This window comes from Cupriavidus consociatus (assembly GCF_017814975.1).
GTDB classification, from domain to species: domain Bacteria; phylum Pseudomonadota; class Gammaproteobacteria; order Burkholderiales; family Burkholderiaceae; genus Cupriavidus; species Cupriavidus consociatus.
In genome coordinates this window covers 56,310-113,980 of the sequence record NZ_JAGIQA010000004.1, presented here as the reverse complement: position 1 = coordinate 113,980, position 57,671 = coordinate 56,310, and the positions used below count along the sequence as shown (strand labels likewise).

Genomic DNA, 57,671 nt, shown 5'->3' with positions numbered 1-57,671 from the left:
CCGGGCGGCTGCCCGAAGCGCCGCGTAAAGCCGCGCGTGAAGGTGGTCTGGTCCGGATAGCCGGATGCCAGCGCGATCTCGGCCAGCGGCAGCGTGGTCTGCGACAGCAGCTGCAGCGCGCGGTCCAGCCGCAGGCGGGTCTGGTACCGGTGCGGCGTATCGCCGAAGGCGTCGGCGAAGAGGGTCTGGAAGCGGCGCACGCTCCAGCCGAAATGCCCGGCCACCTCGGCTACCCGCAACGGCTCGGACAGGTTGGCGCGCAGGTAGGCATCGACGGCCATCAGCGGAAAGACATGGTGGTCGGCCGGCATGCCCAGGCTCCCGGCGAGCGCCGCGGCCAGCGTCGCGGCGAGCTGCCAGTCGGTATGCGGGCCTCGCGCTGCCGCGGCGGCGCGCCACGCCGCCAGCGCGCGCACGCGGCTGCCAAAGGCGCCGTCCAGCGCAAAGGTGCGGGGGCGTGCCATCAGCCGTGCCGGCAACGCCACCGATTGCGCGGGGAAGTCCGCGACCAGCTGCAGGTTGCCGTCGAAGCCCAGGAACTCATGGTGGCTGCCGGCCGGCACGATCAGGCCGGTACGCGCGTCGACGCGATAGACATGGCCATCGATCTCCAGCTCGGTCGCGCCCGCCAGCCCGAACAGCAACTGGTGGTAGCGGTGCTGGTGGCCGTCGGGCTGGTCGCCGTAGCGGCGGTGCTCGACCAGCGGGGCAGGGGCCTCAACGCGCTTCGGCATGCCGCTGCCTGCCCTGTGTCTGGCACAGCCACACGCCCGCGCCGGCAACCGCCATGCCAAGCGACTGCACCGCCCCCAGTCCCTGGCCGAACAGCAGCCACGCCTGCACCGCCGCCAGCGGCGGCGCCAGGAACATCAGCGCCGCGGCATTGGCCGCCTGGCCGCGCCGCACCAGGCTGACCAGCAGCCACGTGCCGCCGCCGGACAGCCCGAGGCCGGCCCACGCCAGCGCCGCCCACAGCACCACGCCGCCTTCCCAGCGTAGCGGCGCGCCGGTGCAGTCGGTCGCGGCCACGACGGCGACCATGACGCCGGCCACCAGCATCGCGCCCAGGTTCTGCCACGCCGAGCTGGCGCGCAGGTCGCAGGCGGCGATCGCGGATTTCTGCAACAGGGTTCCCATGGTGATCGAAACAATGGCCAGCACGCCCAGCAGCACGATCCACGGCGAGACCGGCTGCACGCCGGCCTGCATCGCCGGCGCCACCACCAGCGCGACGCCCAGCGCACCCAGCGCCAGGCCCTGCCAGGTCCGCCTGGAAGGTAGCTCGTTCAGCAGCGGAATGGCAAGCAGCGCGGTCAGCAGCGGCTGGAGGGCGCCCAGCAGCGCCATGATCGCCGGCGGCAGGCCCTGCGCCACGGCCCCGTAGCCGGCACAGAGGTAGACCCCCTGCATCAGCGCGCCTGCCAGCAGGTGGCGCGGCGCCTCGCGCAGCGGCGGCCAGGCCGCGCGGGCGGCCAGCGCCCACGCCATGAACATCAGCCCGGCCACGGCAAAGCGCCCCAGCAGGAACAGGCTGGTATCGGCCAGCGGCACGATGGCCTTGCCCACGGTGAAGCCGGTGGACCAGATCAGGACGAAGGCAAGGCTGGGAAGCCAGCAGGGGGCAGGGAAGACGGGGCGCGGCATGACAGCTTGCTGAAAAGACAAAGCGCAAGGCTAGCCAGGCGTGCCGGGACTGTCTTGGCATTTCCGGCAATTCGGCCGGCCTGGCACTGAAAGCATTGGTAACACTCCCGCGCCGTCGGGACGTCAACGGAAACGCGCTTGCCACGTAACATTGACAGGTTGGCCATGAAGGTTGGCCATGAAGGTTGGCCATGACAGGGAGGCGAGCATGGATGCGTCGCAACAGGCGGGATATGGCACGGTGCTGCGGCGGCTGTCGGCGTGGCGTGCCAGCGCGGCGGTGGTGCTGGCCGCCTGCGTTGGCGCCTGTGCCCAGGTACCGGGCGCCGGCAGCGACAGCGCGGCCGACCTGCGCTGGCTCAATACCGTCAGCTTCGGCGCCGACCAGGCCAGCCTGGCCGAGCTACGGCGCCTGGGACGCTCGGATTACCTGAAGCGCCAGCTGGCGATGGCGCCGGCCGATCCACCGGAGCTGGCCGCCGCCATCGCCGCGCTGCCGGCACTGCAAGGCGATCCCGGCGCGCCGCTGCTGGCCGCGCGGCAGGCGCGCGAGCGCATCGATGCGCTGCCCGACGAAGACAGCAAGCAGCAGGCCCGCCAGGCCCTGAACGCACAGGGCCGCGAGCTGGTGGCCAATACCGCGCGGCGCCACCTGCTGCGGGCGTTGTACTCGCCGGCGCAACTGCGCGAGCAGATGACGTGGTTCTGGATGAACCACTTCAATGTCTATTCGGGCAAGGGACAGGTGCGCTGGCTGCTGCCCGACTATGAGGAACGCGCGATCCGGCCGCATGCACTGGGCCGCTTCCGCGACCTGCTGATGGCCACCGTCACCGCGCCGGCGATGCTGCTCTACCTCGACAACGCGCAAAGCAGCGCCAACCGCATCAACGAGAACTACGCGCGCGAGCTGATGGAGCTGCATACGCTCGGCGTGGCGGGCGGCCCCAGCGGCTCGCGCTACACCCAGCAGGACGTGCAGGAACTGGCGCGCGTGCTGACCGGCGTCGGCGTCAACCTGCGCGGCACGCCACCGCGGCTGCCGCCCGCGCGCGCGGCGCTGTACCGCAGCGACGGCGCATTCGAGTTCAATCCGGCGCGGCATGACTTCGGCGCCAAGACGCTGCTGGGTCAGCGCATCGAGCCGGCCGGGTTTGCCGAGGTCGAGCGCGCGGTGACGATCCTGTCGCGCGAGCCGGCCACGGCGCGCTTTATCAGTGCCAGGCTGGCCGCCTATTTCATCGCCGACAACCCGCCGCCCGCCCTGGTCGACCGCATGGCCCACACCTTCGCCCGAACCGATGGCGATATCGCCGCGGTGCTGCGCACCATGCTGATGGCGCCCGAGCTGGACCGGCTGCCGCCGTCATCCCCGCGCAAGTTCAAGGATCCGGTGGTCTACGTGGTGTCGTCGCTGCGGCTGGCCTACGAGGGCCGGCCGGTCGCCAACCTGCGCCCGGTGCTGAACTGGCTGAACCAGCTGGGCGAACCGCTGTACGGCCACGTGACACCCGACGGCTATCCCGCGGCGGAGAGCGCCTGGGCCAGTTCCGGGCAGATGGTGCGGCGCTTCGAGATCGCGCGCGCGCTCGGCTCCGGGCCGGCTGGACTGTTCGCCGGCGATGCGGGCACGCCGCGCGGCGCGCGCTTCCCGGTGATCGGCAACAAGCTTTACTACGACGGCATTGAAGCCACGCTAGGCCCGGCAACGCGCGCGGCGCTGGCGCAAACGGCCTCGCAGGCGGAGTGGAATACCGTGCTGCTCAGCTCGCCCGAATGGATGCAGCGCTGACGCGCACAGGAAAGGAGTCCGCCATGCAACGCAGACAATGGCTCAAGACGATGGGCGCCACCGCGCTGGCGTGGACGCTGCCCGCCACGGTGTCGCGCGTCTACGCGCTGCCGGCGCACGCCGAAGCCCGCTTCCTGCTGGTGTTTCTGCGCGGCGGCTATGACGCCGCCAGCGTGCTGGTGCCGGCGGGCAGCGACTTCTATTACGCGGCGCGCCCCAACATCGCGATCCGGCGACCGTCTGCCGCCGGAGCAGACCCCGACCCCGGCGCTGCCGTCGCGCTGGCGCCAGCCTTTGCCGCCGACAGCGCCGCGCGCGGCATCGGCGACTGGGCGTTGCACCCGGCGCTGGCGCCGGCCATGCTGCCACTGTGGCAACGCGGGCAGCTGGCCTTCGTGCCGTTTGCCGGCACCCATGATCTGTCGCGCAGCCACTTCGAGACCCAGGACACCATCGAGGCCGGCCTGCCGGGCGCGGACGGTGACCCACGCGACCACAACCGCAGCCAGCTCGCCGCGCTGCGCGGCAGCGGCTTCCTCAACCGCCTGGCGCAGGCGTTGGGCGGCCAGGCCGCGCCGGTGGCCTTCACCGACGGCCTGCCGATGGTGCTGGCCGGGCCGCGCGGCGTGCCCAACGTCTCGCTCAAGGGCAGCGGCCGCACTCCGTTCGATGCGCGCCAGGAACAGATGCTGGCGCAGATGTACCGCGGCACGCGCTTCGAGTCCCTCATCGACGAAGGTTTCGAGCTGCGCCAGGCGGTTGCGCGGCAGGCCGAGGCGACCGCAGGGGACACGGCAGGTGGCAACAGCATGGCCGCGCGCCAGCAGGAGATGCAGGCCGCCAACCGTCGCTCGCTCAGCGCGCGCGGCTTCGAGGTCGAGGCGCGGCGCATGGCGGGACTGATGCGCGAGCGCTTCAACCTCGGCTTTATCGACGTCGGCGGCTGGGATACCCATGTCAACCAGGGCGCGGCGCAAGGCCAGCTCGCCGGCCTGCTCGACAACCTCGGCCGCGGCCTGTCGGCCTTCGCCGAAGGCATGGGGCCGGCGTGGCGCAGCACCACGGTGGTAGTGCTGTCAGAGTTCGGGCGCACGTTCCGCGAGAATGGCACCCGCGGCACCGACCATGGCCATGGCACCGTCTACTGGGTGGCCGGCGGCGCGGTGCGCGGCGGGCGCATCGCGGGCGAGCAGGTCGCGGTGGAGCGCGCGGCGCTGAACCAGGACCGGGACTGGCCGGTACGCAATGAGTATCGGGCGGTGCTGGGCGGGCTGTTCCAGCGGTTGTACGGACTGGATGCGGCGCGGCTGGGGCAGGTGTTCCCGGGCGTGCCCGGGCGGGATCTGGGGCTGGTCTAGCAGCCCGAGGCGAGATTGGCCGCTGGGTTCAGTTGCTGCCGTTGGCGGGCGAGATCGTGGTCGGCGCGACCGGGTAGATGGGCGCGGCGGGCGCTGGCGCCGGAGGGGCCGAGGGGGCCGGAGGGGCCGGAGGGGTCGGAGGGGCCATCGTGGGCGGCGGCGGGAAGCCCGGAGCGTTGGGGCCGGCCGGTGCCGGGGGCGCCGGTTGGCCAGACGGCGCTGCCGTTGCGGTGGGGGCGCTCGCCGTCGCGCGGTCCTGCGGCGGCACCGCCATCACCGTTTCCCCCTGGTCCAGCGCCAGGCTGGACTCTTCCTCGCCACTGCCTCCGCCGTTCACCGGCGCAGAAGCCGACGCCATCGGCGTGCTCGCCGGCGGCGTCACATCCGCCTCGGGCGCCGGCAGCGCCGGACGGCGCGGCGCCGGGCGCGGCGCGGTGGCTTCGTTGGCCTTGTCGCCGCTGAAGAGCCGGGCCCACCAGCCGCGCACTTGGTTGCCGAGCGAGGCGAACATATGGGTTTCCTCGTATTCGGCAAAGCGCGCGCGGCCGTCGATGACGCGGCCGCGCAGCGCGCGCTGGTAGAAATCGCCGACCATCGGCAGCGCGCTGTGCGCGCCCTGGCCCCAGTAGTCGCTGCGCAGCGTGACGCGGCTGTCGTTGAAGCCGACCCAGGCGCCGGCGACCAGTTCCGGGTGCATCATGATGAACCAGCCGTCGGCGTTGTCCTGCGTGGTGCCGGTCTTGCCGGCCACGTCGGCGCGGATGCCGAAGCGCGAGCGGATGCCGGCGCCGGTGCCGCGGTCGATCACGTCGCGCATCACGTCGAGCAGGGTCTGCGTGGTGGCGTGGGGCAGGGCGTGCTCCGCGCGCGCCGGCCGGAATACCTGCAGCACATTGCCGTTGCGGTCTTCGATGCGCGTGACCATGGTTGGCGCGATGTAGTTGCCGGCGTTGGCGATGGTGCCGTAGGCGGCCACCATTTCCTTGAGCGTGACCGGGCTGGTGCCCAGCGCCAGTGACGGCACCTCGTCGAGCCGGCTTTCGCGCACGCCCATCTCGCGCGCCAGCCGTGCCACGCGCGCCGGGCCTACCTGCTGCATCAGCTGCGCGGTGATGGTGTTGCGCGAATAGACCAGGCCGTCGCGCAGGCTCATCGCGCGCCCGGTGGGGCGGCCCTCGTCCGACGGGCGCCAGATCTCGCCGCCGGCCAGCTCGATCTCGACCGGCTGGTCCATCAGCGTGTCGTCGGGCGACTTGCCGTCCTCGAAGGCGGCGCCGTAGACGAAGGGCTTGAAGGTCGAGCCCGGCTGCCGGCGCGCCTGCTGCACGTGGTCGAAGGCGTCCTGCGTATAGTCGCGGCTGCCGACCCAGGCGCGGATCTCGCCGTTGCGCGGATCGATGGCGAGGAAGCCCGCCTGGATCCGCGTCTTCTGCTGGTGCAGTTCGCGCATGAAGGTGCCGTTGGCCAGCAGGTGCTTCATCGCGTCTTCAGGCGTCGTGCCGGCGGCGGTGGCGGCGCGGTATTCCGGCGACTCGCGCACGAAGGCCTGCACCAGCGCGCGGTCCGCGGCCCAGCCCGCGCGCGGCGCCCAGGCCGCGTTGGCGATCGCCTGCAGGCGGTTGCCCTGCTGCGCCACCGCCTGCGTGGCCATGGCCTGCAGGCGCGCGTCGATGGTGGTGCGCACCACCAGGCCGTCGGCGTAGATGTCGTAGCCGTTGCGGTCGGCCCAGCCGATCAGCCACTTGCGCAGCTGCTGCGCGAAATGCGGCGCGGGGCCGGGCGGCTCGGTCTGTCGCTCGAAGTCGATGCGCAGCGGACGGCGTTTTAGCTGCTCGTAGCGGGCCGCGTCCAGCTTGCCGCGCTTGACCATCTGTCCCAGCACGATATTGCGCCGGTCCAGCGCGCGCTCGGGGTTCAGCACCGGGTTGTAGTAGCTGTTGCCCTTGAGCATGCCGATCAGCGTGGCGCTCTGCAGCACGTCGAGCGAGCGCGCCGGCTTGTCGAAGTACGTGCGCGCGGCCATCTCGATGCCAAACGCGTTGTACAGGAACGGCACCGTGTTCAGGTAGGTCTCGAGGATCTCGTCCTTGGTGTACAGGGCCTCGATCTTGAACGCGGTGATTGCTTCCTTCAACTTGCGCGTCAGCGTGGGCGCGCGGCCGATCTCGTCGGGATAGAGGTTGCGCGCCAGCTGCTGGGTAATGGTCGAGCCGCCCTGGCGGTCGCCCGAGAAGGTATGCACCGCGGCCGAGGCAAGGCGGCGCCAGTCGAGCCCGTGGTGCTCATAGAAGCGGTGGTCTTCGGTCGAGATCAGCGCCGCCACCACGTTGGGCGAGATCTGCTTCAGCGGCACCCAGTCGCGGTTGGCCCACTTGAAGACCGCCAGCTCCTCGCCGTCGGCCGACAGCACCTGCGCCGGCTGCTCGGACTTGGCCTTGCGGATGTCGCTGATGCCTGGCGTGAATGGCACCAGCACCAGCACGTACAACAGCAAGGCCGCCGGCACCGCGGCCATGCCCACCAGCACGCCGCGGCGCGTGGGGCGCAGCGAGCCCGGCCGGGTCAGGCCCAGGCGCGCGCTGCGCGCGCACAGGCCGGACAGGCGTTGCTGGATCGAGGCGGGGAGCGGGGCCTGCAGCGAGGCAAGCCGGGTCTTGATCTCTGCCAGCTTCATGACGCGAAGCTGGCGAGGCAAAGGCACATGGCGGCACGGGGCACTGGCATTACCGTCGTCGGAAAAGCCTGCATCCTACCAAAACGATCCCGTTGCTCACAGGGAAAACCCCCATGCGGGTGCTATTCGGCACATTGTGCTGCGCACTATTCGTCACAACGCCTTCATATTGCGCCATCAGAATGCGCGGGCCGCACATATGCGGACGTGCGCCGCCCGCCGGGTCCGGCGCGGCCAGCCGGCTCAGGCCGGCATGGCCCCTGGTCCTGGTCGGACCGGCGCGGTTCATGGATCACCATAAAACAGAGAAATCACAGTGAAGAAAGCTCTCCTTGCATTGACGGCAGCAGTAGCCGCTACGGCGGCATCCGGGGCGGCATCGGCCCAGTCCGCATCGAACGTAACGCTGTACGGCATCGCCGATGCCGGCCTCGAAGTCATCAGCCACGTGCCCGGCAGCAACGGTGCCCAGGGCACGACCACCCGCCTGAACTCGGGCAACCTGTCCGGCTCGCGCTGGGGCCTGCGCGGCAACGAAGACCTGGGCGAAGGCCTGAAGGGAATCTTCGTGCTGGAAAGCGGTTTCGATATCGATACCGGCACCTCTGGCCAGGGCAGCCGCCTGTTCGGCCGCCAGGCCTATGTGGGCCTGCAGGGCGGTTTCGGCGCCGTCACGCTGGGCCGCCAGCAGAACGCGCTGTACGACCTGTTCGGCGCCTTCGACCCGATGGGCGTGGGCCCGCGCTACTCGCTCAACAGCGTCGACTCGGCCTTCAACGGCCGCGCCGACAACACCATCAAGTACACCGGCAAGTTCGGCGGCCTGACCGCCACCGGCTTCTACAGCTTCGGCCGCGACAACAACGGCGAAGTGCCGGGCGAACCCAAGGTCGCGCGCAATTTCGGCGGCGGGCTGTCGTACGCCGTTGGCGGCTTCTCGGTGGGTGCCGCCTACGACCAGTACCAGGGCGCCACCGTGGCGCTGCAGGACCGCAGCGCCAAGCGCGCCGCGGTGGGCACCGCCTATGCCTTCGGCGGCGCCAAGGTGTTCGCCGGCTACCGCTGGCTGAAGGACGATGGCGTCTCCAGCGCCACCGCCGCCGCGACCCGCAGCAACGTGTACTGGGCCGGCGCGCAATACCGCTTCACGCCCGCCTTCCTGGTGACCGGCGCCGCCTACTACAACGACACCCGCAACAGCGATGCCGATCCGTGGATGTTCGTGCTGTCGGCGGACTATTCGCTGTCCAAGCGCACCGACGTTTACCTGAACTTGGGCTACGCCAAGAACAAGAACGGCTCGGCCCTGGGCCTGAATGGCGTGGGCACCGTGGTCGCGGGCGAGAACCAGGCCGGCGCCACCATCGGCATGCGTCACCGCTTCTGATCCCGGCCTCCTGACGCCCGCCCGGCATGGCGCACCAGCGGCAGGCACGGGCGGGCGCGCGATGTTCATATCGATACCTTGCCTGTGCGGGGTTCGTTGGGCCGGTTCCCCGATCGGCCCTTTTTTCTTGCGCGGCCTTGCACGGCCTAGCACGGCCTAGCGGTAGGCCGCGGCACTGATGAACTGCCCGAACCGCTCGCACCAGATCACCACCGCACGGTGCTGGCCGGGATCGACGCCATCCGGCAGCGCCACGGTGAAATTGCCGAATGTCTTCAACGGTGCAACCTGCACCGCGCGGTCCTTGATCGCAAGGAAAGCCGCCTCGGTGTCGACGAATTCCGGCACCAGGTAGATCCGGTAATCCGGCCCCGGCGCCACGCTGCCTTCGAAGGCAATGGCCCGGGCCGACACATGCAGCCTTCCGCTGGCCCAGTGGAAGGCGTCACTGCCGGCCAGGTCCTTGCGGAAGGCGCCGGAATAGGCCGCCTGCCGCGACACCGCCTGTACCTGCCCGATACTCGCCCCCGCCTGCTCGGTCAGGATCGGCAGCACATAGATTCCGGCCGCAAAGCCGGCCGCCAGCATGGCGAGGTGCGTCAGCGCGAGGATCGCGATCTTGCGGGGAGACTTTGACGTCATGTCTGGCTCCGGTTTCCGGCGAGGGGACAGGGGTTGGTCGTTGCCGGTGCGGCTTCCTGACAGCAAGTTCCAACGGCAGTCATCAAAGCAACACAGGAATGTGGTTATGATTTGTCGTCCTCATGACGAGAAGCTGCCTATGACACTCCACGTCACGATCCGTACCATCCGTACGGGCGCGCTGCAGACGGCCCGCTACCAGGCCCAGGTCTACCCGACCACTGACGCCGAAGCCCTGCCGCTGCTGGCCACACCCTGGAGCGAACGCGAGGCCGAGGTCTTTCGCGACGCCCAGTTCTGGGCCCAGCGCCACGCCTACATCGTGTCCAACCCGCGGGTGGGGACGTACTACGGCGTTCCATGCCGGCGCTGACTCCGGCACGCCGGCGCGGTGCGCTGGCGCTGGCAGCGGCATGGATGCTGGCGGGCTGCAGCCCCGAGAAAGTGGTCGGCGTCCTGTCCGGCGGGCGCGATGGCCTGTGGCGCAACGTGCAGCAGCGCTGCCTGGCGCCGCCGCAGCCGCAGCATGCCGATTGCGCCAGCGTCGACCGTGCCCGCGGGCTGGTGCTGTACAAGGACGCGATCGGCGAGTCGCACTACCTGGTGATCCCGGCGCGCACAGTGACGGGCGTGGAGGATCGCAAGGCGTGGGATGGCACCGGTGCCAACGCCTGGGCCTTCGGCTGGGACGAGCGCGGCATCGTCGGGCTGGCGCTGGGCAAGCCGGTGCCGGACGACATGCTGGGGCTGGCGGTCAATTCCCGCACCTCGCGCAGCCAGGACCAGCTCCATATCCACCTCGATTGCATCAGCGCCGCGGCGCGCGCCTTCGTCAATGGCGCGAGCGGGCCGATCGGCACGGAGTGGACTTCGCTGCGGTTCGATGGCAAGCCGGTGCGGGCCAGGTTTATCCCGGCTGCCACGCCGGTCTTGTCGGCCGACCCGTTCGCGCTGGTCGGGGGCAGGGCTGACGACCCCGGCGCCAGCGCGATCGCGGTGCCGCCGCCCGACCGAGGCATCTTCCTTACCTATGGCCAGGACCGGCAGGGCCGCCATGGCTTCTTCCTGGTGGACCAGCCGGTTCACGCGGCGGGTGGTAGCAATGGCCATGCGAGCGACTTCCTGGACCGGCGCTGCCGGCTGGCGGCGGAGTTGCCGGCGGCAGGATAGCGCGAGCGGCAGCTATCGGGGCTAGCGGACGCGCGGCCTGGATGCGGCCGGTGCCGGTGACGGTGCCGACGCGGGCGCCGGTGCCTGAGCAGCCGGTCCTCCGGGCCGCTGCCCCGGCGCGGCCGCCGTGCCCCCCGCCAGGCCGTCCAGCACCTTGGCCGCCGCCAGGTGCTGCGGAATCACCAGCCCTTCGCGCGCCGTGGCCACGTTGATCTGCCCGCCCTGGGCGCTGCCGCGCGCGACGAAGTCGCGGCCAAGCCTGTACACCAGCCGCGTCAGGTCGGCTACCTCGGTATCCGACAGGTCCGGGCCGGTCACCAGGATCGCCGCGGTGGCGACGGTGCGCACCGGCTCGCGCAGGCCAGGATAGGTGCCGGGTGCGATGCTGGCGCGGAAGTACCCCGCCTTCTGCCCGACCATCGCGGCGATCGCGCGCTCGTCCAGCGGCAGGAGCCGCAACGGCAGTTCGCTCACCGCATCGCGGATGCTGTCGGATGGCACGCCGATCACCTGCATCACGGCATCCACCTGGTTCTGGCGCAGTGCCACCAGCGCCGCGCCCAGGCCGACTTCCTCGGCCTTGAAATCCTTCTCGGTCAGTCCATGCGCGGCCAGCACGCGCAGCACCGTGCCGCGCGAAGCCGCGCCGCGTTCGCCCACCGCGATGCGCTTGCCGCGCAGGTCGGACACCGAGCGCGCCGGATCGCCGTCGCGCACGAGCACATGCACCGGTTCGGGGTACAGGCTGCCGATGGCGCGCAGCGACGCGTGCGGTCCATCTTCTGCAAAGGCGCCCTTGCCCTCGTAGGCATCCAGCGCGCTGTCGCCTTGCGCCATGGCCGCCGAGACCTTGCCGTCGCGCAGCAGGTGCAGGTTCTCTTCGCCGCCGCGAGTGACCAGCGCGATGGCGCGCACGCGCGCGCCGTCCACCAGCGCACGCACGAAGCGCAGGTACTGGCCATGCTCGGCGCCGGCGGCGATGGCGTAGCCCTCGTCGACGCGGGCCAGCCGGGCGCGGATATTGGCGTGCGCGGTGGTGAGTTCCTGTTCGATCACCGCGCGCTGCGCCGGCGAGGCGTCCTTCTGGACCGCCTCGACTACCTTGCGCATCGCATCCAGGATTGCCGCCGGGCCGGTGGGCGCGTTGGTGGCCACGGCCGGTGCCTCGGCCGGGCGGTAACCGGCGGGCTGCACGCTGACCCAGCGCTCGCCGTCGCGCCGGTACAGCGCGGTGCCGTGCGCGCGCAGGACGTCGCCCGCCTTGTTGCCGCCGCTGGTGATCCCGGTAATGCCGCGCGGCCCCGCGCCCAGCGCCGAGATCAGCCCGGCCACGCCGGGCGAATCCCACGCGCCGAAGTCGTAGTCGCGCAGCAGCTTCAGTTCCGCGTCGAAATACACCACGCGCCGGGTCTCGCCGGCCGGTGCCTTGGTATCGGACTGCGAGCCGCGCCGGTCGACGTCGATCAGCTGCACGGTGCCCGGCGGCAGCGCCTGCGCCAGGCGCTCGTTGAGATTGGCGCGGATGCCGTCGGCGTTCGGGCCGCCGCCGCAGCCGGCCAGCCACAGGCTGGCCAGCAACGCAAAGAGGAAGGCAAGGGAGGCGCGGCGCATGTCAGCCTCCGATCAGCGGCAAGGCCAGCATCATGGTCAGCACGAACGCGTTCATCAGGTCGACAAAGAACGCGCCGGCCAGCGGCGTGATCAGGTAGCTGGTGGGCGCCGGCCCGTAGCGCGCGGTGATTGCCCGCATATTGGCCATGGCGGTCGCCGTGGAACCCATGTTGAAGCCGATGAACGCGGCCGAGGTGACCGCCGCCTCGTAGTCGCGGCCCATGAAGCGGAAGCAGACGAGCACCACGTACAGGATGATGAACACGACCTGCATCGCGATGATCAGCAGGAACGGGCCGGCCGACAGCGCCACCTCGGCCAGGTCCAGCGCCATCATGGTCATGACCAGGAACAGCGACAGGCAGACGTTGGTGATCAGGTCGGTGGCGCGGTCGTCGAAGCGCAGGCCGATAAACGGCAGCAGGTTGCGGATCGCGATGCCGAGCATCATGCACCACAGGAAGCCGGGAATGGTGATCGGGCCCGACGGCATCTGCGCCGCGATCCAGCGCCCGCCGATCACCGCGGCCAGCATGCCGGCCAGCGCCGCAAGCGCGCCGACCGTGGTAATCGGCGACGCGGCGGCGGCTTCCTCCTCGGTGTCGCCGGCCTCGCGCGCGGTCGAGCGCAGCTTGTAGCGCGAGATCAGGTACTGCGCCACGGGACCGCCGATGATGCCGCCGACGACCAGGCCGATGGTCGCCACCGTCATCGACAGGTCCATCACTGCCTGCAGGTTGTTGACCTCGGCGAAGCGCTCGGCATAGGCGGCCCCGGTGCCATGGCCGCCCACCAGCGTGATGGATCCGCCCACCAGCCCGAAGATCGGGTGCAGGTCGAGCGTTCTGGCCATGGCCACGCCGACGGCGTTCTGCACCAGGATATAGGGCAGCAGGATGATCAGGAAGACCACCAGCGCCTTGCCGCCCCGCCTGAGCATGCGCAGGTCGGCGCCAAGGCCGACGCCGCCAAAGAACATCAGCAGCAGCACCGGCTTCATGCCGGGATCGATGACCACGTGGAAATTCGCCCCCGCCGCTGCCACCGACGCGACGACGGCGAACAGCAGCCCGCCGGTGACAGGGTCAGGGATGTTGTAGCGCGACAGGATGCCGACGCTCCGGTTGACCAGGGTGCCGATCAGCAGCACCACCACGGCGGTCAGCAATGAAGCCAGCAGGTCGAGATTCATCGGGGGCGTCCTGGCGGTAAGTCCTGCGGTGGGGCGCCGCTGGCCGTGCCGGTGCGCACTGGCCGCCAGCAAAGGCCTGGCGCGTACCATGCATCACTACGGGTTGTAGACGGACAGTGGGGAGAAGGCAAGGAAAGGATCGGTGGCGATCGGAAACCTGTGGCGAAGCCAACGGTGTTTAGTGCACCTCAAGCGAAGCCTATGGTGTTGATGAACATAACTTTCGTGGAGGCGCCGAGCCTCTCCTCCTGCCTCTCCCCGACATGCGGGAGACGTGAGAACACACGCGGCAACGTACGCGCTCAACGCGCCCGCAGCGCATCCACGATATTCATCCTCGCTGCCCGCACCGCCGGCAGGAAGCCGCCCACCAGCCCCATCACCATGGCGAACCCGAGCGTCTGCAGCGCAATGCCGGGCGTCAGGATGAAGCGGAACGACAAATCGGCAAACGTCTGGAAATTGGTGGTCGAGAACGACGCGAACTGCATCAGCGCCGCAAAGGCCAGCCCGGCCACGCCACCCACCACTCCGAGCAATGCCGCCTCGATCAGGAAAGCCACCAGCACGCTGGCACGCTTGAATCCCAGCGCACGCAGCGTGCCGATCTCCGCCACGCGGTTGGCCACCGACGCGTACATGGTGATCATGGCGCCGATCATTGCCGCAATCGAAAAAATCGTGGACAGCGTAAAGCCCAGGATATTGATAAAGCTCGACAGGGCCTTGGACTGGTCGCTGTAGAAGACCTGCTCGCGCTTGGCCTCGTCGGCCAGGCGCGGGTCGACGTCGATATCGGCGCGGAAGCGCTCGAACAGCGTGGGGTTGGCCAGCCGCACCACCATCGACGAATACGCATTGCGCCGGAACGACTGCATCAGCTGGTCGACATCGCCCCAGATCTCCGAGTCGAAGCCGCTGCCGCCGGCGTCGAAGTGGCCCACCACGGTCCACTCGCGCTGGGCGAAGCGCAGGTGTTCGCCGATCTGCACGCCGGCAAAGCCGCCGGCAATGCTGCTGCCGACGATGATTTCCGCCGAGCCCGGGCGGAACATGCGCCCCGCCACGAGCCTGACCTGCGGACGCAGGTCCATGCCCAGCGGCGAGATGCCGCGGATCACCACGTTGGAGGGCTGCCCGGTGCTGGACTTGGTCAGCGAAATCAGCACCACCGCCTCGCGCGAGGCCATGGGCTGGCCGGCGCCGGTCATGGCCACGGCGGGGTGCATTTCCAGGATGCCGGCCTGGCCGCGCTCGACGGCACTCTGGATCTCGGTCTCGGCGCCCTTGCGGATCACCACCACGTTGTCGCGCTCGCCGGTGGTGACCAGCGTCTTCTTCAGGCCGGCATCCAGCATCAGCATGGTGGCGAAGACAAAGACCACCAGCGCCAGCCCGCCCGCGGTCAGCGCGGTCGTCAGCCGCCGGGCCCACAGGTTGCGCGCGATATAGGTGAGCGGGATCGCCATGGTTGTCCGCTGTGTCAGCCGATCGCCCGCAGGCCTTCGACGATGCGCACGCGCGCGGCCTGCACCGCGGGCACGATGCCGGCGGCGATGCCTACCGCGAGCGCGCACGCGGCCTGCGCGCGCATCGTCTCCGGCGATACCGTGAACACCGGGAACACGCCGCCTACCGCCTGCTTGAAGGCCGCCGCCATCGGCGGCGTGGCCAGCATGCCGAGCGCGCCGCCCGCCACGCAGATCGCCAGCGACTCGCCGAACACCAGCAGCGCCAGGAAGCCCGGGCCGAAGCCCAGCGCCTTGAGCGTTGCGTATTCCACGGTACGCTCGCGCGCGCTCATCGCCATCGCATTGGCCATTACCGCCATGATGATCAAGATCACCACGTAGGAGACCAGGCGGATCGCCGCGATGATCTGGTTCGACATGGCGACGAAGCCGAGCTGGAACGCCTGTTCGGTCTCGGTCAGCGTCTCGGCCAGCGAGTTGCGGAACACGGCATCGACATTGCGCGAGATCGCCGCGGTGTTGTCGGGATTGTCCACGCCCAGCACAAAGACGCCGACCTGGTCGGCCTGGCGCGGCGTCTTCTTGCGGATGGTCTCGTTCAGGTATTCCCAGTGGAACACCATCTGCTTCGTGATGATGCTTTCGTCGCGGCCGTCCATGATGCCGCGCACCACGAATTCCCAGGTGCCGGGGTAGATGGTGCCCTTGATCGGGATCACGTCGCCGATCTTGAAGCCGAACTGGTCGGCCAGCTGGCGGCCCACCAGCGCCCCTTTGCGGTCGCGCCGGTAGTCGGCACGCTGCTGTTCGGGAACGATGAATTCCGGATAAAGGTCGAGGTAGTTGTCCGACACCGCGAACTGCGCGAAGAAGTTCTTGGGGTCGCGATAGACGCCGCCGAACCAGTTCGACCGCGCCACCATGGTCACGCCGTCCACGCCGCGGATGCGGCCCTCGTAGCTGAGCGGCAGCGGGAACACCAGCGAGATCGCATTGCGCGTCACCAGCCGCGCGCTGGACGCGGCCGACGCGCCAGCGTACCACGCGTCGATCACGGTCTGCAGCAGCCCGAACGCCAGCACCGCGATCACCAGCCCCAGCACGGTCAGCGCGGTGCGCAGCTTGTGCCGCAGCGCGTTGCGGGTGATCAGCTTGAGCGCGTACATGACGGGTCAGGCGACCTCGCCGCGGATCAGCTCGCCCTTCTCCAGGTGCACCAGCGAGCCCGCCGCCGCAGCGGCATGGGCATCGTGCGTGACCATGATGATGGTCTTGCCGAGTTCCGCGTTCAGGCGCTGCATCATCGCCAGGATTTCCGCGGCAGAGGTGCGGTCGAGGTCGCCGGTGGGCTCGTCGGCGACGATCAGCGACGGGTCGGTGATCAGCGCCCGCGCGATCGCCACGCGCTGCTGCTGCCCGCCCGACAGCTCGGACGGGTAGTGGCTCATGCGGTCTGCCAGGTTGACCATGTCCAGCACCAGCTCAACGCGCGCGCGCCGTTCTGCGCGCGGCAGGCTGGTCAGCATCAGCGGCAGCTCCACGTTCTCGAACGCGGTCAGCACCGGCATCAGGTTGTAGAACTGGAAGATGAAACCGACATTGGCCGCGCGCCAGTCGGCCAGCGCGGCTTCGGGCAGCTGCGTGATATCGAGCCCGGCCACTTGCAGCGTGCCGCTGTCGGGCCGGTCGATGCCGGCGATCAGGTTCAGCAGCGTGCTCTTGCCGGAGCCGGACGGACCCATCAGCGCGACAAAGTCGCCCTCGCCGATATCGAGCGAGATATCGGTCAGCACGGGCACGGTCTGCATGCCGCGCCGGTAGGATTTGGCGACGTGGCTGATGCGGACCAGCGGCGCGGCGCTCATGGGCTCATCCTCATGTGGTCACACTCAAGGCTTGGCAGGCGTGACGCGGTCGCCGTCGCCGAGCTTGTCGCCGGGCGACAGCACCAGCACGTCGCCGGGCTTGACGCCCTGCACCGCGACCAGCTCGCCGAGCTTGTCGCCGGTCTTGACCTGGGTTTCATGCGCCTTGCCGTCGCGGACCATGTAGACCACCTGCCGGCCCTCGCGCGTGACCACCGCTGCGCGCTGCACCGCGACCACCGGCTGGCGGTCCCGCGCCGTGGCGGCGCGCGACAGGAAGGCGATCTTGGCGCTCATGTCCGGCAGCACGCGCGCGTCGCGGTCGACAAAGCGCACCTTGACCAGCACCGTGGCCTTGGAGCGGTCCACCGTCGGCACGATGCGCGATACCTGGCCGGCCAGGCGCACGCCAGGCAACGCGTCGAGCAGCAATTCGCACGGCTGGCCGGCGCGAATTTTGGCGATATTGGATTCGGCGACGTCGGCTTCCACCTCCAGCGTCTCCATGTCGGCAATGGTCACGATCGCGCCCTTGGTGTCGGCGGCGGCAGAGAACGGCGTGATGTTGTCGCCGACGTTGGCATGCTTGACCAGCACCACGCCGTCGAACGGCGCGCGCACCACGGTCTGTTCCACCGCCACCTCGGCCGCGCGCGCATTGGCCTGCGCCGATGCGATCGACGCCTGCGAACTGCTGACCGAGGCCCTGGCCTTGTTATAGCGCGCGACGTCAGCATCGTACTGGTTGCGCGAGATCGCGTTCGGCCCGATCAGGATCTGCGAGCGGCGCAGGTTGACTTCCGCGTCCTTCAGTTCCGCCTGCTGCAGCGCCAGGTTGGCCTGCGCCACCTTGACCTGCGCCTGCGCCTGGGCGAAGGACGCGGACACGTCCTTGCTTTCCAGCCGCGCGATGACTTCGTCCTTCTTCACGCGCGAGCCTTCGAGCACGCCCAGCCATTCGAGCCGGCCCTGCGCCTTGGACGCGACTGCCGCCTTGCGCTGCGGCACGACATAGCCGGTGGCGTTGAGCAGCGTGAAATTCTGCGTGGGATAGGCGGATGTGACGGTGGTGGTCTGCACCGACCTCGGTCCGGCGAGCCTGACCGCGATGCCAAGCACGGCCAGCAGGATCAGCGCGATGACCGCATAGCGCAGCCATTTGCGCCGGGGGCGGACACGGACGCCGGGCGCGGCGGTGGCGCTGCGGTCGATTTTCAGCCTGGACAGGTCGTGGTCAGCCAATTGCGCGCTTCCTCCGGCAGGCCTGTCGCGATCGCGGGCCTGCGTGTTGCCGTGGTAGTGGGCGGGGGGCTTCCCAGTATAGCGGGGTGCGCGGGGGATTACATGCTGCGGCTTCGCTCTGCCTGGCAGCTGCTCCCTCCCCGCTTGCGGGAGAGGGTTGGGGAGAGGGCGGGAGCGTCACGCGAATGAAGTGCTGTCGTGCTTGCCACACGCCGGCCCTCTCCCTCGGCCCCTCTCCCGCGAGCGGGAAAGGGGAGCAAACCAGCGGCTCGCAGTGCGTCCCCAGCTAGTGATTCGTTTCCACCGCCAGCTTCAGCTTGCCCAGCGCAAACTCCCACTGCCTTCCGATCGCCTCCAGCGAGCGCCGCGCGGCCTCGACCTGCGCCGGCTCGAACATCCACAGCCGCTCGCGCCCGGTCTTGCTGTCGCGCACCAGCCCGGCCTGCGACAGCACCTGCAGGTGCTTGGTCACCGCCTGCCGTGTCATGGCGCTGCCGGCGGTCAGCTGCGCGATCGACATCGCGCCGCCCGCGCACAGCGCCGCCACCAGCCGCAACCGGGTCTCGTCGCCCAAAGCGGCAAAGACCGCCGCGGACTGCTGCAGGTCCAGCGCTTCAGGCGGCGCCGGTGACGTGCTTGTGGACATTCTTCACCTGTTGATCCCAGCCGCCGCTGTTCATGCGGAACGCTTCCATGCGGCGTTCTGGCGGAATCTGGTCGAAGCCCGACTCGACCACGGTCAGCATGGTGCCGCCGTCGACTTCGCGCAGCGTGAATTCCACCAGCGTGCTCGGTTCGTCGGAATAGTCGCGCCCGCGTTCCATGGGCGCGGGGTGCCAGCGCCAGGACAGCAGCTTTTCCGGCGCCACGCGTTCCACCTGCACGTCGAACTTCAGATATTCATAGCCGGGGTAGGTGATGCTGCCCACGGCGCGCCCGCCGGGTGTGAAGGTGGCGCCGTCGAACTTGACGCCGAACCAGCTGCCGAAGGTATCGGCATCGGCAAGCGCGTGCCAGACACGCGCGACGGGGGCTTCTATCAGGATGCTGCGCTCGATGCGGTCGGTTTCTGTGGGCATGTCCGGTCTCCTGGTTCAGGCGTTGATGTGCAACGCTGTGGTTGCATGTTAGGAGACCGGAGCGGGAAATGCAACCTGATGGTTGCTTGTTGTCCGGGGCAGGGAACTCAGAGATCGAGCACCAGCCTTTGCCCCTTGCACCGCGATACGCACAGCATCATGCTCTTCTGCGCTGACTTCTCCGCATCGGACAGGTACTGGTCACGGTGGTCCGCTTCGCCCGCCAAAATCACGGTCTCGCACGAGCCGCAGATGCCCTCGCGGCACATGCAGTCCACCTTGATGCCGGCCTTCTCGATCGCGCGCAGCAGGGATTCTTCGGCGCCAACCTGTAGTGTCAGCCCGCTCTTCTGCAGTACGGCCTCGAAGGCGCCGCCGGTGGCGTCCACCTCGTTGCGGAACTGCTCGAAGTGAATGCGGCCGGCATCCCAGCCGGCGGCGCGAGCGGCGTTGACCACGGCATCGTTCAGCGGGGCCGGGCCACAGACATAGACATGGGTGTCGGCCGGTTGCCTGCCGAGCAGCGCAGCGATGTCCAGCAGGTTGCCGGTATCGCTCTCATGCAGGTGCAGCTGATCCGGCCGAAGCGTGGCGGGCAGCACGTCCAGGAAGGCGGCCGACTGCGTGTTGCGGAAGCAGTAGTGCAGCTCGAAATGCGCGTTGCTTGCGGCCAGCGCCTGGATATGCGTCATGAACGGCGTGATGCCGATGCCGCCGGCGATCAGCAGATGGCGGCCGGCGCCGTGGTCCAGACCGAACAGGTTGGCCGGCGCGCCGATATGCAGTTCGTCGCCCTCGCGCACCTGCTCGTGCATGTAGCGCGAGCCGCCACGCGAGGCTTCTTCCAGCCGCACCGCGATCTGGTAGTGAGCGGGGTTGTCCAGCGCGCTGGTGAGCGAGTAGGCGTTGCGCAGCCGGCCGCTGTCCATATGGACCACGACGTGGCTGCCGCTGGAAAACGCGGGCAGCGCGCCGCCGTCGCAGGGTTGCAGGGTGAAGCGCTTGATGCCGGCGGCAAGCGGCTCGACGCGGCCGACGCGTACGCGGAGCGTGTCAGTCATGGCAATACCTCGGAATACAGGGAATATCAGGGGGTGAAGGCAGGCCGGCATGGCGCCGGCCCGTCACGGCAGATCAGGAGATCACGGTCAGCCGCGCGGCGATCCACACCACCAGCGCGCCTGCGATCAGCGCCACGTAGGGCAGCTTGCCGGCACGCGCATGCGGCAGTTCCATGTCGCGGCGCATCGACTCCGGGAAGCGGCCCTTGTCCTGGATGTAGTGGCGGTAGATGAAGACCGGCACGATCAGCAGCGCGGCGATCAGGCCGTTGCGCAGCGTGTTCTCGCCCTGGAAGTTGGCGCCTGCGCCGACAAAGGCCAGGTCGAAGAAGCCGCAGAACGCGCCCAGTGCCAGCAGCCAGTTCCTGCATTTGTACGGGCGGGCCCAGTCCGGCCGGTCCATGCGGTGGATCCAGCCCGCCTGCAGGTTCAGGAACACGAAGATCATGTAGCAGACGTTGCTGATCGACAGCACCGCCATGTAGTTCGACATCAGCAGCAGGAACAGGTTGAACAGCAGGTCCGTCCACATCGCGCGCGTCGGGGAGCCGTGCTCGTTCACGTGCGAGAGGTAGCGCGGCAGCCAGCCGTCGAGCGAGGCCTGGTACAGCGTGCGGGACGAACCCATCATCGAGGTCATCACGATCAGCAGGATCGCCAGCACCAGCATCACCACGATCACGTTGAACACCACCGCGCCGCCGCCGACGAACTTCGCCATTGCCGCGCCCACGCCGGAGCCGTCGACAATGTCCGGCGCCAGCATGCCTTGCAGGCCGAGCGAACCCTGGAAGGCGATCGGCACCGCGATAAACATGAACAGGCACAGCACGCCCGACCAGAAGATCGCCTTGAAGGTGTCCTTCTGCGGGTCCTTGAACTCGCGGGTGTAGCAGACCGCGGTCTCGAAGCCGAAGGTCGACCAGCAGGCCAGGAACATCGCGCCCATCGCCGTGCTGATGCCGGCCGCGTTCCAGCCGCCCAGCACCGCGGCGCCGGTGGTGTCGTGCGTCAGCGGCAGCAGCGGCAGGAAGCTGGTCGAGGGCATGTCGCCGGTGAACAGCGGCACCAGCGCGATCACCACCAGCGGCGTCAGCGAGGCAATGCCCAGGATGCGCTGCGTCGTGGCCGCGGCCGAGGCGCCGCTGTGCTGCAGCTTGAAAGTGATCAGCAGGAACGCGGTGGCCAGCAGGAAGGTGGAGTTCACCCGCAGCGTCAGGCCCTTGCTGACGAAGCCGAGGTCCACGAGTGTCAACTGCCAGGTGTTGATGACCGAATCGGCCGGGAACAGCGCGCTCAGCATGTAGCCAGCGGCCAGGCTCGTGCCCAGCGCCAGCATCGGCGACCACGCCACCCAGTTGCACCACACCGAGACCGGCGCGACGAACTTGCTGTAGCGCACCCAGCCGAGCGCGCCGTAGATCGAGGCGCCGCCCGATTTGTGCGGGTACAGCCCCGAGATCTCGGCGTAGACGAAGCTCTGGGCAAAGCCAACCAGGATCGCGAGGATCCAGATCACCCAGGCCGGGTTGCCGATGGTGGCGGACACGCCGCCGATGGTGAAGAGCACGCCGGCGGGCACGCCGCTGGTGACCCAGAAGGCGTCCTTCCAGGTCAGCGTGCGCTGCAGCTCATGGGATTGGGTTGGCTGGGTCTGTTGCTGCGCAGGGGCGAGCGGCGCCTGCGCGCCGATCGATAGCACGTCTTTCTGTGAATACACGAAATGTCTCCTTGCTTCCCGGTTGCCGTTTGTCTGGAGCGCGAACTCCGTCACGGTCTGCCGTCTGCGGTGGGTAGGTACTTGGGGTACTGCCTGCCGGTCGTTACGACGGTCGGGAATCTGTGGCGGGAATTCTGGGGGCGTTTCTCATCCTTGTCTCCTGTTGTCATCCCGGGGTTGCCGCGCGGCCCTGAATCAGGCGTTGCAGCGCCCCGTTTCTTGTCGATTCACTATTAGTAAATTACATCACCAATGGTGTTTCGGGTGAGTATAGGGAACGGCCCTGCGCCAAGGCAACGGGAGATTTGTTTCGCGTTGCATCTGGCACTGGCCGTGCCTTGATTACTGCTGCATTGGCTGCCCTGGACGCGGGCCGCCCAGCGTTTCCACTACCGGCCGCCCGGCCCGCCGGTTGCGCCACCATCCCAACAGCGTCAGTCCCAGCCAGAAGCACTGGGTCAGGAACGAGGCCAGGTTGAACGCGCCCGCCAGCGAGACCAGGATGCAGCTCGGCCCGATCACGTTGAGGACGACGGCCAGCCGGCCGGTCGGGGATTTGTGCAGGACCTGCACGGCAAAATGCGCGGCAACGTAGGCGGCAACGCCGACAAGTCCGGTCACGTCGGTAAGACCCAGGGAGGCCATGGTGGTGTGCTTCGTAAGGCAGTGGTACAGCGGTTGATGAATGCCGTCAGAACGTCTTGGTCAGCGAGACCAGGAACGTGCTTTTCAGCGGGTTGGACACCGCCGGGTTGCCGGAGGAGTCCAGCGCGCCGGTGGTGTAGTTGTCGTAGACGTCGGTGCGGCCCCAGCCGCGGGTATAGGCGCCGGTCAGCGTCCAGCCGCCTTCAAAGGCCTTGGACAGCGCCACGCGCACGTCGCGGAAGTTATAGGCGGCAAAGTTGCGCACGCGCTCCTGGCCGTAGTGCAGCAGCAGCGTGACGCCGTGTCCCAGGTCGAAGGTGCCGTTCACGTCGAGGTAGCCGGAGCCGCGGCTGTGCAGGTCGTTTCCGGTCATCAGCGAGGCGCTGTTATACCCGAAGTAGTCGGGCGTATAGGTCAGCCAGTACTTGACGTTGAACCACTTCCAAGTCAGCGAGGCGACCGCCTCGCCGTAGTTGTATCGGGTCTGCGCGTACTGCAGCTTCGCGCCCGGGTAGAGGTAGTAGTAGACCTGTCCGGCGTAGACGAAGTCGCCGACGGTGCCGGTATAGCCCGCATACAGGTCCCATTCGACCGTGCCACCCTCGATGAACTTGTCGCTGACGCTCGACATCCAGGTGCCCGCGGAGAAACCGCTGGGATGGGCGTAGTCGATGCCGCCCTGCACCGCGGGCTTGCCCCAGGTCTGGCGGAAGCCGCGCGAGACGTATTGCGAGGTCAGCGTCATGTTGGCGCTCCACGGCGACGCTGCCGCCGCGGTTTCGGCCGGCGGCACGGTGGCAGTGACTTGCGGCACCGGCGCAACGGCCAGCGTGGTGTCGCCGCCAGCCTGCGCCAGCGCGGGCGGCGCCTGGCACAGCAGCAGGGGCAGGGCGCCATACAGGGCGCCGTACAGGACGCTGTATGGGGCCCGTCTTGCAGCAAAGCATTTGCGCAGCATGGTTGTGTCTCCTCCTTGCAGCCGGTCTGGATTGTTTATGGATCGCCGGCTTTGGTGGTGTTCGAGCGCGGCGCGTCCGACAGGGCGCACGCTGCCCGCCGGGACCTCGGTCCCGGCAGCACATGTGCCGCAGTCAGGGTTCGGGCGGGATGCCCGCGCGCCGCGCCGCTCGGGTCAGGCAGGCATCGGCATGGGGATGCGCGCGGTGGGCGGCTGCGCTCGCTCCGCGCTAGCCTGCATGCGCGCAGGCGCCGCCTTGTAGTAAGGCGCCGTCGAACGCTGCAGCGGGGCGCGGCCTCGGATCACGTCGGCCAGCTTCTCGGCCATCATGATCGTGGGCGCATTCAGGTTTCCGGTGACGATCCTCGGCATGATCGAGGCATCGATCACGCGCAGGCCGGACAGGCCATGCACGCGGCCCTGGTTGTCGACCACCGCCATCGGGTCGGAGGCGTCGCCCATCTTGCAGGTGCAGGACGGGTGCAGCGCGGTCTCGGCATGCTCGCGCACGAAGGCGTCGATCTCGGCATCGCTCTGGATCATCATGCCGGGCTTGATCTCGCGGCCGCGGAACTGGTCCATCGCCTGCTGGCCGATGATCTCCCGCGTCAGGCGTACCGCCGCGCGGAACTCGCGCCAGTCGACGTCGTGCGCCATGTAGTTGAACAGCAGGCGTGGCTTCACGCGCGGGTCGCGGCTGGCCAGCTTGACAAAGCCGGTGCTGGGCGAGCGCATCGAGCCCACATGGCACTGAAAGCCGTGCGACTGGACGGGATTGCTGCCGTCGTAGTTCATCGCCAGCGGGATGAAGTGGTACTGCAGGTTGGGCCAGGCAAACTCGTCGCTGCTGCGGATAAAGCCGCCGGCCTCGAAGTGATTGGATGCGGCGATGCCGGTGCCGCGCAGGTACCACTCGATGCCGATCGGCGGCTTGTTCCACCACTTCAGCGCCGGGTACAGCGAGACTGGCCTGGTGCATTCGTATTGCAGGTACATCTCCAGGTGGTCCTGCAGGTTTTCGCCGACGCCCTTCAGGTCCGCGACGGCATCGATGCCGAACGCGCGCAGCTCATCCGCATTGCCCACGCCGGAGCGCAGCAGCAGTTGCGGCGAGGCCACCGCACCGTTGCTGACGATCACTTCGCGGCGCGCGCGGGCCTCGCGCACATGATCGCCCTGGAGGTACGACACGCCGATGGCGCGCTGCCCGGAGAACAGGATGCGGTCTGCCAGCGCACGGGTATGCACGGTCAGGTTGGGCCGGTCCTTCGCCTGGTCGAGGTAGGCCAGCGAAGTGCTGCAGCGGCGCCCGCCCGTGGTGGTAGTGCGGTCCATCGGGCCGAAGCCTTCCTGCCTGTAGCCGTTCAGGTCGTCGGTCTTGCCGTAGCCAGCCTGTTCGCCGGCCTTGATAAAGGCGCCGAACAGCGGGCTGATGTTCGCCTTCGGGGTGGTCACATGCAGCGGGCCGTTACCGCCGTGGTAGTCGTTGGCGCCCTTGTCGTAGGTCTCGGCCTTGCGGAAGTAAGGCAGGCAGTCGGCGTAGCTCCAGTTCTCCAGCGATCGGTTCTCCGCCCAGCCGTCATAGTCCATCGCGTTGCCGCGGATGTAGACCATGCCGTTGATCAGCGACGAGCCGCCCAGCCCCTTGCCGCGGCCCTGCGTCATGCGGCGGTTGTTCATGTGCGGCTCGGGCTCGGTGACGTAGGCCCAGTTGTAGGTGGTGCCCTGCAATGGATAGGCCAGCGCGGCCGGCATCTGCGTGCGCCAGTCCAGGCGCCAGTCGGGACCGCCCGCCTCCAGCAGCAGTACCGAGACACCGGCGTCCTCGGTCAGCCGCGCCGCCAGCACGCAGCCTGCCGAGCCGGCGCCGACGATGATGTAGTCGTACTCATGGATTGCCTGCATGGTGCAATCTCCTCGTTTGCGTGACGCCGTGCGTGGCGGCCCGGGGGCGGTGCCGCCGCGCACGCGATTGCGAAGTCAGCTGCGCTCAGGCGCCGAACCAGCCCATCGCCTTGGGGGCGAGGTTGATATAGCTGTGCTTGAGCTCGGTGTACTCGTCCAGGCCGATGCGGGCCAGCTCGCGGCCGATGCCGCTCGCCTTGTAGCCGCCCCACGGCGCTTCCGGGAAATACGGGTGGTAGTCATTGACCCACACCGTGCCGAAGCGCAGCGCGCGCGACATGCGGTTGGCCTTGTCCAGGTCGCGGGTCCAGACTGCGGCGGCCAGGCCGTACGGCGTGTCGTTGGCGGCACGCAGCGCTTCTTCCTCGGAGCGGAAGCGCTCGGCGGTGATCACCGGCCCGAAAATTTCCTCCTTCGCAATCTTCATCTCTGCCGTCACGTCCGCAAGCAGCGTCGGTTCCAGCCAGTATCCCTTCTTGTATACGTCGCCCGCCGGCCGCTTGCCGCCGTGGACCAGCCGCGCGCCTTCTGCGATGCCGGCCTGCACCATGCCGAGGATCTTCTCGTGCTGTTGCGCCGACTGCACCGGGCCCATCTGCGTTTCGCCGTGGAAGCCGTTGCCGATCACGATGCGCGGCAGGCGCTCGGCCAGCCGGTTGATGAATGCATCATAGATGCTGTCCTCGACCATCAGGCGCGAGCCGGCGGAGCAGACCTGGCCGGCGTGGAAGAACGCGGCGTTGAGCGCGTAGTCCACCGCGGCATCCAGGTCGGCATCGGCAAAGACGATGTTCGGGTTCTTGCCGCCCAGCTCCAGGCCGATGCGCTTGAAGTTGCCGGTGGCGGCTTTCATGATGCTCTCGCCGGCGTAGGCGCCGCCGGTGAAGGACACCAGGTCCACGTCCAGGCTTTCGGCCAGTTCCGCGCCGACTTCGGCGCCACCGGTGACCAGGTTGAACACGCCCGGCGGCAGGTTTAGCTCGGCCACCAGCTGGGTGAAGTGGTGCGTGGTCAGCGGCGTCAGGTTGCTGGGCTTGATCACCACCGTATTGCCCGCGCCCAGCGCCGGCGCGATTTTCCACGCCGCCTGCAGCAGCGGGTAGTTCCACGGCGTGATCAGGCCGCACACGCCGACCGGCTCGCGCAGCGTGCGGCTGATCACGTGGTGCGGCGCTTCGTTGACGGCGCCCGATTCCGACGCCACCAGCCCCGCAAAGTAGCGGAAGGTGGCGGCGATATCGCCCATGTCGGTGCGGCTTTCGGTCAGTGTCTTGCCGGTGTTGAGCGATTCGAGATGGGCCAGCTTCTCGGCGTCACGGTCGATCAGTTCGGCGATCTTGTTCAGCAGCCTGGCGCGGTCACGGATCGTCGTCTGGCGCCACGGACCGTCGAAGGCCTTGCGCGCAGCCGCGATGGCCAGGCGCGCGTCGGCGCGGGTGGCTTCGGCGGCCTGGGCGATCACGGATTCGTCGGCCGGGCTCACGATGGCGCGCGTGCCGTGGTCGATGGGCGACTGCCACTGGCCGTCGATATAGAGCTGGGTCTGGATCATTGCTGCGGTTCCGGTTGTTCTTGTGGGTTCAGGCGGCCAGGGCGTCGAGCACCATCTGCTGGAAGTGCTGCACGCCGTGCTCGCCGATGGCGGAAGTCTTGTCGTCGGTGACCAGCAGCGGGCCCTGCCCGTTGCGGTAGCCGCGCGACTTCAGGCCGCGCTGCACCGATTCGACGATGCTGAGGTCTTCCGGCTTGAGCACGTTCTTGTAGTAGTCGATCAGTTGCTCCTGCTCGGCGGTGGGCGTGCTGTCGCGGAAGTAGAACTCGAAGTGCTGGATGGTGGTGTCGGCATCCACCGGGAACATGTAGAACACGCCGTAGTTGCCGTCGCCCGGCAGCACGTTCAGCGTGACGTTGGGCCACAGCCAGTACGCGGCGAAGTCGGTGTTCGGGGCGTCGCTGTTATAGGTGAAGGCGTCGCTGCCCGAGCGGGTCTGGCCGACCTGGCTGGTGTAGAGGCCGCGCACTTCGTGCTGGTAGGTCTCCATCCTGATCGACTCGACCAGCGCGGGGTGCGCGGTCTGGCAGTGCAGGCATTCCAGGTAGTTGTCGACCACCACCTTCCAGTTGGCCTTCATCTCGTAGGTGAGCTTGTACGCCGGCACCAGCTTGTCCACGTCCGGGCAGCGCGCGCGGATCTCGTCGTTCAGGCCGGCCGCCAGCTCGGCCAGCGGCTTCGCATCCATGTCGAGGTTGACGAAAACCAGGCCGCAGAACTCTTCCACGCGCACCGGTGTCAGGCCGGCGTTGTCCTTGCAGAAGCCCGGCACGTTCTCGGCGTTGCGCACGTGGATCAGCTTGCCGTCCAGCCCGAAGGACCAGGCGTGGTAGGGGCAGGTGATCACGTTCTTCGCCTTGCCGGCGCCGTCGGCGAACAGCTCGTGCGCGCGGTGCGGGCACACGTTGTAGAACGCGCGCAGCACGCCGTCGCGGCCGCGCACCACGAACACGTTCTCGCCCGCCACCTTGGCCGTGGCGTACTGGTTGTTTTCGGCAACCTGGCTCTTGTGCATCACGCACACCCAGCTGCGGGAGAAGATCGTCTTTTTCTCATGCTCGAAGATCTCCGGCGAGGTGTAGTAGTAGGCCGGCAGCGTGTAAGCCAGCGACGTAGTGCTGCAGACAGGGGTGGTGGTGGTGTCCTGCATGGGGTGTCTCCTCGTTTGTCTCGGTCTGTGCGGTAGTTTTCGATTCACTATTAGTGAATTAAATTACCAGTAGTGATGTGAAGCGAAGTCTAGTGACGAGAGCGGGGAGTCTGCAATATTGGAAAAGCGATCTAATTCCGCCGCGCAATTGATCTAGGCTATTGATTCACGCGATTTACCGTGATGGTGTAAGGTTCGAGTTACTCAATTCACCACCGGTTGAAAAAAAGTAGGGGATGCCATGACCGAAGACACTTTTGCCACCCGCCTGAAAGGCGTGCTGGAGGGCAAAAGGATCATGCTCAAGCAAGTGGCCGAGGCCCTGTCGGTCTCGCCATCGGCGGTGCACAAGTGGACTCGCGGCGGCGAGATCGAATACGAGCGCCTGCTGGCGCTGGCGCGTTTCCTGGGCGTGAACTGGCTGTGGCTGCGCTACGGCGAGCAGGCCATCGCCGACCTGGAGGCTAGCAGCGGTTCCGATCCGCACATCAAGGAACTGCGCCAGAAGCACCTTGCCGAGATCATGGAAAGCGAGGCGCGGATGAAATTCGCGCAGGAAGTCTCGGGCATCGTCACCTGGGAATGGAACGTGCTGACCGATGGCCTGACGTATTCGTCCAACGACGTCACGCTGTTCGGCCGCCATATCCGCAACATGGATGACTTCTGGGTCTGCGTGCATCCGGCCGACGTGGCGCGGCTGAAAGAAGTCCTGGCGCGCACGCTGGGCGCGCAGGAAATGCACGAGTGGGAATTCCGCGTGGTCCATGAGGACGCGATGCGCTGGATCTCGTCGCGGGCCACGCTGGTGCGCGACTTCGACCAGCGCCCGGTGAAGATGATCGGCGTCAGCCTGGACATCACCGAACGCCGACGCGCCGAAGCCGCCCTGCGCCAGAACGAGGCACTGCTGGCCAAGGCGCAGGAGATCGCGCACCTGGGCGGCTGGACCTGGAACATCCAGACCGATGACTGCGCCTGGACAGACGAGGCCTACCGCATCTTCGGCTGGGCGCCGCAGGCGTTCAAGGTGACCATGGAGCGCTACCTGGCCTCGATCGTCGAGGAAGACCGCTCGCGCGTGCAGGCCGCCATTCGCGCGGCGACCGTCGACAAGGCGCCATACCGTGTCGACTACCGCATCACGCTGCCCGACGGCAGCCACCGCGACATCCACGAGGAAGGCGAGGTCACGCTGGACGAGCACGGCAATGCGCTGACCATGGTGGGCGCGTCGCAGGACGTTACCGAGCAGAAGCGCGTGGAGGCCGCGCACCGCGACAGTGAGGAACGCTTTCGCGCCACCTTCGAGCAGGCCGCGGTCGGGATCGCCCACGTGGACCTGAACGGCCACTGGTTGCGCGCCAACCGCAAGCTGTGCGAGATCCTGGGTTATGACAACGCCACGCTGGTGCAACGGACGTTCCAGGAACTGACGGTGCCGGAAGACCTGGAGGAAAACCTGGCGTTGTACCGGCGCCTGCTGGATGGCGAGGTCGAGACCTATACGCTGAAGAAGCGCTTTATCCGCGCGGATGGCGGCACGGTGTGGACCAAGGTCACCACGTCGCTGAGCCGGCGGCCTGGGGATGAGGGGCTGGCATACCTGATCGCGATCGTCGAGGCGCTGGACGAGGGCGCGATCGGGGCGAGCGACGATGGCGGCAAAGCTGTGGCGGCCCGCATGCCGCGCAAACGCGCGGGGGACAAGGCGCGCAGCCCCGCCTGAAGCGTTGCTGCGCAATTTGCCGGAAATCCGAAGCCTTTGTCGGGGCACGCACCTGTTGCAACGACTGTTTCATCTCGGCCGACGGTGTTTCCGGCAGCCGAGGCGCAAGGAGTGAAACAACGTATGTTTCGCGAAATATATGTAAGGAAACAACTGTTGCATTTGTTCCGGGGCTGACCCTATACTGCGGATGCCTACCCGCCGAAGGCATTCCTTCTCAACAGGGCCCCCTATGCAACACCAGCCAAGACGCCATTTCCTCGCCGCCATGCTCGGACTGGCCTGCGCCGGCCTGTCCGCCTCCGCCTTCGCAGCCGACAGCTACCCATCCCGCCCGATCCGGCTGGTCGTGCCCTCGGCAGCGGGCGGCAGCCCCGACGTACTGCTGCGCGCGCTGGGCGCCGAAGTCACCAAGTCCCTCGGCCAGTCCTTTGTGATCGACAACAAGCCCGGAGCCTCCGGCGTGATCGGCATCTCCGAACTGGAGCGCGCCGCGCCCGACGGCTATACGCTGGGCTATGCCAATAACGTCACGCTGTCGATCAACAAGAGCACCTTCCGCAAGCTGCCATACCGCCCGGATGCCTTCGTGCCGGTGGTGCTGCTGTTCAAGGTGCCCAACGTGATCGCCGTCAACCGCGACATGCCGGTCAAGACCTTTGCGGAGCTGGTGGCCTACATCAAGGCCAATCCCGACAAGGTCACCTATGCGTCGCCGGGACAGGGCACCTCCGGCCACCTGACCGGCCAGTTGCTCGCCGACAAGGCACGCCTGGCGTGGATGCACGTGGGTTACAAGGGCAGCCCGCAGGCCGCGACCGATGTGATGGCGGGGCAGGTCAACGTGCTGATCGACAACATGCCGACCATCCTGCCGCTGATCCAGGCCGGCAAGCTCAAGCCGCTGGCCGTGACCAGCCTGGCGCGCTCGCCGCTGCTGCCGGCGCTGCCGACCATTGCCGAGTCGGGCGTGCCCGGCTTTGAGAGTGTGGCGTGGGGCGGGCTGGTGGCGCCGCAAGGCACGCCACCCGAGGTGGTGGGCAAGCTCAACGGCGCCTTCAACCGTGCGCTGGCCAATCCCGCGATCAAGGAAAAATTCGCGTCGATGGGCGCGGAAACCGTCGGCGGCACGCCGCAGGCACTGTCCGGCTACGCCGCGCGCGAGACCGACAAGTGGGCGGCGGTAGTGCGTCAGGCCGGCATCATGCCGCAGTAGGCAGAGGAATGACGATGGCAGTGCAGCAATCCATGCCCGGACACGCCGACCTGGTGTTTCGGAACGCTAACGTGGTCGACGGCACCGGTGCGCCGCGGCGCGTCGCCGACGTGGCGGTGGCGGGCGACCGCATCGTGGCCGTCGGCGACTGCGGCGCGGTGCGCGCGGCGCGCAGCGTCGATGCCGCCGGCCGCGTGCTGGCGCCGGGCTTTATCGATGCCCATACGCATGACGACGGCTACTTGCTGGTGCACCGGGACATGACGCCCAAGGTTTCGCAGGGCATCACCACGGTCGTCACCGGCAATTGCGGCATCAGCGTGGCGCCCTTGCTGAGCAGCGCGCCGCCGCAGCCGCTGGACCTGCTCGGGCCGGCCGAGTTGTTCCGCTTCGATACCTTCGCGCAGTGGCTTGACGCTTTGCGCGCCACGCCGGCCAACGTCAACGTGGTGCCGTTGCTGGGCCACTCCACGCTGCGCGTGCGTGCCATGCCGCAACTGGACCGCGCCGCCACCGAGGCCGAGATCGCCGCCATGCGCGACGAAGTCGGGCTGGCGATGGCAGCAGGCGCGTTCGGCGTGTCGACCGGCACCTTCTACCCGCCAGCGGCCGCAGCGACCGAGGCCGAGATCATCGCCGTCTGCGAGCCGGTGCGCGTGCATCGCGGCCTGTATTCCACGCATCTGCGCGACGAAACCGACCAGATCGTGCCGTCGATCGAAGAGGCGCTGCGCATCGGCCGCGCGCTGGATTGCCCGGTGGTGTTCTCGCACCACAAGGTGGCTGGCAAGCGCAACCACGGGCGCTCGCTCGAAACGCTGCGCCTGCTCGCCGACGCCGCGCGGCTGCAGCCGCTGTGTCTGGACTGCCATCCGTATCCGGCCACTTCGACCATGCTGCGGCTGGACCGCGTGCGCCAGTCCACTCGCACCATGATCACCTGGTCAACCGGCTATCCGGCTGCGGGCGGGCGCGACTTCCACGAACTGATGCAAGAGCTCGGCCTGGACGAAGATGCGCTGCTGGAAAAGCTGCGCCCCGCCGCGGCGATCTACTTCATCATGGACGAGCGCGACGTGGAACGGATCGCGCAGTTTCCGCTGACGGTGTTCGGCTCGGACGGCCTGCCCTTCGACCCGCGCCCGCACCCGCGCCAGTGGGGCACGTTCCCGCGCATCCTCGCGCGCATGGTACGCGAGGACCAACTGATGACGCTGGAGACGGCGATCCACAAGATGTCGGGCCTGGCCGCGCAACAGTACGGCCTGCAGGATCGCGGACAGATCGCGCGGGGCGCCTTTGCCGACCTGGTCCTGTTCGATGCCGACCATGTGCAGGACCGCGCCACCTTCAAAGATCCGCTGCAGCTCAGCACCGGCATCCATGGCGTCTGGGTCAATGGCGCGCAGGTATGGGAGCAAGACGCACAGGCAAACGGCAATGGGCGCGCGCTCCCCGCATTCACCGGCCGCGTGCTGCAGCGCCGGCCCGCACAACCATCATCCGCCGCGCGCCACGAAGCGCGAAAAGGCACTGCCACTTCAATACCATCATGACCCACGTATTCCATCGCAATCCGCGCCAGACATTGCCCGTCGCCATTGCCGGGCAGGGGATCGAACTGATCGACAGCGCAGGCAAGCGCTACCTCGATGCCTCCGGCGGCGCCGCCGTGTCGTGCCTGGGGCACGCGCACCCGCGTGTGATCGAAGCGATCAAGTCGCAGCTTGACACCATCGCCTACGCGCATACCTCGTTCTTCACCACCGAGGTGTCGGAAACGCTGGCCGAAACGCTGGCGCAAGCCGCGCCCGGAGATCTCGACCATGTGTATTTCGTGTCGGGCGGCTCCGAGGCCGTGGAATCGGCGCTGAAGCTGGCGCGCCAGTACTTCGTCGAGGTGGGCCAGCCGGACCGCCGCCATTTCATCGCGCGCCGCCAGAGCTACCACGGCAACACGCTCGGCGCGCTGGCGATCGGCGGCAATGCGTGGCGGCGCGAACCGTTCCTGCCGCTGCTGGTGCCGGCGCACCACGTCTCGCCGTGCTACGCCTATCGCGACCAGCAGGCGGGCGAGACCGACGCGCAGTACGCACAGCGGCTCGCCGACGAACTCGAAGCGAAGATCCTGGAACTGGGGCCGGAAACCGTCGCCGCTTTCGTCGCCGAAACGGTGGTCGGGGCTACCGCGGGCGCGGTGCCGCCGGTGGCCGACTACCTGAAGCGCGTCCGCGCCGTGTGCGACAAGTATGGCGTGCTGCTGATCCTGGACGAAGTGATGTCCGGCATGGGTCGCACCGGCTACCTGTTCGCGTGCGAAGAGGATGGCGTGGTGCCGGATATCGTCACCATTGCCAAGGGCCTCGGTGCCGGCTACCAGCCGATCGGGGCGATGCTCTCGACGCGCCGCGTCTATGACGCCATTGTCGGCGGCAGCGGCTTCTTCCAGCACGGCCATACCTACATCGGCCATGCCACCGCCTGCGCGGCGGCGCTGGCGGTGCAGCGCACGATCGCCGAAGACAAGCTGCTTGCCAAGGTGCTGGCCCGCGGCGAACAACTGCGTGCGCGGCTGTGCGAGGCGCTGGGCGAGCATCCCAACCTGGGCGACGTGCGCGGGCGCGGGCTGTTTGTCGGCGTGGAGTTCGTCGCGGACCGCGACAGCAAGGCGACGCTCGATCCCGCGCTGAAGACGCATGCGCGGCTGAAGTCTGCGGCGATGCAGAACGGGTTGCTGGTCTATCCGATGGGTGGCACGGTGGACGGCGTGCGCGGCGACCATGTGTTGTTTGCGCCGCCGTTCATCTGCACCGAACGGGATATCGACAATATCGTGGAGCGCTTTGCTGCGGCGGTGCAGGCGGTGCTGCCGGTTGGGGTGGCTGCGGCGGTGTAAGGCAGTAACGCGGCGAAGGCCGCTTGGGAAGGCCGAGGACAGATCCCATTCCGTCGGCTTGCTCCCCTCTCCCGCTTGCGGGAGAGGGGAGACAACATTCGCAGTGCTGTCGGCCCGGAATACTCGGCTCAATCCCCCCTCAAGCCTCCAGCCTGAACTCCGCTACCACCTGCTGCAACTCCGTAGCCTGTCCCGCCAGCGCGCTCGAAGCACTGGCCGCCTGCTCCACCAGCGCGGCGTTCTGCTGCGTCACGCTGTCCATCTGCGCCACCGCTTCATTCACCTGCGCGATTCCCGCGCTCTGCTGCTCCGACGCCACGGTAATCTCGCCCAGCAGCGCCGTGACACGGCCGACCGACTGCACGATTTCATGCATGGTCGCGCCGGCCTGGCCCACCAGCGCCGAACCGCTGTCCACCTGCTGCACCGAAGCATCGATCAGCTGCTTGATCTCCTTGGCCGCCGCGGCACTGCGCTGCGCCAGCGTGCGCACCTCGCCCGCCACCACGGCAAAGCCGCGACCCTGCTCGCCGGCGCGCGCGGCTTCCACCGCGGCGTTCAGCGCGAGGATGTTGGTCTGGAAGGCAATGCCTTCGATCACTTCGATGATGTCGGTGACCTTGCGCGAACTGGCGCTGATCGCCGACATGGTCTGGACCACGTTGCCGACCACCTCGCCGCCGCGCTCGGCGATGCCGGATGCCGCCTCCGCGAGGCCGTTGGCCGCGCGTGCGCGTTCGGTGTTCTGGCGCACCATTGCCGTCAGCTCGCCCATGCTGGCTGCGGTCTGCTGCAACGAGGCGGCCTGTTCCTCGGTGCGCTGCGACAGGTCGGTATTGCCGGCGGCGATCTGGTGCGAGGCCGCGCCGATGGAATCGGTGGCGGCCTTGATGCGCGTCACCAGGTCGGTGAGCATGTCTTCCATCTCGCCCAGTCCACCCAGCAGCCGGCCGAATTCGCCGCCGCGCTCGGTCTCGAAGTCCTGACTCAGGTCGCCAGCGGCCACTGTCTCGGCGATGTAGACCGCTTCGGCCAGCGGCGCCTCGATGCTGCGCGCCAGCGCCCAGGTGGCCGCAATCGCCACACCCAAGCCGGCCAGCCCAAGCGCTACCAGCAGGTTGCGCGCGTTGCCGTCGGCGGCACCCTGCATGCGCGGCAGTGCAATCGCGATGCCGACCGCCGCCAATGCCCACATGGCGCCGAACGCCGCGCCAAGCTTCATCCGTATCCCCAGGTTCTGCATGTCTCCTCCGTTCCCCAGCTTTCCTAATCGGCTGTTACGGCGCCTCGCCGGTGCCGGTTTGCCGGCACGCACGCTTGACGCCTCAACCTACTGTTATCGACGGGGAATGGCCGGGCTTTAGGAGATTTTTTGCCGGCCGGCGCCAAAGGCTCGGGCAGGCAGCCCGGCTCACCCTTCGCGGTAGCAGAACGTCTCGAACGATGACTCCAGCGCCTGGCGCGCCGGCGCGCTCAACGATGCGCCAGGCACCGCCACGGTGCCTGTCCGGCAGGCCTGCACGGCATAGTGGCGCACGCCTTGCGCGGCCAGCGCACTTGCCAGCGCCAGCAAGCGCGGCTCGCTGAGGCAGGCGGGATCCCACGTTGTCCGGCATTCGAACGGAACGCCGGCGCCGAGCAGCAGCGCCAGGCTGGCCTGCACCCGCGCCAGGCCGCCGGGCCGTCCGACCAGCGCATCGTGGCCGGCCGCGTCCGCCTTGATATCCAGCCCGACCCAGTCCAGCCGCGGCAACAGCGTGGCGAGACGGCGCGGGTAGATGCCGGCGGTATGCAGCCCCACCTTGAAACCGAGCGCGCGCACCGCCGCGGCCAGCTCAGGAAGGCGCGCTTCGCTGAGCGGGTCGCCGCCGGAAAACACCACGCTGTCGAGCAGCCCCGCGCGGGTCTTCAGCCAGTCCAGCACCGCTGGCCAGGCGTAGGCCGCATGGCGCCGCTGCAGGTGGGGGTTGTGGCAATAGCCGCAGCGCCACGGGCAGCCGGCAATAAACAGCACCGCCGCCAGCTGGCCGGGCCAGTCCACGCTGGAGAACGGCACCAGGCCGGCGAGCGCCGGCCCGCCCTGCAATGACGCGGCGGCCGCTGGCGCGGGCACCGGTATGGCCGTGAGGCAGTGGCCGTCAGCGACAGGCGCTTTCAGTGAAGAAACGCCGCTCATTGAATTCCCCCTGCTTGCCGGTGTTGAAGGACGTCACGGGCCGGTGGTAGCCCATCACCCGGGTCCAGATCTCGCAGCGGGTCCGCAGGGTGGGATCGAGGGCCGGCGTGGCTGGCTGGTGCGATTCGGTATTCATGAGAGCTCCTCTTCAGGTTGGGTTTGCGGCGCGCTGGCCGCGGCTGGGGTGCGTGCCAGCAACTCGGCATCGCACCGGGGACAGAACTCGTGGCGCCCGCTCAGGTAGCCGTGCTTCGGGCAGATCGAGAAGGTGGGCGTGACGGTCAGATACGGCACGCGGAAGCGCGACAGCGCGCGCCGGACCAGCGCCTTGCAGGCCTGTGCGCTGGACAGGGCTTCGTTCATGTACAGGTGCAGCACGGTGCCGCCGGTGTACTTGCCTTGCAGCGCCTCTTGCATCGACAGCGCGGTGAACGGATCGTCGGTATAGCCGGCCGGGAGCTGGCTGGAGTTGGTGTAGTAAGGCTGCTCGGCCGTGCCGGCCTGCCGGATGCCCGGCCAGCGCTTGCGGTCTTCGCGCGCGAAGCGGTAGGTCGTGCCTTCGGCCGGCGTTGCCTCGAGGTTGTAAAGGTGGCCGGTCGTTTCCTGGAACTCGCCGATGCGCGCGCGCACATGGTCGAGCAGCCGCAATGCCATGGCATGCCCGCCCGGCGTCGTGATGTCGTCGGCGTCGTCGGAGAAATTCCGGATCATCTCGTTGATGCCGTTGACGCCGAGCGTGCTGAAGTGGTTGCGCAGCGTGCCGAGGTAGCGGCGCGTATAGGGATAGAGCCCCGCGTCGATGTAGTGCTGCACCACGCGGCGCTTGTCTTCGAGTACATCGCGGCCCAGGGCCAGCAGGCGGTCCAGGGCGGCCATCAGCCCGGCCTCGTCGCCCGCGTGCAGGTAGCCCAGGCGCGCGCAGTTGACCGTGACCACGCCGACGGAGCCGGTCTGCTCGGCCGAACCGAACAGGCCGTTGCCGCGCTTGAGCAGTTCGCGCAGGTCCAGCTGCAGCCGGCAGCACATGGAGCGGACCATGTGCGGCTCCAGGTCGGAATTGATGAAGTTCTGAAAGTAAGGCAGCCCGTAGCGCGCCGTCATCTCGAACAGCGGCTCGGCATTGGCATGGTCCCAGTCGAAGTCCGGCGTGATGTTGTAGGTGGGGATCGGGAAGGTGAAGGCGCGCCCGCGTGCATCGCCCTGCATCATGACCTCGATGTAGGCGCGGTTGATCATGTCCATCTCCCGCTGCAGGTCGCCGTAGGTGAACGCCATTTCCTCGCCGGCGATATACGGTACCTGGCCGGCCAGGTCCTGCGGGCAGGTCCAGTCGAAGGTGAGGTTGGTGAAGGGCGTCTGCGTGCCCCACCGGCTCGGCACGTTCAGGTTGAACACCAGTTCCTGCATCGACTGGCGCACCGCGCGGTAGTCCATGCGGTCGTGCCGCACGAACGGCGCCATGTAGGTATCGAAGCTGGAAAACGCCTGCGCGCCGGCCCACTCGTTCTGCAGCGTGCCGAGGAAGTTGACGATCTGGCCCACGGCAGCCGACATATGCCTGGGCGGGTTGGCCTCGACCTTGCCCGGCACGCCGTTGAAGCCTTCCGCCAGCAACTGGCGCAGCGACCAGCCGGCACAGTAGCCGGACAGCATGTCGAGGTCATGGATATGCAGGTCGCCGTCGCGATGCGCCTGCCCCGCTTGCGGGCTGAAGATGTGCGACAGCCAGTAGTTGGCCGTGACCTTGCCGGCGACGTTGAGGATCAGTCCGCCCAGGCTGTAGCCCTGGTTGGCGTTGGCATGCACGCGCCAGTCGCGCTGGGCCAGGTATTCCTCCATGGCACTGGCCACGTCGACCTGGCCGCCTGGCTGTGCCGGCGGCAGCGTGCCGGCTTGCTGTGCGTCGCGCATGCTTACCCCTCTATGTAGTGCGTGATGCGCAGATTATCACTACATATAGTGGTAGGGGATTGCCGAAGTCAGCTGTTCTGCGCCGGGGTTGATGGCTGTCAACCGGCATGGCTGGTGCCTGACCTGCTGCGGCCGCGCTTGCGCTGACGCAAAGCCATATTGGCGCAGGGGCATTCCCGCTGCCGCGCAACGCACGTCTCCCAAAACGCAAACCGGCCCCGAAAGGGCCGGCAGGCAACTTACGCGCGAGGCGTGGTGAATGGTCAGGCGGCCTGCTTCAGTTCTGCCAGCGCGCGCCGGCCTGCCACCAGTTGTTGCGCCACTTCGGCTACGCGCGCACCGAGGTGCTCGGCGGTGCGCAGGTCCGCCAGAGGCGGCACCACGTCGGCGCTTTCATCGGCGTTGGACTGCGCGGCGGCGCCCAGGAAGAAGCCATGGCGGTTCAGCGAATCTTCGGTCGACTTGGAGTTGTTGTGGCCCGGAGGCAAGCCCAGGTTGACCCAGTGCATGCCGTGCTGTGCCGCGAAGATGGCGATCTGCTGCAGCGTTGCCAGCTTGTCGCCCGAACGCGAGGCGGCGTTGGTGAATCCGGCCGCGACCTTGTTGGCCCACTTGCCGCCCTTGGCGAAGACGTTGCGCGAGGTGGCGTCCATGAAGCCTTTGAACTGCGCCGAGGCGCTGCCCATGTAGGTCGGCGCGCCGAAGATGATGGCGTCGACCTGCTCCAGCGTGTCCCAGTGCTGGTCGATGTCCTCCACCGGAATCAGCAGGCTTTCGGCGCCCGCCACGCTGCCGGCGCCGCGGGCAACGGCCTGGGCCTGCTTGGCGGTGTGGCCGTAGCCGCTGTGGTAGACGATGGCGACGCGGGTAGCTTGGGTATGCATAGTGTCTAGTCCCTTGATTTAAAAATCTGAATGACCGTTTGCTGCATTGCGCTGTAGCGAGTCTGCTGTTCGCGTTGCGGGTTGTGTCGGTCGGTGAAGAGAGTTTAGGCAGACCGATGCCCCTGCGATGGGCCCTTTACGAAACAAGTTATTGAAATAATTTGAATATCCGTACGGGCGCCCCCCGGGCGCTGCCCCCTGCAGCGGCGTCCCGGGGTTTCCCCCGCAGCGGCGGTCATGGAAATGCGCCGCTGAACGCGATAAAGTTGCGACACCTCCACCTGTGCCCCACGCCCCCGATCATCATGAGACCAGGCGGCACGCAGCCTTCGCCGGCCATGCATCAGCCCCGTCCCTGCCGCCTTGCCCCGGTGCCCAAGGCATTGGCGTTGGCAATCCTGCTGCTTGCATGCACCGGCGTGCGCGCCGCCGATGCGCCGGACAGCGCTGTGGCCGCCGCCACTGGTGAGACCCTCCCCGACATCGTGGTCACCGCCACCCGCAGCGAGCAGCGCCGATTCGATGCGCCCGCTGCGGTGGACAGCGTGCCGGTCGATCCGCTGCGCAGCGCCACGCCGCTGGTCAATCTGTCCGAGGTGCTGGCAGGTGTACCGGGCGTGGCTGTGCGCGACCGGCAGAACTACTCGCAGGACCTGCAACTGGCGGTGCGCGGCTTCGGCACGCGCTCCACGTTCGGCGTGCGCGGCGTGCGGCTCTATGTCGACGGCATCCCCGCGACCATGCCCGACGGCCAGGGCCAGGCTTCCACCGCCGACCTCGCCAACGCCGGCCGCGTCGAGGTGCTGCGCGGCCCGTTCGCGCAGATGTACGGCAACGCCTCGGGCGGCGTGGTGCATGTGTTCACGCCCGATCCGCCCAAGGACGGCTTTACCGCGCGCGCGTCGACCGGCTTCGGCTCGGACGGCCAGTGGCAGGCAGGGGTGGCGCTGGCCGGCGGCAACGAGCGCCTGGGCGGCTCGCTCGATGCCTGGACCTACCAGACCGACGGCTACCGCGACCACTCGGCGGCGCGCCGCTACCAGTTCAATGCACGCGTGGTGGCGCAGCCGGCCAGCGGCACGCGCGTGAGTGGCCAGTTCAACTACTTCAACCAGCCGCTGGCGCAGGATCCGCTCGGGCTGACACGTGCGCAGGCCGATGCCAGCCCGCGCCAGGCGGTGCCGGCGGCGACCCAGTTCGACACCGGCAAGAACGTCGAGCAGGCGCAGGCGGGCGTGGTGGTGGAGCACCGGCTGACCGACATCGACAGCCTCTCCGGACGTCTCTACGGCGGCACCCGCAACCTGTACCAGCGGCTCGGTTTCAGCGGCGCCGCGCCGACGTCATCTGGCGGCATCGTCGACCTGGATCGCATCTATGGCGGGGGCGCGTTGTCCTGGAGCCGGCGCGCCACCGCCGCAAACGGCCTGCCGCTGCTGTGGACGGCCGGGGTGGAGGCCAACGGCATGCGCGACGGCCGCAACGGCTACGTCAACCAGGATGGCAGCCAGGGCGCGCTGCGGCGCGACGAGACCAATACCGCGACCGACCTGGGCGCCTTCGCGCAGGTCGACTGGACCTTCCATCCCGCCTGGCAGGTGGTCGGCGGCGTGCGCGCCAGCCGCGTGCGGCTGGGCATCGACGACCAGTTCATCACCGCGGCGAGCCCCGACGACAGCGGCACCGCCACCTACAGCAACGTCAGCCCGGTGCTGGGACTGGTGTGGCATGCGCTCGATACCATGAACGTCTACGCCAACCTCGGGCGCGGTTTCGAGACGCCGACGCTGACCGAGGTCGCCTACGGTCCCGGCGGCGTCGGCAGCAACCTCGGCCTGCGCGCCTCGACCAGCCGCCAGGGCGAGATCGGCATCAAGTGGCAGGCCGGCGGGCAGCGGCTGGAAGCGGCGCTGTTCGATGCCGACAGCCACGACGAAGTGGTGCCGCAATCGAACAACGCGGGCCGCACCGTCTACCAGAATGTCAACGGCGTGCGCCGGCGCGGCTTCGAGCTGGGCTGGCGCGGCGGCTTCCTGGGGCAGGTCGGCACGCCGGGGCAGGGCGGCGGCAGCCGCATCGAGGCCGGTCTGGCCTATACCTGGCTCGATGCCTATTTCGGCGATGCTTTCGTCAACGCGCAGGGCCAGACCGTGCCTGCGGGCAACCGGCTGCCCGGCACCGCGCGCCACAGCGTCAGCGCCGAGGTGGCCTGGCGGCCGCTGGCGCCGCTCACGCTCGGCGCCGAGATGCGCCTCGACAGCCGTGTCTATGCCGACGACCTCAACACTCAGGCCGCGCCCGGATACGCGGTCTTCAACCTGCGCGCGGGCTATGAATTCCGCATCGGCCCGACCCGCGCCTACCTGTTCGGGCGCATCGACAACGTGACCGACCGGCGCTATATCGGCTCGGTGATCGTCAACGAGGCCAACGGGCGTTATTTCGAGCCGGCACCGGGCCGGCGCTTCTTCATCGGGCTGCGCGCGGCCTTGTAGGCTCGGCACGTGGCGGTGGTTGCGCCCGCTTTCGTTGATTGCCTGTTGCGCCATTGCCCTTTAAGGTGTTGGCTTTGGCCGCGTCCGCCAGCATGGCTTCACTGGTCATTGCCGGCGGCGGCGCGCGCCAGCCCGGAGCATTGCGTAATGACCGCGCCCTTGCCAGACGTTCCCGTCGTGCCACCGCCGGACTACCGTACCCGCCGCATCATGCTGTGGGTCGTGGCGGTCGGCTTCTTCATGCAGACGCTGGACTCAACCATCGTCAACACCGCCTTGCCGTCGATGGCGCGCAGCCTGGGCGAGAGCCCGCTGCGCATGCAGTCCGTGGTGATTGCCTACTCGCTGACCATGGCGGTGATCATCCCGGCCTCGGGCTGGCTCGCCGACCGCTTCGGCACGCGCACCATCTTCCAGACCGCGATCGGCCTGTTCGTGGCGGGCTCGCTGCTGTGCGCGTACGCGCCTACGCTCAGTTTCCTGGTCGGCGCACGCGTGGTGCAGGGCGTGGGCGGCGCCATGCTGCTGCCGGTCGGACGGCTCTCGGTGCTGCGCACCTTCCCGCGCGAACAGTACCTGCAGGCGCTGAGCTTCGTCGCCATCCCGGGCATGATCGGCCCGCTGATCGGCCCCACGCTGGGCGGCTGGCTGACGCAGGCGCTGTCGTGGCACTGGATCTTCCTGATCAACGTGCCGGTCGGCCTGCTCGGCGCGCTCGCCACGATCCGCTATATGCCGAACGCGAAACTGTCCGGCATCGGCCGCTTCGACATTGCTGGCTACCTGCTGCTGGCCGTCGCCATGCTGGCGCTGTCCTTCTCGCTCGACGGGCTGGCCGGCCTGGGCTTCGAGCACGCCACCGTGTTGTTGCTGCTGATTGCCAGCATGGCCGCGCTGACTGCCTATGGCCTGCATGCCAACCGCCGCAAGCAGCCGCTGTTTCCGCTGCGACTGTTCCGCATCCACAGCTTCAGCGTCGGCCTGCTGGGCAACCTGTTCGCCCGCATCGGCAATGGCTCGATGCCGTTCCTGATCCCGCTGACGCTGCAGGTCAGCCTGGGTTACTCACCGTTCGACGCCGGCCTGATGATGCTGCCCGTCACCGCCGCCGGCATGGCCTCCAAGCGGTTCGCCACGCGGCTGATCCAGCGCCACGGCTACCGCCGTGTGCTGGTCTCCAACACCTTCGTCGTCGGCCTGGTGATGGCCGCCTTCGCGCTGATCACGCCGCAACTGCCGCTATGGCTGCTGGTCCCGTTGCTGGCCGTGTTCGGCACGGTCAATTCGGTCCAGTTCACGGCGATGAATACCGTGACGCTCAAGGACCTGAGCGGCGCCGGCGCCAGCAGCGGCAACAGCATGCTGTCGATGGTGCAGATGCTGTCGATGAGCCTGGCGGTGACCTCGGCGGGGGCGCTGCTGGCCACGTTCCAGCATCGGTTTGGCGGGGACACGGCGGCGGTGTTGCCGGCGTTTCATGCCACCTTTGTCTGCATGGGGCTGATTACTTGTGCGTCGGCGTGGATTTTCATGCAGTTGGGGAGGCAGGAGGCGGCGCCAGCGTTGCCGGTGCGGCACGGGGAGAAGGAGGTGTGAGGGCAGCGAAGACCGGCGCTGTGAGCCGGTCTTGTGAATGGCTTCTGCAGGTTAGCGGTTCTCAATGAATTCAATGCTTTCCAGCAGTTTTCTAACTTCTGGTTCTGTACTTCTGTGGTTGCCGTACAGACTATCAATGACCGCCCCGCCAATCAGGACGTTACCGTCTGGGGAAACCAGACAAAATGAGAGGTAACGTACGCGGTCCTCTTCGTTACCAATAGTGTCGTCTATGGTGCGCGTAGCGCCAGAGGCGTTGCTACTTTTTATTTCACGAACAGTAAAATTGGCTTCCGGTGGCGCCCTGTAATCAGGGTCCGGATGCTGCACCCAGTGGCCATCTTTTTTTCCGATGCCGGAAAATCTTTGACAGTATTTGTTTTGTCCTTTCGTGTCGCACAGGAAGTCCACTATTACTGCCTTCGGCAATGTGGGGCGCTTCATCTCTGCATTGTACGTCGCGCTTGGTATATCTTCCTGGGGGTGTTCACGAATTCTGCCTCCGAGCGAATCCTTGAATCTGAATTTGCAGGTCCCGACGGTTACGGCATGCGTCGTCGATCGGCTTGAAGATAGCATGCGTTCCCTGCCATGTGAAACTTGGCCGGCGGTTACAAAAACCACGCAAAGCAGGAGTGGCAGGGGCGCAAGTGCCTTGTGCAATGATTGCATTACCATGGCCTTCTCCGCGTGAAGTCATCTGGTATCTCGCGAATCACTCCATCTGCATTCGGAAATTGTGGAGTGTCAGTCAAGACGACTAGTGCATTGGCGTAGACTCGATAGCGCTCTGTCATCCCGTTAATTTCGTAATGGCCGTAGACAGCTCCGGGGATATTGACGATGGCTGCGGTCCGGCGCGCTGTCTCATTGCTGTAGTTGGCTTTGCTTCCTTCCGAAGTATTGACGACGATACGCACATTCGGACTTGCCTGGTCGGCGAATAAGGATGCTGTTTCTGTTTGATGCTTGCCCTCCAAGTGGTACTTCGTCCAGTAAAACCCGGCGCTTTGCGAAGCTTCGTCAGCAATCTCAGCAATGTCATTCCGCCATGCCTGGAGCTGTTGCGCCGGCGTTTTTTCTGGTGACCTGCCTCGCCAGCGGAAATAGTTGTAGTAATTGTTGTCGCCGCCATGGAGGTTGCCACGTGGATTTGTGAGTTGCAGGAAGCCTCTTCCGTACCAGCCCCGGTGTAGATCTGGATTCTTGCCTTTATTTTCCCGGAAGTCCCTCAGCCATGAAGTCTCCACTATTGCGTTCTGAAAAAAGGCTGCGATCCGCAGCGGTGAGTTGATGCCATACTTCCGCAGAGATAGATTCAAAGCACGCCGGTTTCTATCAATAAACTTGTTGGTATTGTGAGTTACTTTCACCTCCTCCCAATAATAACCATCGCCGTCCTTACGAATCGAATAGGTAGGAAGTAGTTGCAGCAATTCAGCCTTGCTGAGCCACTTGCATTTCCTGAAATGGCTGATGAACTCCTTCGGGTGAAAGTGCCAGTGGTCCGGGTCGATGCCGGGGTTTGCCTCCTCCCAAAACGCCAGCACCTTGTGGTGCCGCTCGAAACGGTCATAGGCTTCTGTCGTCAGTGGACACGCCAACGCCTCATGAGGCGACTTGAGCCAACCCCAGCGAGAAGCGATATTGTTCTTTTCCCATTCGGTGGGAAACTTGCAGATGGCCCTGCGCAGCCGCTTCTGAACGGGTTCCTCCGATAGTTGTGCGACGGCTTCCCGGTGGCTGACGACATTGCTTCCGTCCTTATCCAGCCAGCGCCGCAGGGTCGCGGAGTTGCAGAGACTGTCCGGCGTCTTATCGTCATCGGCCAATGTCCATCCCATCCAGTGCGGGAAGTCTGCGTCAGAGAAGCTGAGTACCTTGTTGCTGTGCAGATTGACGTAGCCCTGCATGATGGAAGGCGGCGCGTCCGGATTAGCCGGGTCGATGCATGGCGCATTGATCTGAACCCATAGTGGTGCATTCGCAGGTGCGAGAGCGTCCGGGCCGATCACCCGGCCAAAGCGCAGCAACTCATAGCCGGCGCTTGGGCACTTCGGGTATGCCTTGACTGCGATACCGTGCATCCGGTACTCAAAGTCTTCCGAGCAAAGCGGCTTGCCGATTTCTTCGAAGTTGCCTGAATCGGGCGGCACTTCTCGATACGTGTGAACGTAGCGAGCTCCATGCTTCTCGGCGATGCCTTCTGGCTGGAGGCGAATCCGTACATAGAGCGGTTCGGTCACCGTTGCGACCGGAGCTGTGGTTTGCGTGGCATTGGCCGTTTCACTTGCATAGAGCAATATGGGCAGGTCGGTGCTGGCAGTGATCTTGAAATGCACATCCCCATAAAGGGCGTCGGTGCGAGCGGCCCTTAGCGTATCAAGCCGACCCGAGTCACGGCCAACCAGGCGCTTCAGGTTTGCACTATCGCAAATGATTTCGAAATGAATGCAATCCGGCGTGCCATAGATCCTGCCTGCCGTGCCGATCTTGTCCTTGCGGTAGACGCGCTTGTCCTTTGCGAAGGTGTCGAGGAAGTGCTTGTCGATGTCCGACAAGTGAAGGTAGATGGAGAAGAACGTCACCCTGGCGTTGTTCCCGTCGCCAATTTCGGTCTCGTGCTTGATGACAACACATCCGTCATCGGTCCACTCTCCCCGATACATGAGCGCGTGGTTCTTGTCGTTGGTTTCGGGCTGGGGTTTGCGCAAGTAGACAATGGTGCCGTCGGCGATGGTCCGGACGGGAAGAGGTTGGCCGACACCGGCCGGCCTTGCGGTCAAGTGGATGCCGCCGTGCCAGCCGAGAGAGTGGCTGAGAGGAAAGCCACCAGCGCCTGGCTTGCCGCCCGCCATCGCGCAATTCATCCACTCGCCATCAGTGAATGTGCTGTCCATTACTTTGTCGATGTCGGTGACATCACTGGCACCAGCTGCAGCGCCAGGCAGGAAGGGGGGACTGATCAGCATGATTTTTGTCAGAGGGAAACCGGGAAATCACCATTGGGCTGCGCCAGCGCAGTGGGCATGCTCGGAAGTCCAGGGTTTAATTCCCTAGGGCCAGGCAGACCGTGGGTGCTCGCGTGCGCGATCCACGTGCCCGGCGTGCCGTGCTCAATGCCGCCGGCGTTGATACGGATGTAGCTGCCGCCAGCGTTGAGCAGGATTTCCTTCTTTGCGAGGATCTCGATGCAGTCTCGCGCGCTGATCAACCGCAGCACCTTTTGCGCGATGATTTCGATGTCATCGCTCTGTGCCTGGATTTCGATCTTTCCCTTCGCCGCAAAGAGCCGCATGCCGGACTTGCGCGCGAACAGCACTATTTTTTCGGCGGCGCTGGCCAGCCAGCTTTTGCCCGTGGCGATCGACAGGTGACTGCCGGTCGTAATGGCGGTATGCCGGCCACCGTGCAGGTGAATATCCGCCGCCGCTGTGGCAGCGATGCCGGCGGGGCTGGCCAACGCCAGGTGCGGGTCGGCGAATTCGCCCTGGTCGCCACTGCCCTTCAGCGTATCGCGCTGTGCCTTCAGCGCGGCGGCCACGTCCGCTTGCTGCCCGTCCTGTGCGCGCTGATGGTCGGCGGCATCGGCCAACTCGTGCTGCAGTTGCTGGGCGGCGGCAAGCCGCTGCAGCGTTTCGCCGATGTCCTTGTGGTAGCTGGCAGCGTCCGGCCGGATCTCCGTAGTCAGCAGCAGTCCGGAGCCGCCGCGCACCGCGCCCCAGCCATCGGTGCGCAGTTCGAATCCTTCGCCGCGCTTATCGCGCCGGCCTTCGGCGTCGGGAATGCGCGTGAGGTAGCCCAGGCCGAGCATCGATGCCTGGTGGTCGCTGCCGAGCTGGGTCTGGATCTCGCCCTGCGTGTCGTCCTGCACGAAGGTGTTATGCCGCTCGCCAAACAGTTCCTTGCTGCGGTAGCCGGACAGCGCATGCTGCCCCGGCAGCACCCACGGCGGCAGGTTGAGCCGGTTCGGCATCCGGCCGGTGATGATCGGGCAGTCGGGATCGCCATGCAGGAAATCGACGATGACTTCCTGGCCGATCCGCGGGATATGGGTCGCGCCGAACCGCTCGCCCTGCCAGGCCTGCGACACACGCACCCAGCAGGAACTGTTGGCATCGCGCCGGCCGATGCGGTCCCAGTGCAGCTGGATCCTGACGCGCCCGTATTCGTCGACCCATAGCGCCTCGTTCTCGGGGCCGACCACGGTGGCGGTTTGCGGGCCATGGGTACGAGGCTTCGACCGCAGGCGTTCGGGCCGGAAGATCTCGCTGGTCGGCTGCGCCTGGAAATCGACTTCGCAGCGCCACTGCTGGCCCTCGCCGGAGGCCCCGGCGATGTCCTCGAGCACCAGCGTGGTATCGAATACCAGATATTCGCGGTTGGCCGCGGCTTGCGCGAACCCCGCGAGCATGAAGGTGCAGCCCGGTACCACGGCGCGCACGTTGCCCTTGCCCGCGACCCGGCTGCCATGCTGGCGGATCGCCTCCATGCGGATGCGCGACAGCATGTCGCCCTCGCGCCATGGGTCGTTGCCGGTGGCTGGTTGGGCATGGTCACCGGGGAATTCGTAGACCTCGCTCTCGGCGTATGCGGTGTCGCGCGGGTCATGCGTGGCCACCGACAGGTCGGCGCGGGGCTTGATGAAGTCGTAGTCGGTGCTGGTCCACTTGCCCGACACCAGTTGGTCGCTTACCTTGAACGCGTACAGGTGTTCCGCATCCGCGCGATCGGCCGAAGGCCGCCAGCTCAGCGTGTGGTAGGCGGCGCTTGCAAAGCGTCGGAACGCGCCATTGCCGTCGGTCAGCACCAGGCGATGATGGCCGTCGCTGTGTTCGAAGAAATAGGAAATGCCCCATTCCTGCGTCAGGCGTTCGAAGAACGCAAAGTCGGTCTCACCGTACTGGACCTGGTACTCACGGGTCGGATAGCGGGCGATGTCGAGGCGGTTGTCGACGGGGAACGGGTATTCGGAAAGCAGGTCCTGCAGGATGTCGACGACACTCGTCTGCTGGAAGATCTTGAAATCCGATGTCAGCGTGGCCAGGAACAGCCACGGACGCAGCGTCAGACGGTAGATGACGTGGCGACCGTCAGGCCGTGGCCCTTCGACCCGGGTCACGATGCCGGTGATCTCGCGCGTGCCGGCGCACGGACCGTCGAGCTCGATATCGAGCGTGAGCTCCTTGCCCTGCATCGCGGCCATGTCGAGATTGGCGGCGGGGCCATATGACGCGTATCGCCCGTCAGGCGTCTTGATGTCGACCGTATAGGAAAACAAGCCGTTCAGACCCTCGGTTCCCTCGACGCGCGCAACTGTCATCGCGGTATGCCCGGGGATTTGCGGCAGGGAATCGCGGCGAAGGAGGACGGTGCGGAAGGAACCAGGCGGCAAGCGATGACCCATGCAATAGCACTCCACGGAGTTCGGCCGCGAAATTCTGGAGACGGGGTATGGCGGGCGTGCTGGCATGCATGATCATGCGTGCCAGCACGCCACCTTCGCGGCGGTTACGGAGGATCATAGGAACGACCGTGCCTCTCACTCAATCGGATGAATCCGAGAGTGCCGTGGAATCTGCCGCTTCAGGAAGAACGAATGCGTATGTGTATGGCAAAGTCTCGAGGCACGCCGTAGCTGCTAATGCCCCTTCCCAAACGCCTTGGCCAATTGCTGACGTTATCCTGCGTCGCCTCCTGGCCCGCACCGCCCAGCAGATATCAGTTCGCCGGAGAGATAAACCACCTCCCCGTGCTGCCATGCCCTGGCGCCATTTATCGGCGCAACCTCAAGCAGCTCGCGCGCGCCCGGCCCTTCGCGGCCGATCGCGGCGTCGCGGTCGATGACGGGAAGCCAGTCGGGGTCTGTCTTGCGGATGTCGGGAATTCCTCGTGGAATGCACAGCAACGTCCGGTGTCCTGCAGCCAGGGCCACCGGGCCGCTGCCAGGGAAACAGATCAGAACTTGACCGACACGCTCATCCAGTAGCGCCGGCCGTCCTCGACATAGCCGTAGTCGGTGTAGTTCACCTGCTTGTCGAACAAGTTGTAGATACCAGCGAACACCGACAAGTTCCTGGTGACAGCGTAGGTCGCGCCCAGGTCGACAAACGTGTACGACGGTGCCACCACGGTGCTGGACGACGGTCCGGTGATCGGCTGGCTTTCCTTGCCGCGATAGTTGACGCGGGCCCAGCCGTTGGGCTTCTCGGTCGGGCGCCAGTTCAGCGTGGCGACGAACAGGTGCATCGGCAACTGGTTCAGCGGCTGCCCCGCGTACTGGCCGCTCTTCTGTTCCGACCTGGTGTACGTATAGCTGCCGGTCAGCGACAGGGTGCGCGCAATCGGCCAGCGCAGGCTGGCTTCCACGCCGCGCGAGTAGGCGCTGTCCACGTTCATGTACGTGGTCGGGGTGGCGCCGAACTGGTTGGAGCCATCGGTGCACTGCGTGATCGGGCAGGCGACGCGCGTGATCTTGTCCTTGAAGTCATTGTTGAACAGCGTCAACCCGGCCTGCAGGCCATTGCCCTGGTCATACAGCAGGCCGAGTTCCTGCGACAGCATGGTCTCGGGCTTCAGGTCCGGATTGCCGTACATGTTGCCGCCGCGGCTGGTCTGGCCCCAGCCGGCCACGGTCTGGCGCAGGTCCGGCGCGCGGAAGCCGGTGGAGACGCCGCCCTTGACGGTCCAGCGCTCGGCCGGCTGCCAGACGCCGTACAGGCGCGGGCTGTAGTGCTGGCCGAAGTTCTCGTCATAGTCCATGCGCACGCCACCGGTCAGCGCGAAGCCCTGCGCCAGGCGCCATTCGTCCTCGGCGAAAAGCGCCCACTGGTAGCGGTCGACCTTCTCCGGGCCGTTGGCGATCTGGTTGCCGCGGCGCTCGGCAGCGCGATCGAGAACATCCTGCGCAACGCCGTCCGGTACACGGACCCGGCGGCGCCGGTGATGGTCACGCTTGCCGCCGATGGGGACAATGGAGGCGCGGTCCGGCTCGACATTGTCGACGGTGGCCCCGGCGTGCCTGAGGATGCGCTGCCGAGCCTGTTCGAGCCCTTTTTCCGCGTGCGCAGCGGCGCCGGGCATCCGGCCGGCGCGGGACTGGGGCTGAGCATCGCCCAGGCGGCGATCGCCGCGCATGGCGGCACTGTCACGGCGCACAATGCTGCACCGCATGGCCTGGCAGTGTGGATCTGCCTGCCGAGCCCTGCCGCGCAGTCGCCGGCAGACTCAGTTGCCGACCTCGCCGCACTACACTGAAGCCACACGCACACGGGCGAACTTTGCGGCGCCTGGCCGCTCCTACCGTCATGATGAGCTGGCGGCGCCCGCGCTGCCGCCTCGACGCAGGAACGCGCCGCGGAATTGTCCGGCATGAGTACGCCGGTCACCGGCAGCCTGCACTGGGACTATGGGTAACAATGACGACCGCCGCGCCAGGAGCGCGGGCGCCTACACGGTGCCGCGCACGGATCCGGCCACGCCCGACGGCGCCGGCGCAGTCTCCGGCGCTGTCGCCGCGCCGGCCAAGGTCCACGCGGTGGCCCATCCGCCGCTGGCCGCGCATCGCGAATGCCCGCCGCCACATGCGCTGGCGAGCTGTCCGCAGGCCGATACGCTGTCGCCGGCGGCGCGCTATGGAGAACTGTTTGTCGATGTCCAGCATAGCGGCCTGTTCGCCGACAGCAAGACCTTTCCGGACTGCATTCCCGGCTGCGACCCCGAGTGGATCGTCGCGCGCTATCGGCAGTCACGCGTCGAGCCTGGCTTCTGCCTGGCCGACTTCGTGCAGGCCCACTTCACCCGCGCGATCGTGCCTGACAGCCACTATGTCTCCGATCCGGCCAATACGCTGCGCGAACATATCGACGGCCTGTGGCCGGTGCTGACGCGCGAGCCGGTCGCGCATCCGCCACTCTCGTCGCTGTTGCCGTTGCCGCATCGCTACGTGGTTCCCGGCGGGCGCTTCGGCGAACTGTACTACTGGGATTCCTACTTCACCATGGTCGGGCTGGCCGCAAGCGGGCGCGGCGACCTGCTGCTGGAAATGGCGCGCAATTTCGCCTACCTGATCGACACCTACGGGCTGGTGCCCAACGGTACGCGCAATTACTACCTGAGCCGCTCGCAGCCGCCTGTGTTCGCGCTGATGGTCGACCTGCTCGAGCGCGAACAGGTCGCCAGCGCGCGCGACTTCCTGCCGCAGCTTCGGCGCGAGTATGACTTCTGGATGGACGGTGCACAGGCCCTGCGTCCGGGCTGCGCGCACCGGCGCGCGCTGTGCCTGCCCGACGGCGCCGTGCTCAACCGCTACTGGGACGACCGGCCTTGCCCGCGCGAGGAAGCCTTCCTGGAAGACGTGCAGACCGCCGAGCGCAGCGGCCGGCCGCATCACCTGGTGTTCCGCGACCTGCGCGCCGCCGCCGAATCGGGCTGGGATTTCAGCTCCCGCTGGCTCGACCTGCCGCTTGCGGGACAACCGGCCGATCTTGGCACCATCCGCACCACCGCGGTCCTGCCGGTCGACCTCAATGCCTTGTTGTGGCACCTCGAAATGCGCCTTGCCACCTTGTGCGACCAGGCTGGCGATGCCGATGCCGACCGCTTCCTTGCCGCCGCGCGCCGGCGCGAAGCGGCCATCCGGCAATACCTGTGGGACGGCGCAGCCGGCATCTTCGTCGACTACGACTGGTGCCGCGGAGCGCCGCGGCCATGCCTGACAGCGGCGACGATGATGCCGCTGTATCTCGGCCTTGCCCGGGCGGAGGAAGCCGGCGGCGTCGCCAGCGCAGTGGCCGCGCGCCTGATGGATTCGGGAGGCCTGGCCACCACGGAACTCACCTCCGGCCAGCAGTGGGACCATCCCAACGGCTGGGCGCCACTGCAATGGCTCGCGGTGCGCGGACTGACGCGCTACGGCCATGAAGTCCTGGCGCGCGACATTGCGCAGCGCTGGCTTGCCACGATTGCCGGGGTCTATGCCAGGGAATGCAAGCTGGTGGAGAAATACCGCATCGAGGCGACCGGGGAACGCGCCAGGGGTGGCGGAGGCGGCGAGTATCCGCTGCAGGACGGGTTCGGATGGACCAATGGCGTTGCCAGTGCGCTGATGGCGCTGTATGGGGACATGCCGGCGACGTGCCTGAACGTCTAGCGTGGCTCGATCCCGACACCACGCGAGTCCGTGGAGGGGGCGGCATCTTTGGCGGGCAACTGCGGCTTGCCGAGAAACAAGCGCAGTGCCAGCCGCTGGATCCGGCCGCCGTATGGCGGGTGGAACAGCGCGATCGGGAACCAGCGGCGCTCGCTGAACACCGCCTTGGCGTGCGACAGTTCGCGGAAGCCTTCGGCGCCGTGGTAGTTGCCCATGCCCGACGTGCCGGTGCCGCCGAAGGGCAGGTCGTGGTTGACCACGTGCCAGCCCCAGTCATTGAGCGTGACGCCGCCGGCGTGGGTGCGCTCCAGCAGCGGACCGGTCTCGGCCTTGTCATGGCCGAAGTAGTAGAGCGCCAGCGGCCGCGTGCCGCGCTGCACGCAGGCGATGGCCTCGTCGAAGGTGCGGTAGGTCACGACCGGCAGGATCGGTCCGAAGATTTCCTCGCGCGCCAGGCGCATCTGCGGCGTGACGCCAAGCGCGACGTGCAGGGGCAGGCGCCGCCCGTCCGCCGGCATCGCCGCGGCGAGGACCCGCGCGCCCTGCGCGCGGGCATCGTCGAGCAGCGCCCGCTGGCGGGCCAGCGCGGCGTCGTGGATGACGGCGGTGTAGTCGTCGCTGTTCTGGGGGTGCATGCGGGTCGCGGCGGCGAGCACCGCTTCGGCGAAAGCGGCGGCAAGCTCTTCCGGCACCAGCGCATAGTCGGGCGCGACGCAGATCTGCCCGCCGTTCAGGGTCTTGCCATGGGCGATGCGCGAGGCCGCTGTCGCCAGCGCCGCGCTGCGGGAAACGATTGCCGGCGACTTTCCGCCGAGTTCCAGCGTCACGGGCGTGAGGTTGTCGGCGGCGGCTCGCATGACGTGGCGGCCCACCTCGGGCGAGCCGGTGAAGACGATATGGTCGAACGGCAGGCTGGTGAAGGCGCGCGCCACCGCGGCATCGCCTTCGACCACGGCCACCTCGTCTGCATCGAAGGCTTCGGCCAGCAGCGCGCGCAGCGCGGCCGAGGTGTGCGGCGCGTATTCGGAGGTTTTCACCATGCAGCGGTTGCCGGCGGCCAGCGCCGTCGCCAGCGGGCCGAGCGCAAGGTAGACCGGAAAATTCCACGGCACCACGATGCCGACCACGCCCTTGGGCTGGTACATCACGCGCGCGCCGTTGCCGAGGAACAGCAGTTCGGTGTGTCGGCGCGACGGCTTCATCCAGCGCCGCAGGCCGCGCAGCAGGTGGTTGATATGCAGCACCGACGGCAGTACGTCGACCATCAGCGTCTCGGCGTCGGCGCGCGCGCTGAAGTCGCGGGCCGCGGCGGCGGCGAGTTGCTGGGCGTGGCCCCGAATTGCCTGGCGCAGGCGCTGTAGTGCGTTCCGGCGCTGGGCGAGGGAGGGGAAGGGCGACGCCATGAAGCCTGACCGCTGTCTTGCCAGCAGTGCGTCCAGGCATGCTGGTTGTGCTGCATTCACCATAGATAGATCCCCTTAAATTGTTCTGAACGGTCGGTACAATTTAAAGTTTGATGAAGGCGACGGCAGGCTGTCAAGGACCGCATGCCGCCGTAGAGTTAAACGCCAGAGTCGACGCTCAGCAATTCCTCAGTGCATACGTAACCATTGCGGTGCACGCATCACCTGGGCGCCCAGCTGTTGATAGCGCCTTCGACGTTCCGCCAACCTTGTCCTATAATCATTGACATCACAACGATTGATCGAGCAATCACATGATGCCCCAGCCACATAGCGACGAGGCCCCCGGCCAGGTCCTGCCGTTTCGCCAGTCCTTGCTGGCCATGCTCGGCGTGTCCTTTGTGGTGATGCTGGTGGCGCTGGACCAGACCGTGGTCGGTACCGCGCTGCCGACCGTCGTGGCGGAACTGCAAGGCTTCGAGTACTACGCCTGGGTGGCAACGGCGTACCTGCTGACGTCCGTCATCACCGTGCCCATCTTCGGCCGGCTGGGCGACTATTACGGACGCAAGCCCTTCGTGCTGGCGTCGATCGTGGTGTTCACCGTCGCGTCGGCGTTGTGCGGGCTCGCGGCGAGCATGCCGTTCCTGGTGCTGGCACGGGCGCTGCAGGGCATCGGCGGCGGCATGCTGGTGGGCACGGCCTTCGCCTGCATTGCCGACCTGTTTCCCGATTCGCATGTGCGGCTGCGCTGGCAGGTGATGCTGAGTGCGGCATTCGGTATCGCCAATGCCATCGGGCCGTCGCTGGGCGGCGTGCTGACCGAGTGGTACGGCTGGCGCGCGGTGTTCTATGTCAACCTGCCGGTCGGCGTGCTGGGCCTGTGGTTTGCCTGGCGCTACCTTCCGCACCTGCGCCAGCAGGCGCACAGCGGGCCGGTGCGCGTGGACTGGCTCGGAGCCTTCCTGATCGCCGTTGGCCTGGGCGCCATGCAGATAAGCGTCGAACTGCTGCCCGGGCGCGGCTTCGATGCCTTTACCGCGGGCCTGCTGGTGCTGTCGGCGCTCGCGATGGTGGCGCTGTGGCACTGGGAGCAGCGCTGCGCCAACCCGATCCTGCCCGTGGAGATGTTCCGCAACCCCGGGCTGGCACCGCTGTTCCAGCTGTCGGTGTTCGCCGGCTTCACGATGTTCGCCCTGCTGCTGTATGCGCCGTTGCTGTTCCAGGGCGGCTTTGGCCTGTCGCCGAAGGAAGCGGGGTTGCTGATCACGCCGCTGGTGGTCTGCATCACGGTCGGCAGCATCGTCAACGGCCGCGTCATCACCCGCATCCGCCGGCCCAACGCGATGCTGTATGCCGGCTTTGGCATGCTGGCGCTGGCCACGCTGGCCCTGTCGCAGGCCACGCGCGCGATGCCGCACGGGATGCTGCTCGCGATCATGCTGGTGGGCGGATTCGGGCTGGGCTTCATCATGCCGAACCTGATGGTGTTCGCGCAGCAGACCGCCGGGCGCGAGCACCTTGGCATTGCCACGGCGATGCTGCAATCGCTGCGCATGGTGGGTGGCATGGTCGGTACTGCGATCGTCGGCACGCTGGTCACGCGCAGCTATACCGGCAGCGTCGACCACGCCATGGCCGCCGCAGGCGCCAGCCAGTGGGCGGCGCGCCTGGGCGATCCGCAGGTGCTGATCGACAAGGTCTCGCAACTGGCGCTGCTCGGCGAACTGGGCCGGGCCGGGCACAATGGCGCCTTGCTGCTGGAGCAGGCGCGCATGTCGCTGGTCAGCGCGATCCATCTGGGCCTGCTGGCCGCCGGGATCGCCGCTGCGGTGGGCGTCTGGTGCGCGCACCGGGTGCCGCCGGTCAGGCTGGTGCGCACCGCGGAGCCGGCGATGGCGGCGGAGTGAGCGCATGCCGGATGCGGCGCTTGCGCCTGTGATGGCGCCTGTGTATCCCTGAGGAGAATGGATGGAACTGGAGCGACAAAGCGTGGCCGTACTGCAGCAGTTCGGACGCACCTATCGCGCGTATGCGGCTGCATTCGAGCAGTGCATCGGCCTGCCGCTGGCGCGCTGGCGGATCCTGCATGCGCTGCACCTGCAGGAGGATGCCATCGCGCAGCGGGCACTGGCCGACCGCGTCGGCATGGATCCGGGCGCGCTGACCCGCCAGCTCAAGGCCATGCAGGAACTTGGCTGGGTAGAGCGAACCACGTCGGAGCGCGACAACCGCGTGACCCATGTCACGCTGTCGCACGCGGGGCAGCAGCTGGTGGCGCGCGTGATGCCGCTGCGCTCTGCTTTTCTGCAGGATGTGCTGACCGAGGTCTCGGCCTCGACCATGCAAGACCTGTCGCGCGGGCTGGCGCAGCTGGAGACCGGCATTGCGCATGCACTGGCGCGGCTGGAGCAGCCGGACGCCGTGGCCTGATTGTCGGGCAATGTCTGGCGCCGGCCAGTCAGCCGCCGGACAGCAGCATGCCGTTGAGGGCAGCGAATTCGAACAGCTCGCGGTCGTTGGTGACCCCGAGCTTGTGCATGGCACAGTTCTTCTGGCGGCTGATGGTCTTGACGCTGCGGCACAGCAGGACCGCTATTTCGCTGACGGAGCGCCCGGCCAGGTACATCCGCAGCACTTCCATTTCACGCGCCGACAGCCGCTCGGCGCCGCCATGGCTTGCCGCCGGATTGCCGGGATCGGCCTGGGACAGGATCTCCATGGCCGACTTGCCGATGTAGCGGAAGCCGCGTTGGATGCGGCTGATCATGGTGACCAGTTCCGGCAGCGGGGCGTCTTTCAGCAGCAGGCCATGCACCTGCGTATCGAGGATGGAGCGCAGCACCAGCGGATTGGTGATCATGGTCAGTACGGTCACGGCCAGCGTCGGATGGCGCCGGCGCAGTGCGTTCAGCATGCGCAGTCCGTCGCCGCTGCCCTCCAGCTGCGAGGGCATGTGGTAGTCGGTGACGACGACATCGGGCCGCAGGGTCGCGACGCTGTTCAGCAATGCCGTTGCGCTGGTCACTGTGCCGCAGATTTCCCATCCGGTCTGGGTGTGCAGGCGGTCGGCAACGGCCGCGCTGACCACCGGATGGTCATCGGCAAGCAGGATCCTCAATGCCATCGGGTCTCCTCGGTCCAGATTCGTGCTGGGCGCCATGCCGCGCCGCGCTCGAGAAAACGCCGCACGTCGGCCGACGTGCGGCGAAATGGCGACGCCAGACAAGTTGACGCCAGACAACTGCATGCATCGCCGCAGGCCGGGCCAAACGGGAGAGGGCCGGCGCGCTGCGATGCATGGGCAGGATACGGGCTATGCCCCCGCGAGAAAGTAGGAGAATTCGCAAAGCGCTGCCGCCACCGTGTCGCAGGATAGAAAAAGGCGCTGGCCCCTGACGGTGACCAGCGCCGATGGCGCATCGGAAGCGTTGAAGGATCGGCTACTGGAGCGCTGTTGCCGTTGCGCGAGTCAGGCGAGCGCCTCGGCCTGAGCATTGGCGGGCCGCATGCTGCGGCGGCCGTCGATGGCCTTGAGCGGATCGCGCAGCACCGCGCTGCCGACTTCCATGATGTCGCGCAGCACCGCTTTGTCGTGGCTGCGCTCCGGCCCCCAGAAATGGAGGGCGGCCCATTCGGGAAAACTGCTCGGCGGTGCCAGCAGCCGCGTCTTGCGCTCGCGCGTGACCAGCGGCACGTTGAAGTCGAGCACGGGGCAGATGCCGCCGGCGGCATGCAGCAGCGTGATCTGCGTATGCCAGGAAGGCACCACGGTCTCGCGGTGACCGGGTGTGCCGGCCTGCCGGCTCAGGAAGGCGCGCAGCGGACTGCCGGCTTCGCAATCTTCCTGCAGCAGGATCCAGTCCGTTTCACCTTCGTCGTGGCTGCCTTCGCGGGCGGCGCTGACGAGGCGGCGCGGCGTGGCCATGATGTTCTGCTGCCGCACGCGTTCGGGGTCGTGCCCGCCGTCGACGACAAACGCGCAATCCAGTTCGCCGCTATCCAGTTGGCTGGCAAGCGCGGCATCGGCGATGACGGGGCGCGTGATGAAACTGTCCTGAGGGAACTGCTCGCACAGCGTGGTCAGGATCTCCG

Annotated in this window: 45 protein-coding genes and 1 pseudogene (2 of these 46 cut by a window edge); 15 read left to right on the top strand and 31 right to left on the bottom strand. The window is 67.3% G+C overall.

The features are described from left to right. Together J8I82_RS07200 and J8I82_RS07195 are read right to left on the bottom strand one after the other, a co-directional pair. Positions 1–734: the 5' portion of a helix-turn-helix transcriptional regulator gene (locus J8I82_RS07200; RefSeq protein WP_209755792.1), read on the bottom strand. Its footprint begins 37 nt before the window's first position; the window shows 734 of its 771 coding nt (coding positions 1–734); it begins with the start codon at positions 732–734; its stop codon lies off the left edge, out of view. Beyond that, positions 718–1,644 carry a DMT family transporter gene (locus J8I82_RS07195; RefSeq protein ID WP_209755790.1) on the bottom strand — a complete coding sequence of 309 codons (927 nt, stop codon included), beginning with the start codon at positions 1,642–1,644 and terminating at the stop codon, positions 718–720. The genes J8I82_RS07200 and J8I82_RS07195 overlap by 17 nt, the downstream gene beginning before the upstream one ends. A 208-nt stretch (positions 1,645–1,852) precedes the next feature. Here J8I82_RS07195 and J8I82_RS07190 point away from each other — a divergent pair, with 208 nt between their 5' ends. Continuing rightward, complete coding sequence (locus tag J8I82_RS07190; RefSeq protein ID WP_209755788.1) at positions 1,853–3,436, top strand: DUF1800 domain-containing protein; 1,584 nt, start codon at positions 1,853–1,855, stop codon at positions 3,434–3,436. A gap of 23 nt (positions 3,437–3,459) precedes the next feature. Next, positions 3,460–4,794, top strand: a complete 1,335-nt coding sequence (locus tag J8I82_RS07185) for a DUF1501 domain-containing protein (protein ID WP_209755785.1) — start codon at positions 3,460–3,462, stop codon at positions 4,792–4,794. 28 nt (positions 4,795–4,822) lie between these two features. On the opposite strand, the gene J8I82_RS07180 is transcribed toward J8I82_RS07185, so the two are convergent. Further along, positions 4,823–7,468, bottom strand: a complete 2,646-nt coding sequence (locus tag J8I82_RS07180) for a penicillin-binding protein 1A (RefSeq protein WP_209755782.1) — start codon at positions 7,466–7,468, stop codon at positions 4,823–4,825. Between the two features lie 316 nt (positions 7,469–7,784). Here J8I82_RS07180 and J8I82_RS07175 point away from each other — a divergent pair, with 316 nt between their 5' ends. Further along, complete coding sequence (locus J8I82_RS07175) at positions 7,785–8,855, top strand: porin (protein WP_209755780.1); 1,071 nt, start codon at positions 7,785–7,787, stop codon at positions 8,853–8,855. Positions 8,856–9,011: 156 nt separating this feature from the next. Here the strand turns inward: J8I82_RS07175 and J8I82_RS07170 are convergent, their stop codons facing one another. Next, positions 9,012–9,497 (bottom strand): DM13 domain-containing protein, encoded by a 486-nt coding sequence (locus J8I82_RS07170; RefSeq protein ID WP_209755778.1) that lies wholly within the window; start codon positions 9,495–9,497, stop codon positions 9,012–9,014. A gap of 139 nt (positions 9,498–9,636) precedes the next feature. Between J8I82_RS07170 and J8I82_RS07165 the strand changes: the two genes are divergently transcribed. Beyond that, the gene (locus tag J8I82_RS07165) at positions 9,637–9,870 is read left to right on the top strand and encodes a CDP-diacylglycerol pyrophosphatase (protein ID WP_209755776.1); all 234 of its coding nucleotides are present in this window, start codon (positions 9,637–9,639) and stop codon (positions 9,868–9,870) included. Then, complete coding sequence (locus J8I82_RS07160) at positions 9,858–10,667, top strand: CDP-diacylglycerol diphosphatase (protein WP_209755774.1); 810 nt, start codon at positions 9,858–9,860, stop codon at positions 10,665–10,667. The genes J8I82_RS07165 and J8I82_RS07160 overlap by 13 nt, the downstream gene beginning before the upstream one ends. A gap of 21 nt (positions 10,668–10,688) precedes the next feature. On the opposite strand, the gene J8I82_RS07155 is transcribed toward J8I82_RS07160, so the two are convergent. The 15 genes from J8I82_RS07155 to J8I82_RS07085 form a co-directional block, all read right to left on the bottom strand. Then, positions 10,689–12,278 carry a TAXI family TRAP transporter solute-binding subunit gene (locus J8I82_RS07155; RefSeq protein ID WP_209755772.1) on the bottom strand — a complete coding sequence of 530 codons (1,590 nt, stop codon included), beginning with the start codon at positions 12,276–12,278 and terminating at the stop codon, positions 10,689–10,691. A gap of 1 nt (position 12,279) precedes the next feature. Continuing rightward, positions 12,280–13,470, bottom strand: a complete 1,191-nt coding sequence (gltS, locus tag J8I82_RS07150) for a sodium/glutamate symporter (RefSeq protein ID WP_209755770.1) — start codon at positions 13,468–13,470, stop codon at positions 12,280–12,282. A 302-nt stretch (positions 13,471–13,772) separates the two neighbouring features. After that, the gene (locus J8I82_RS07145; protein ID WP_209755768.1) at positions 13,773–14,939 is read right to left on the bottom strand and encodes an ABC transporter permease; all 1,167 of its coding nucleotides are present in this window, start codon (positions 14,937–14,939) and stop codon (positions 13,773–13,775) included. Between the two features lie 14 nt (positions 14,940–14,953). Next, positions 14,954–16,108, bottom strand: a complete 1,155-nt coding sequence (locus J8I82_RS07140) for an ABC transporter permease (protein ID WP_209755766.1) — start codon at positions 16,106–16,108, stop codon at positions 14,954–14,956. 6 nt (positions 16,109–16,114) lie between these two features. Next, the gene (locus J8I82_RS07135; RefSeq protein ID WP_209755764.1) at positions 16,115–16,807 is read right to left on the bottom strand and encodes an ABC transporter ATP-binding protein; all 693 of its coding nucleotides are present in this window, start codon (positions 16,805–16,807) and stop codon (positions 16,115–16,117) included. 24 nt (positions 16,808–16,831) lie between these two features. Continuing rightward, positions 16,832–18,049 (bottom strand): efflux RND transporter periplasmic adaptor subunit, encoded by a 1,218-nt coding sequence (locus tag J8I82_RS07130; RefSeq protein WP_209755762.1) that lies wholly within the window; start codon positions 18,047–18,049, stop codon positions 16,832–16,834. A gap of 286 nt (positions 18,050–18,335) precedes the next feature. Then, positions 18,336–18,695: an ArsR/SmtB family transcription factor gene (locus tag J8I82_RS07125; RefSeq protein WP_209755760.1), complete on the bottom strand. Its 360-nt coding sequence runs from the start codon at positions 18,693–18,695 to the stop codon at positions 18,336–18,338. Further along, complete coding sequence (locus J8I82_RS07120; RefSeq protein WP_209755758.1) at positions 18,664–19,128, bottom strand: SRPBCC family protein; 465 nt, start codon at positions 19,126–19,128, stop codon at positions 18,664–18,666. The genes J8I82_RS07125 and J8I82_RS07120 overlap by 32 nt, the downstream gene beginning before the upstream one ends. A gap of 107 nt (positions 19,129–19,235) precedes the next feature. Beyond that, complete coding sequence (locus J8I82_RS07115; protein WP_209755756.1) at positions 19,236–20,189, bottom strand: PDR/VanB family oxidoreductase; 954 nt, start codon at positions 20,187–20,189, stop codon at positions 19,236–19,238. Positions 20,190–20,262: 73 nt separating this feature from the next. Then, positions 20,263–21,882: a trimethylamine N-oxide permease gene (locus J8I82_RS07110; RefSeq protein WP_431831536.1), complete on the bottom strand. Its 1,620-nt coding sequence runs from the start codon at positions 21,880–21,882 to the stop codon at positions 20,263–20,265. A gap of 369 nt (positions 21,883–22,251) precedes the next feature. Further along, complete coding sequence (locus tag J8I82_RS07105) at positions 22,252–22,554, bottom strand: CBU_0592 family membrane protein (RefSeq protein ID WP_209755752.1); 303 nt, start codon at positions 22,552–22,554, stop codon at positions 22,252–22,254. A gap of 46 nt (positions 22,555–22,600) precedes the next feature. Then, a complete protein-coding gene (locus J8I82_RS07100; RefSeq protein ID WP_209755750.1) occupies positions 22,601–23,512 on the bottom strand; it encodes a TorF family putative porin in 912 nt (303 codons plus the stop codon). 174 nt (positions 23,513–23,686) lie between these two features. Then, positions 23,687–25,417 (bottom strand): choline dehydrogenase, encoded by a 1,731-nt coding sequence (gene betA, locus J8I82_RS07095; RefSeq protein WP_209755747.1) that lies wholly within the window; start codon positions 25,415–25,417, stop codon positions 23,687–23,689. 85 nt (positions 25,418–25,502) lie between these two features. Further along, the gene (locus J8I82_RS07090) at positions 25,503–26,969 is read right to left on the bottom strand and encodes an aldehyde dehydrogenase family protein (protein ID WP_209755745.1); all 1,467 of its coding nucleotides are present in this window, start codon (positions 26,967–26,969) and stop codon (positions 25,503–25,505) included. 28 nt (positions 26,970–26,997) lie between these two features. Next, positions 26,998–28,119 carry an aromatic ring-hydroxylating oxygenase subunit alpha gene (locus tag J8I82_RS07085; protein WP_209755742.1) on the bottom strand — a complete coding sequence of 374 codons (1,122 nt, stop codon included), beginning with the start codon at positions 28,117–28,119 and terminating at the stop codon, positions 26,998–27,000. Between the two features lie 241 nt (positions 28,120–28,360). Here J8I82_RS07085 and J8I82_RS07080 point away from each other — a divergent pair, with 241 nt between their 5' ends. The 4 genes from J8I82_RS07080 (at position 28,361) to J8I82_RS07065 (ending at position 33,960) form a co-directional block, all read left to right on the top strand. Further along, the gene (locus J8I82_RS07080; protein WP_209755740.1) at positions 28,361–29,848 is read left to right on the top strand and encodes a helix-turn-helix domain-containing protein; all 1,488 of its coding nucleotides are present in this window, start codon (positions 28,361–28,363) and stop codon (positions 29,846–29,848) included. Between the two features lie 232 nt (positions 29,849–30,080). Next, positions 30,081–31,064 carry a Bug family tripartite tricarboxylate transporter substrate binding protein gene (locus tag J8I82_RS07075; RefSeq protein ID WP_209755738.1) on the top strand — a complete coding sequence of 328 codons (984 nt, stop codon included), beginning with the start codon at positions 30,081–30,083 and terminating at the stop codon, positions 31,062–31,064. A 14-nt stretch (positions 31,065–31,078) separates the two neighbouring features. Beyond that, entirely contained in the window at positions 31,079–32,620 is a 1,542-nt protein-coding gene (locus J8I82_RS07070; RefSeq protein ID WP_209755736.1) for an N-acyl-D-amino-acid deacylase family protein, read from the top strand. Continuing rightward, positions 32,617–33,960 (top strand): aspartate aminotransferase family protein, encoded by a 1,344-nt coding sequence (locus J8I82_RS07065; RefSeq protein WP_209755734.1) that lies wholly within the window; start codon positions 32,617–32,619, stop codon positions 33,958–33,960. The genes J8I82_RS07070 and J8I82_RS07065 overlap by 4 nt, the downstream gene beginning before the upstream one ends. A 139-nt stretch (positions 33,961–34,099) precedes the next feature. Here the strand turns inward: J8I82_RS07065 and J8I82_RS07060 are convergent, their stop codons facing one another. The 5 genes from J8I82_RS07060 to J8I82_RS07040 all read right to left on the bottom strand — a co-directional run bounded on the left by J8I82_RS07060 (position 34,100) and on the right by J8I82_RS07040 (position 38,931). Further along, positions 34,100–35,203 (bottom strand): methyl-accepting chemotaxis protein, encoded by a 1,104-nt coding sequence (locus J8I82_RS07060; RefSeq protein WP_209755732.1) that lies wholly within the window; start codon positions 35,201–35,203, stop codon positions 34,100–34,102. A gap of 168 nt (positions 35,204–35,371) precedes the next feature. Next, the gene (locus J8I82_RS07055; RefSeq protein ID WP_209755730.1) at positions 35,372–36,136 is read right to left on the bottom strand and encodes an anaerobic ribonucleoside-triphosphate reductase activating protein; all 765 of its coding nucleotides are present in this window, start codon (positions 36,134–36,136) and stop codon (positions 35,372–35,374) included. After that, positions 36,099–36,272: an anaerobic ribonucleoside-triphosphate reductase gene (nrdD, locus tag J8I82_RS39050; protein WP_209755728.1), complete on the bottom strand. Its 174-nt coding sequence runs from the start codon at positions 36,270–36,272 to the stop codon at positions 36,099–36,101. The genes J8I82_RS07055 and nrdD overlap by 38 nt, the downstream gene beginning before the upstream one ends. Further along, positions 36,269–38,047, bottom strand: a complete 1,779-nt coding sequence (locus J8I82_RS07045) for a ribonucleoside triphosphate reductase (RefSeq protein ID WP_209755726.1) — start codon at positions 38,045–38,047, stop codon at positions 36,269–36,271. Before J8I82_RS07045 ends, nrdD begins: the two co-directional genes overlap by 4 nt. Positions 38,048–38,310: 263 nt before the next feature. Beyond that, entirely contained in the window at positions 38,311–38,931 is a 621-nt protein-coding gene (locus J8I82_RS07040) for a flavodoxin family protein (RefSeq protein ID WP_209755725.1), read from the bottom strand. A 305-nt stretch (positions 38,932–39,236) separates the two neighbouring features. Here J8I82_RS07040 and J8I82_RS07035 point away from each other — a divergent pair, with 305 nt between their 5' ends. Together J8I82_RS07035 and mdtD are read left to right on the top strand one after the other, a co-directional pair. Beyond that, positions 39,237–41,426 (top strand): TonB-dependent receptor family protein, encoded by a 2,190-nt coding sequence (locus J8I82_RS07035; RefSeq protein ID WP_209756183.1) that lies wholly within the window; start codon positions 39,237–39,239, stop codon positions 41,424–41,426. Between the two features lie 147 nt (positions 41,427–41,573). Beyond that, positions 41,574–43,022, top strand: coding sequence for a multidrug transporter subunit MdtD (gene mdtD / locus J8I82_RS07030; protein WP_245179514.1), 1,449 nt, complete (start codon positions 41,574–41,576; stop codon positions 43,020–43,022). Between the two features lie 51 nt (positions 43,023–43,073). Here the strand turns inward: mdtD and J8I82_RS07025 are convergent, their stop codons facing one another. From J8I82_RS07025 to J8I82_RS07010, 4 genes and pseudogenes are all read right to left on the bottom strand, one after another. After that, entirely contained in the window at positions 43,074–43,700 is a 627-nt protein-coding gene (locus tag J8I82_RS07025; protein ID WP_209755722.1) for a hypothetical protein, read from the bottom strand. Continuing rightward, complete coding sequence (locus J8I82_RS07020; RefSeq protein WP_209755720.1) at positions 43,694–45,994, bottom strand: hypothetical protein; 2,301 nt, start codon at positions 45,992–45,994, stop codon at positions 43,694–43,696. Before J8I82_RS07020 ends, J8I82_RS07025 begins: the two co-directional genes overlap by 7 nt. An 8-nt stretch (positions 45,995–46,002) precedes the next feature. Then, complete coding sequence (locus tag J8I82_RS07015) at positions 46,003–48,345, bottom strand: type VI secretion system Vgr family protein (RefSeq protein ID WP_209755718.1); 2,343 nt, start codon at positions 48,343–48,345, stop codon at positions 46,003–46,005. A gap of 635 nt (positions 48,346–48,980) precedes the next feature. Further along, positions 48,981–49,898: pseudogene (locus J8I82_RS07010) on the bottom strand (TonB-dependent receptor domain-containing protein); the annotation flags it as partial. Between J8I82_RS07010 and J8I82_RS07005 the strand changes: the two are divergent. After that, a complete protein-coding gene (locus J8I82_RS07005; protein WP_209756180.1) occupies positions 49,812–50,279 on the top strand; it encodes a sensor histidine kinase in 468 nt (155 codons plus the stop codon). The pseudogene J8I82_RS07010 and the gene J8I82_RS07005 overlap by 87 nt on opposite strands. Positions 50,280–50,430: 151 nt before the next feature. Then, complete coding sequence (treF, locus tag J8I82_RS07000; RefSeq protein WP_209755716.1) at positions 50,431–52,173, top strand: alpha,alpha-trehalase TreF; 1,743 nt, start codon at positions 50,431–50,433, stop codon at positions 52,171–52,173. On the opposite strand, the gene J8I82_RS06995 is transcribed toward treF, so the two are convergent. Further along, complete coding sequence (locus tag J8I82_RS06995; protein WP_209755713.1) at positions 52,170–53,639, bottom strand: coniferyl aldehyde dehydrogenase; 1,470 nt, start codon at positions 53,637–53,639, stop codon at positions 52,170–52,172. The genes treF and J8I82_RS06995 overlap by 4 nt on opposite strands. A gap of 251 nt (positions 53,640–53,890) precedes the next feature. On the opposite strand from J8I82_RS06995, the gene J8I82_RS06990 reads away from it, so the two are divergent. Continuing rightward, complete coding sequence (locus tag J8I82_RS06990; RefSeq protein ID WP_209755711.1) at positions 53,891–55,486, top strand: MFS transporter; 1,596 nt, start codon at positions 53,891–53,893, stop codon at positions 55,484–55,486. 61 nt (positions 55,487–55,547) lie between these two features. Continuing rightward, complete coding sequence (locus tag J8I82_RS06985) at positions 55,548–56,009, top strand: MarR family winged helix-turn-helix transcriptional regulator (RefSeq protein WP_209755709.1); 462 nt, start codon at positions 55,548–55,550, stop codon at positions 56,007–56,009. Between the two features lie 28 nt (positions 56,010–56,037). Here the strand turns inward: J8I82_RS06985 and J8I82_RS06980 are convergent, their stop codons facing one another. Both J8I82_RS06980 and J8I82_RS06975 read right to left on the bottom strand, forming a co-directional pair. Next, positions 56,038–56,703 carry a response regulator gene (locus tag J8I82_RS06980; RefSeq protein ID WP_209755706.1) on the bottom strand — a complete coding sequence of 222 codons (666 nt, stop codon included), beginning with the start codon at positions 56,701–56,703 and terminating at the stop codon, positions 56,038–56,040. 345 nt (positions 56,704–57,048) lie between these two features. Beyond that, a protein-coding gene (locus tag J8I82_RS06975; RefSeq protein ID WP_209755704.1) for a LysR family transcriptional regulator crosses the window boundary here: on the bottom strand, positions 57,049–57,671 show its 3' portion. 337 nt of this gene lie beyond the right edge of the window; 623 of the gene's 960 nt are visible here — the last part of the coding sequence; the start codon falls outside the window, past its right edge; it ends in the stop codon at positions 57,049–57,051.

Coding starts and splice junctions, on each gene's coding strand:
- J8I82_RS07195 (WP_209755790.1), bottom strand. CDS start 1,644: ATGCCGCGCCCCGTCTTCCCTGCCCCCTGCTGGCTTCCCAGCCTTGCC.
- J8I82_RS07190 (WP_209755788.1), top strand. CDS start 1,853: ATGGATGCGTCGCAACAGGCGGGATATGGCACGGTGCTGCGGCGGCTG.
- J8I82_RS07185 (WP_209755785.1), top strand. CDS start 3,460: ATGCAACGCAGACAATGGCTCAAGACGATGGGCGCCACCGCGCTGGCG.
- J8I82_RS07180 (WP_209755782.1), bottom strand. CDS start 7,468: ATGAAGCTGGCAGAGATCAAGACCCGGCTTGCCTCGCTGCAGGCCCCG.
- J8I82_RS07170 (WP_209755778.1), bottom strand. CDS start 9,497: ATGACGTCAAAGTCTCCCCGCAAGATCGCGATCCTCGCGCTGACGCAC.
- J8I82_RS07165 (WP_209755776.1), top strand. CDS start 9,637: ATGACACTCCACGTCACGATCCGTACCATCCGTACGGGCGCGCTGCAG.
- J8I82_RS07160 (WP_209755774.1), top strand. CDS start 9,858: ATGCCGGCGCTGACTCCGGCACGCCGGCGCGGTGCGCTGGCGCTGGCA.
- J8I82_RS07155 (WP_209755772.1), bottom strand. CDS start 12,278: ATGCGCCGCGCCTCCCTTGCCTTCCTCTTTGCGTTGCTGGCCAGCCTG.
- gltS (WP_209755770.1), bottom strand. CDS start 13,470: ATGAATCTCGACCTGCTGGCTTCATTGCTGACCGCCGTGGTGGTGCTG.
- J8I82_RS07145 (WP_209755768.1), bottom strand. CDS start 14,939: ATGGCGATCCCGCTCACCTATATCGCGCGCAACCTGTGGGCCCGGCGG.
- J8I82_RS07140 (WP_209755766.1), bottom strand. CDS start 16,108: ATGTACGCGCTCAAGCTGATCACCCGCAACGCGCTGCGGCACAAGCTG.
- J8I82_RS07135 (WP_209755764.1), bottom strand. CDS start 16,807: ATGAGCGCCGCGCCGCTGGTCCGCATCAGCCACGTCGCCAAATCCTAC.
- J8I82_RS07125 (WP_209755760.1), bottom strand. CDS start 18,695: ATGTCCACAAGCACGTCACCGGCGCCGCCTGAAGCGCTGGACCTGCAG.
- J8I82_RS07120 (WP_209755758.1), bottom strand. CDS start 19,128: ATGCCCACAGAAACCGACCGCATCGAGCGCAGCATCCTGATAGAAGCC.
- J8I82_RS07115 (WP_209755756.1), bottom strand. CDS start 20,189: ATGACTGACACGCTCCGCGTACGCGTCGGCCGCGTCGAGCCGCTTGCC.
- J8I82_RS07105 (WP_209755752.1), bottom strand. CDS start 22,554: ATGGCCTCCCTGGGTCTTACCGACGTGACCGGACTTGTCGGCGTTGCC.
- J8I82_RS07100 (WP_209755750.1), bottom strand. CDS start 23,512: ATGCTGCGCAAATGCTTTGCTGCAAGACGGGCCCCATACAGCGTCCTG.
- betA (WP_209755747.1), bottom strand. CDS start 25,417: ATGCAGGCAATCCATGAGTACGACTACATCATCGTCGGCGCCGGCTCG.
- J8I82_RS07090 (WP_209755745.1), bottom strand. CDS start 26,969: ATGATCCAGACCCAGCTCTATATCGACGGCCAGTGGCAGTCGCCCATC.
- J8I82_RS07085 (WP_209755742.1), bottom strand. CDS start 28,119: ATGCAGGACACCACCACCACCCCTGTCTGCAGCACTACGTCGCTGGCT.
- J8I82_RS07080 (WP_209755740.1), top strand. CDS start 28,361: ATGACCGAAGACACTTTTGCCACCCGCCTGAAAGGCGTGCTGGAGGGC.
- J8I82_RS07075 (WP_209755738.1), top strand. CDS start 30,081: ATGCAACACCAGCCAAGACGCCATTTCCTCGCCGCCATGCTCGGACTG.
- J8I82_RS07070 (WP_209755736.1), top strand. CDS start 31,079: ATGGCAGTGCAGCAATCCATGCCCGGACACGCCGACCTGGTGTTTCGG.
- J8I82_RS07065 (WP_209755734.1), top strand. CDS start 32,617: ATGACCCACGTATTCCATCGCAATCCGCGCCAGACATTGCCCGTCGCC.
- J8I82_RS07060 (WP_209755732.1), bottom strand. CDS start 35,203: ATGCAGAACCTGGGGATACGGATGAAGCTTGGCGCGGCGTTCGGCGCC.
- J8I82_RS07055 (WP_209755730.1), bottom strand. CDS start 36,136: ATGAGCGGCGTTTCTTCACTGAAAGCGCCTGTCGCTGACGGCCACTGC.
- nrdD (WP_209755728.1), bottom strand. CDS start 36,272: ATGAATACCGAATCGCACCAGCCAGCCACGCCGGCCCTCGATCCCACC.
- J8I82_RS07045 (WP_209755726.1), bottom strand. CDS start 38,047: ATGCGCGACGCACAGCAAGCCGGCACGCTGCCGCCGGCACAGCCAGGC.
- J8I82_RS07040 (WP_209755725.1), bottom strand. CDS start 38,931: ATGCATACCCAAGCTACCCGCGTCGCCATCGTCTACCACAGCGGCTAC.
- J8I82_RS07035 (WP_209756183.1), top strand. CDS start 39,237: ATGAGACCAGGCGGCACGCAGCCTTCGCCGGCCATGCATCAGCCCCGT.
- mdtD (WP_245179514.1), top strand. CDS start 41,574: ATGACCGCGCCCTTGCCAGACGTTCCCGTCGTGCCACCGCCGGACTAC.
- J8I82_RS07025 (WP_209755722.1), bottom strand. CDS start 43,700: ATGGTAATGCAATCATTGCACAAGGCACTTGCGCCCCTGCCACTCCTG.
- J8I82_RS07020 (WP_209755720.1), bottom strand. CDS start 45,994: ATGCTGATCAGTCCCCCCTTCCTGCCTGGCGCTGCAGCTGGTGCCAGT.
- J8I82_RS07015 (WP_209755718.1), bottom strand. CDS start 48,345: ATGACAGTTGCGCGCGTCGAGGGAACCGAGGGTCTGAACGGCTTGTTT.
- treF (WP_209755716.1), top strand. CDS start 50,431: ATGGGTAACAATGACGACCGCCGCGCCAGGAGCGCGGGCGCCTACACG.
- J8I82_RS06995 (WP_209755713.1), bottom strand. CDS start 53,639: ATGGTGAATGCAGCACAACCAGCATGCCTGGACGCACTGCTGGCAAGA.
- J8I82_RS06990 (WP_209755711.1), top strand. CDS start 53,891: ATGATGCCCCAGCCACATAGCGACGAGGCCCCCGGCCAGGTCCTGCCG.
- J8I82_RS06985 (WP_209755709.1), top strand. CDS start 55,548: ATGGAACTGGAGCGACAAAGCGTGGCCGTACTGCAGCAGTTCGGACGC.
- J8I82_RS06980 (WP_209755706.1), bottom strand. CDS start 56,703: ATGGCATTGAGGATCCTGCTTGCCGATGACCATCCGGTGGTCAGCGCG.